The following is a 55,903-nucleotide window of genomic DNA, read 5'->3' as shown; positions in this document are numbered from 1 at the left end:
AGCAGCATCGTCGCGAACGACGGATGCGCGTTCATATACATAAAGGCCGGATACACCGTCACCAGCATCAGCACGGCGGCCGTCGCCATGATACGGATGCGTCCGAGACTGTCGGACAGATGCCCCGCGAACGGCGTCAGCACCGTGAGCACCACGCCGGTGGCGAGCGTCGCCGCGAAGCCGGTCGAAGCGGGCAGGTGCAATTGCTTGATCGCGTAGGTCGGCATGTACAGGATCATGTAATTGGCCGCCGTCGAAATGATCAGCGAGCCGACCGCCAGCAGCATGCGGACCTTCTGCGTACCGAACAGGTCGCGCAGGGGCGTGCGGGCTTTGGGCTCGGCATGGAACTCGGCGCCTTCATCCACGTAACGGCGGATATAGAAACCCACCGGACCGATCGCGAGGCCAAACAGAAACGGCACGCGCCATCCCCATGATTCGAGTTGCGCGCTCGTGAGCTGGCTCGTCAGCAGCGCGCCGAAACCGGAGGCGAGCAGCGTCGCGAGCCCCTGGCTCGCGAACTGCCAGCTACCCATGAAGCCGCGGCGCTCGGGCGCATGTTCGACCAGAAACGCGGTGGACGCACCGAACTCCCCGCCCGCCGAAAAACCTTGCACGAGCCGCGAGAGCATGATGCCCGCCGGTGCCCACAGGCCGATCGCCGCATACGGCGGCATCACGGCGATCGTCAGGGTGCCGATCATCATCAGCGCGATCGACAGCAGCAGCGACGCCTTGCGTCCGGCGCGATCCGCGAGCGAACCCAGCACGAGTCCGCCGAGCGGCCGGATCAGATACGAGATGCCGAAGGTGCCGAGCGTGAGCATCAGCGAGATCGCTTCGGTGCGCGCCGGAAAGAACAGCTTCGCGATGGTCACCGCGAAGAAACCGTAGACGACGAGGTCGAACCATTCGAGCGCGTTGCCGATCGACGCCGCGAGAATGATGCGATGGACCTTCGCCGCGGACGGTCGTGCGGCGCTGGCTTGCAGAGTGGACGTGCTCATCGTGGACGTGCCTCGTGACAGATGCGGATAACGGCGTGTTGCGCCCGGTTCGTCCGGGCGTCGCTCAAATAGCGGTGTTGTTTGTCGCGCGCGGTGAGTTCTCGCCGAGATCCCAGAAGAGGCCCGCCATGATCTGCAGACCTTCGCGCACGACCGGTCCGAGCAGATGCTCGTTCGGCGCGTGCTGCGAACAGGCCGGGTAGGAGTGCGGCACCCAGATAGTCGGCAGGCCGAGCGTGTCGGCGAACACTTCGTTGGGCAGCGTGCCGCCCAGATTGGGCAGCACGGCGGTCTTCTTGCCGGTGGTCTGTTCGAGCGAAGCAATCGCCCACGTGACCCACGGATCGTCCGGGTTCAGGCGCGTGGCGGGCGCGCCGCGCTCGACGTCGATCTGCACTTGCGAGAAGCCGTGCGCATCCAGATGCGTGCGCAGATGCTGTTCGAGGTTGTCCCAATCGGTGCCGACCACGAAGCGCAACTGGCAATGCGCGAACGCCGACGACGGAATCGCATTGACCGGGTTCTCCGGATTGCCGGCCTTGAACGCGAGTATTTCAAAGCTGTTCCAGCCGAACACGCGCTCGGGCGCACTCAGGCCAGGCTCGCCCCAGTTGTCGTCGACGACCGGATCGCCCGGGCCGCCGCCTACCGTGATATCGGCGAGCGCACGGCGCACCGCCTCGGGAATCGGCGGCGGGCGCAAACCGTCGACGGCGATCACGCCGCGCGCGTCGACGAGGCTCGACAACGCGTTCGCCAGCACGGTGGCCGGATTGCGCAGCAGACCGCCCCAATTGCCCGAATGATGCGCGCCGTCACGCAGATTCAACGACAGGCTGAAGTTCACCGAGCCGCGCGAGCCGAGGAACACGGTGGGACGGCGTGCGGCAAGGCGCGGGCCGTCGGAGGCGATCAGCACGTCGGCGGCCAGTTCTTCACGGTGCGCGTGGCAGATCGCGTCGAGTCCGGGCGAGCCGGTTTCCTCGCCCATTTCGATCAGCAGCTTTGCGTTGAAGCCGAGCTTGCCGTCGCGCGCGGCCAGAACGCTCGCCAGCGCAGCGAGGTTGATGCTGTGCTGGCCTTTGTTATCGGCGGTGCCGCGGCCGAACCAGCGTTCGCCTTCGATGGTCACGGCCCACGGCGTGAGCGGCGCGCGCCACTGGCTGTCGTAGCCGCGCACCACGTCGCCGTGGCCGTAGATCAGCACGGTCGGCAGAGGGTCGCCCTCGTGGCGGCTGGCGATCAGGAAGGGCCCGAAGCCATCCACCGGATTCGTGACGATGCGCGTGCTGAAACCGAGACCTGCCACTTCCGGCGTGATCTCGTCGGTCAGATACGACAGCAGCGTGGCCGCGCGATCGTCCTCCTGACTTTCGGTGCGAAAACCGACGCGCCGGTTGAGGGTCTCCAGAAAGGCGCCGGATTCGAAATGATGGGTGGCGTGATCGATGGCCTGGGTCCGGCTCATGGTGTCTCCAATGCGGGCGAATGTGGGGGCGGGCGGCGCGTGGTCGTCTGTCTGACGACGCTCGGACGCGGCCTGCAGCTTCGAACCGATTCTAGGAGGCCGTTTTTTTTGTCACAATGATCGTCTTTCGAAGCTTGCGTTGCCGAAAAGGCAAAGCTCGCGGTATTGGGTCAAGGCACTCGCAGGCATCGCGTAAGCGGCGCATACCGTTGAATGAGGCAAAGGCATGGCACTTTCGCTGCATGGCATCGCGCTGCGCTATTTCGTCGAGGTCGCGCGCACTGGCTCGCTCAGCGACGCGTCCGCGCGGCTGCACGTGGCCGTCTCGGCAATCAGCCGGCAGGTGGCGCGGCTCGAAAGTGACCTCGGTGTCGCGCTCTTCGAGCGGCGGCCGCGCGGCATGGCGCTCTCCGAAGCCGGCGAGCGCCTGCTCGCCTATGCGCAACGCAGCCTGCTCGAGGCCGAGCATGTGATGAAGGAGATCGGCGGCCTTGAGACCTTGCACGGCAGCATGATCAAGGTGTCGAGTTCCGAAGGCTTCGCCGCCGACTTCCTGCCTACCGCGATGGCGGGCTTCCGGGTTCAGTATCCGGGCATCGACTTCACGCTCTCGGTCATGTCGCCGGGCGAAGCGACCCGTCAGGTGCGCGACGGCGACGCCGATCTCGCGTTGACCTTCAGCCTCGCGCCGGAAAAGGGCGTCAAGGTCGAGCACACGGAACGCGCGCCGGTGCTGGCGCTGCTGCGCGCCGATCATCCATTGGCCGCGCGCGCGAAGGTGTCGCTTGCCGACTTGCAGCGCTACCCGCTGGTGCTGCCTGAGCCCGGCACGACGATTCGTCAGTTGATCGACATCACCTGTGCGCTCGAAGGCGTCCTGCTCGAGCCCGAGCTGACCTGCAACAACAGCGGCGCCATGTACCGCTACGCGCAGAAGTCCGGCGCGATCATGTTTACGGGCCTGCTGTCCGTGCGTGACCGTTACGCCGGCGATGGCTTCGTCGTGATGCCGCTGACGCATCCGCAGATGCGCCAGCGCAGCATCCAGGTGCAGAGCATGGCGGGGCGTGAACTGCCGCAGTCGGTGAGGGCGTTCCGGGATCATCTGATCGCGGAAATCGCGGGTTCAAAGCCCGACGATGCGGCTGCCTCGAAGGCCGCTCGAAAGCGCGGCAGGGGCACGCGCTGACGACCCCGGGACATGGAAAATCCAGACGGCATCAACGCGGCAAGACAACGTTTGCGATCACCGGCGCACCGCGAGCCAGGCAGGTGGCGGGCGGGCGATAGCGATCCAGTCACAGCCAAATGAAAGGCAAATGTCCCAGCCGGATCGCGAATCACGACCTAAACTGTGGTGGACGGGGCGGGCTGAAAGCGCTGCAATGCCTGGCTGGCAATGCTGCAGTGCACGGCAGTGGTAGGATTCAGCCCGAAAAATGGAGAGCGGCGCGCGCTCGACTCTGCGCGCCGTCCACAACGAGCGATAGGACTCAGGACATCGAATGGCGCAACAAAAAACAAACCCAAAACTTGAGCAGGCGCTGACGCGCGGGGATCTCGCAATCCGTCAGGCGAATTCGGCGCGGGCCACGGCATTGCTGCGCGCGTTGGGCAAGATGATCGTGGACGCGTCGGCGACGATCGGCGTGGAAGCCTTCACGCTGATTCCCGACGGCGACAAGATCTACGATCCAGCCGATGGGCTGTGGCCGCAGGAACTGCAGATCTCGCTCGACGGTCCCGTCGAAGAAGCCGATCCGGACGAAGTGCGTACGGTCCGCTTGATCGCTGACGATCCGGGTACGGTGTTCCGGGTCGAATGGCAGCGCGCCGACGGCAAGATCGGGCGTCAGGACGGCGGCCCATTCGCCACGGTGGCGTTTATCTCCGACGTGGATATTCCGTGGACGGATGACGAGGACTGAGCGAGCCCGGCTCGCGGCAGGCGCTGATGCTTTGCCGGTTGTAGGTATCAGCGCCTATGGTCCGTTGTTGTTGAAGGCCGGAAAACCTACTTCATCATCCTGCGGCGAAACAGAATCGCCGACACGATAAACCCGCCGACCGCATATGCCGCCAGCACGGCCACATGCCACAGCGCATGGTCGACGGGCCGGCCCAGCATGGCCGGCCGCATCAAGTCGACGGCATGGGCCAACGGCAATACCTGGGTGACGCCTCGCGCCACGGCAGGCAGTTGCGACACCGGAAAGAACACGCCGGAGAGCAACAGCATCGGCGTCAAGACCAGCGTCTGATAAAACATGAAGAAGTCATACGAAGGCGCGAGCGCAGTCACGACCATGGCGATGCTCGCAAACGCGAGCCCGGTCAGTACGATGACCGGCAACGCCAGCAGCATCGACGGAAAATTCGCGTAGCCCAATGCGCCTGCCACCAGCATGATCGCCGCGCCCGAGAGCACCGACTTGCTGGCCGCCCAGATCACCTCGCCGAGCACGATGTCACCGAGCGTCAGCGGCGTATGCATGATCGCTTCCCAGGTGCGCTGCACGTGCATGCGCGAGAAGCCCGAATACATCGACTCGAAACTCGCCGACATCATCACGCTGGAGGCCACCGTGCCTGCCGCGAGAAACGCGATATACGACACGCCGTCGACATGCCCCACCATCAGTCCTAGCCCGAAACCGAGGCCGAACAGATAGATCATCGGATCGGCCAGGTTGCCGAACATCGAGGCGATCGCGAGTTTCTTCCACACCAGATAGTTGCGGCGCCACACGGCGATCCAGTTGCTGGCGTTCGCGGGAAAGGCGGCGAAGGCTTCCTGTTTCGATGGCGTATCGCCTGGTGTTTCGTAAGTGCGTGCGTCCATTGCGTGTCTCGTGCGTGTCCCTGCATGGTTTGTTTCAGGGCGTCGTTATAGTTGTGGCGCATTGCGTGCGATGCCGGTATCGACCGATGTGCTTCAATCCTGCATCTCGCGGCCCGTGAGCCGCAGGAACACATCTTCCAGATTCGCCGGTCGATGCAGATAGCGCAGATCCGCGCGTTGCTTGAGCCGCGCGTGCACCGGCTGCGCGTCGTTGACATAGCAGAACAGCGTCTCGCCGCTGATCTCGGTGCGCTCGACGAGCGGCGCCAGTTCATCGCGCAACGCCACCGGGTCGGGCCCAAAGATCTCGATCACATCGCAACCGATCTCGGAAGCGATCAACGCGCTTGGCGCGCCTTCCGCGATCTTGCGCCCTTCCTCGATCACGCACAGCCGGTGGCAGAGCCGTTCGGCTTCTTCCATGAAGTGCGTGGTCAGCAAAATGGTCTTGCCGCGCACGAGCAACGAGCGCAGCCGCTCCCAGATCAGATGCCGCGCCTGAGGATCGAGGCCGGTGGTCGGCTCGTCCATGATCAGCACATCGGGGTCGTTGACGAGTGCGCGCGCCAGCGTGAGACGCCGCTTCATGCCGCCTGACAACTCGCTCACGCGTGCGTCCGCCTTGCTCTCGAGCCGCGCGAATTCGAGCAGCGACGGCACCATCGCACGGCATTGCGCGGCGCTCAGACCGAAGTAGCGGCCGAACACCAGCAGGTTCTCGCGCACCGTGAAGTCGGGATCGAGGTTGTCGAACTGCGGCACCACGCCGACGCGCGCCCGTGCCACGCGCGCGCGGCCGGGGATCGGCTCGCCGCACAGACGGATCGTGCCCGCATCGGGCGCCGCGATGCCGAGCAGCATGCGCAACGTGGTGGTCTTGCCCGCGCCGTTCGGGCCGAGCAGGCCGAAGCATTCGCCGGCGTTGACATGAAACGACAGTCCATCGACGACCGTTTTTTCGCCGTAGCTTTTTTTAACCTGATGAAATTCGATGGCGGCTTCGGGCATGGATCGAGCGAGTCTCCGGGAAAGACGTGAATGACGCGAATGGCCGGGGGAGGCCGCCTATTCTAGGGCATCGGCGGGACGCTGCTGGTTCGCGTCCGACAGTCCGAAGCAGGTCTTTTGCACTGCGGCATCGGCGTACGGAGGACTCGCGTGCGGCCCGCGCACCTGTTTAGGGCGTCGTTAGGACGCAGTTAGCGCGCAGTTAGCGTTTTCCATCCCTTGCAACCTGAATTGCGGCGCACCATGATTAATTCAGATCGCGCGTCCCGCGCGAAGGGAGAAAAATCATGGCGAGCTACCAGAAAATCCTGTTGTGCTACGACGGCTCGCGCGAAGGCCGCAAAGCACTACGTTGCGGCGCCGACCTCGCGTTGGATCTGAAAGCGGAAACGCACTTGCTGTCGGTCGTCGACATGCGTTCAAGTATTGCGCAAAGCGCGGGCCTGCTGACCGACGTCGCCTGTGGCAGTTTCGAAAAGACCGCCCGCGACATCCTGCAGGAAGGCGTCGACTGGCTCACCGAGCGAGGTGTCACCGCACAAGGGCATTTCGCATTCGGCCATCCGATCGACGAGATCGCCAACCTCGCCAATGAATTGCATGTCGACCTGGTCGTGGTCGGCCACCGCTGCCGCACGGGTTTGTCACGATGGTGGATGGGCGCGGGCAATACGCCGCTGCTCGACCGTGTCTCGTGCAGCATTCTGGTGGCCTGTTCTTCCGCGCAGGAGCAGCAGCAAGCGGCGGCTTGAGACGTGTGTTGGTCACTGGGCGAGCGCGGTTGACTGGCCGGCTACTCCGGCCTGACTACCTGGTGCCCTCGACGTCACAACGAAGTCGTCGCACGACTCGCTGAAAAATTGGCGCGACCAAATGACCCGCGCCGAATAAAGCCGACGTGCCGCGATCACTCGTTCAGGTTGACCGCGGCCAGCTTCCACGTGAATACACCCTCGCGCTGAAAGATCGCCGAGTAACGCGCGTCGCCGGCGCCATGTTCGTATGCGACGACGAACTCGTTGAGGCCGCGATAGCCCGCCGTGGTTTGCGGCGGTTGCGGGGGCGCTGAGTTGGCGTTGCCATTGGCCGCATTGCCGTTTGCGGGCGCGGCCGGTGCCGGTGCGGTCGCCGCGGCATCGGGCGGAGTGTTCGCGGCCGGCGGTGCGGGCGGCCGCTCGCCCGGATCGCCGCGCGGCGGCATGCCGTTCAGCAAGGCCGCCACGCCGTCCGGTGTGGCATACGCATCCACGAGCGGACCGATCAACGCGACGCCGATCATCGCGCCAATGGCGGCCAATGGATTGCCGTTGCTGTGCGCGCCGAGCCGGCGTGTCAGCAGGCTGGCGACCTGCTCCTTCAGGCTCTCACGCAACGCGGGGAAGTCGACATACTGATTGACGGTTTGCGCGTCGCGCGCATCGGCCGCGCGTTTGAGATTGTTCAGCGCGATGTACGGTGACGCGTAAGCAAACCCCAGCGCGGCGATCACCACCATCACGATCAACGTGACGATCAGCGGCCGGGTGGCGCCGCCCTGGATGCCGCGCTTGCCGCCGCGTTTGGTACGTTTTGGAACTGCCATCGAGTGGGACTCTCCATCAGGTGTGATCTAACGTGGACCGCGGCCACGCGAAAACGATCCCACGCAATGCAATCTCTTGCCGTCCCGTTCAAGACCCTTCAAGACTCGAACACCGCGCCGTGCACGTTGGCTTCATCGGCGATGCAGCGGTCGATCATGCGGCACACCGCGTCCATCGTGCCGACCATGATGAGACGCGACGGTCCGTGATAAACCCGTACCGGTGCGCGACGCGCCGGTTCGGCCGTATTCAAACCCGAATTCAACGACACGCGGGCAAATGCCGGCAACGACGACGGCAGGCTCGACGCAGCGTCGGGCGAGTCGAACAGCGACGGCGTGCCGGCCGTGGCCGCCTCGATCAATGAGCAGGGCACCAGCTTGCGAAGATGGCGCAGACGACCGAACTGGCGAAAGGGCAGCAGGCGGGCAAGACGTTCCATGAGACTCTCCAGACGATGCAACGTTGATGCGGCTTTTTATTCTGTCGAACGGGCGAAAGGCTTAGAACTCGCCGGGGCGAATCAGCCCCACGGCGATACCCTCCAGCGCGAACTCCGCACTGCCGGTTTCAACGAAGATGTTTTCGTAATCGGGGTTCTCGGCGATCAGCTCGAGCCCGTTCGGCCGGCGCTTCAGGCGCTTGACCGTGACGTCGTCGCCGAGCCGGGCAATGATGATCTGGCCGTCTTTGGCTTCGCTCCTTTTTTGCACCGCAAGCAGGTCGCCGTCGAAGATGCCCGCGTCGCGCATGGACAGCCCGCGCACTTTCAGCAGGTAATCGGGTTTGCTCGAGAACAGCGCCGGGTCGCACGCGTAGTGCTGCGAGATATGTTCCTGCGCGAGGATCGGGCTGCCCGCGGCCACCCGCCCGATCAGCGGCAGCGACAGTTGCATGATGCTGGCGTGCGGCAGCGTGAACTGGTGTGGCGAGTCTTCCGGGCCGGCCAGCAGGCGAATGCCGCGCGATGCGCCGGCCGCGAGTTCGATCACACCCTTGCGAGCGAGCGCGCGCAGATGTTCTTCTGCCGAGTTGGCCGAGCTGAAACCCAGTTCGGCGGCGATCTCCGCGCGGGTGGGCGGAAAGCCGGTGCGTTCGATAGCCCTGCGGATCAAATCGAAAACCTGCTGCTGTCGTGCGGTGAGTTTGGTCATGGCGCCACTGTATGTATGAACAGGTGACTGTATTTTTATACAGTATTCTGCGCAATTCAAGCTTTACTTTAAGTTCGGGGCGAAGGGTGGCGTTCCAGCGTCGTCGAGCGACGCTCTAACACCCCTTTTCATGCCGCAACGCCTTATCCAGCTGTCATTACCACTTTTGCGTATTAAAGAATGAGGAAACATTATTTTTAATGATGAAAGCCCTTCGATAGACTGGCCTCCAGTTGGCGCTCATGTGCACGTGACCGCGACGCGAAAAGACACCACACGCTGTTTCAGCGGACACAACGCGGAGAAAGTTGACATGAATCACCAAGGTACGGGGCTGGCAGGCAGTACAAAAAAACTGATCGCGGCGCTTGCACTGGGCGCGGCGGGGGCGCTCGGCGTGATGGCGCAGGCGCACGCCGCCGACACGACGCTGCTGAACGTGTCCTACGACCCGACGCGTGAGCTGTATCAGGACGTCAACCAGGCGTTCGGCAAGGAATGGAAGGCGAAGACGGGCGAGACGATCACCTTCAAGCAGTCGCACGGCGGCTCCGGCGCCCAGGCGCGCTCGGTGCTCGACGGTCTGCAGGCCGACGTCGTGACGCTCGCGCTGGCCTACGACATCGACGCACTGGCCGGTAAGGGTTTGCTGGACAAGGGCTGGCAGAAGCGTTTGCCGGATAACGCGTCGCCGTACACGTCGACGATCGTGTTTCTGGTGCGCAAGGGCAACCCGAAGCACATCAAGGATTGGGACGATCTGACCAGGCCGGGCGTGTCGATCGTCACGCCGAATCCGAAGACGTCGGGCGGCGCGCGCTGGAACTACCTCGCGGCCTGGGCGTACGCCGAGCATCAACCGGGCGGCAATGATCAGAAGGCCAAGGAATTTGTCGGCAAGCTGTACAAGAACGCGGGTGTGCTGGATTCGGGCGCGCGCGGCGCGACCACCAGCTTCGTGCAACGCGGTATCGGCGACGTGCTGATCGCATGGGAAAACGAAGCGTTCCTGTCGCTAAAGGAGTTCGGTCCGGATAAGTTCGAGATCGTGGTGCCGTCGGTCAGCATTCTGGCGGAGCCGCCGGTCGCCGTGGTGGACAAGGTGGTCGACAAGCACGGCACGCGCAAGGTCGCCGAAGCGTATCTGAACTTCCTGTATAGCGAGCAAGGCCAGGAGATCGCGGCAAGAAACTTCTACCGTCCGCGTTCGAACAAGGTGCCGGCCGAACTGACCGCCAAGTTTCCGAAGCTGAAGCTGTACACGATCGACGATTCGTTCGGTGGCTGGGCCAACGCGCAGAAGACGCACTTTGCCGACGGCGGTGTGTTCGATTCGATCTATCAGCCGCAGTAACGATCAAGCCTCTGCCTTCACCGGCGTTGGCAAGAAAACGACGCGGCAACGCGTCACTCCCGAGCGCGCCCCATGGGGCGCGCTTTTGGCCGCCAGGGCCCGGCGGCCGGCAACACGAGCATCAACCTGAACGAGTAACGAGCATGACGACGTTGACCTTCCGAAAACCGAGCGCGTTGCCCGGTTTTGGCCTGACACTCGGCATCACGGTGGCTTATCTGAGCCTCGTGGTGCTGATTCCGCTTGCGGCGACCTTTCTCAAGACCGCGACGCTCGACTGGAGCCAGTTCGTGCGCGCGGTGAGTTCGCCGCGCGTGCTCGCGTCGTATCGGCTCACATTCTTTTCCGCGCTCGGCGGCGCGCTGATCAATGCGGTGTTCGGCTTTCTGGTCGCGTGGGTGCTGGTACGCTACACGTTTCCGTTCAAGCGCATCGTCGATGCCGTGGTCGATCTGCCGTTCGCGTTGCCTACCTCGGTCGCCGGTATTTCGCTCGCGGCTGTGTACGCAGGCAATGGTTGGATCGGGCAGTTTCTTGAACCACTCGGGCTGAAGATCGCGTTCACGCCCGCGGGCGTGCTGGTCGCGCTGACGTTCATCGGCTTGCCGTTCGTCGTGCGCACGGTGCAGCCGGTTCTCGAAGAGTTCGAACGTGAGCAGGAAGAGGCGGCGGCGTGCCTCGGCGCATCGCGCTGGCTGACGTTCCGCCGGGTGGTGTTGCCGGCCGTGTTCCAGGCGTTGTTGACAGGCTTCGCGCTGGCGTTCGCGCGCGCGCTCGGCGAGTACGGTTCGGTGATTTTCATCGCCGGCAATGTGCCGATGAAGTCGGAGATCACGTCGCTGCTCATCATCACCAAGCTCGAGCAATACGACTATGCGGGCGCGACTGCCATCGCGGTCGTCATGCTGGTCGTGTCGTTCCTGATGCTGTTGTTGATCAATACCTTGCAGTGGTATTTGCAGCGCCGCACAGGCCGTGGCGGTGCGGGCCCGGCGCCTGCCGCTGCGAGTGTCGCGGCGATCGGTGTCGGCGGAGGTGCGCAATGAGCCGCGATTCCGTGAAGAATACAGGTACAGCAGCTGTGGCCGTGGCGCCGCGCGCGCCGCTGAATGTTGCACGCCGGCCCGATCCGGTCACCGAGCCGCCCGTCGTGCGCTGGATTCTGACTGGCATCGCGCTGCTGTTTCTCGCGCTGTTTCTCGTCGTGCCGCTCGTCGCCGTGTTCTATCAGGCGTTGAGCAAGGGGCTCGGTTTCTATCTGGAATCGCTCGCCGATCCGGACGCGCTGTCGGCGATCAAGCTCACCGTGATCACCGCCGCGATCGCCGTGCCGCTGAACCTCGTGTTCGGTCTCGTGGCTTCGTGGTGTATCGCCAAGTTCGAGTTCCGCGGCAAGGCGCTGCTGACCACGCTGATCGATCTGCCGTTCTCGGTGTCGCCGGTGATCTCGGGCTTGATCTACGTGCTGATGTTCGGCGCGCAGGGCTGGTTCGGCCCGTGGCTGCAGGACCACAACATCCAGATCATTTTCGCGGTGCCCGGCATCGTGATGGCGACGATCTTCGTCACGTTCCCGTTCGTCGCGCGTGAACTGATTCCGCTGATGCAGGCACAAGGCAACGACGAAGAAGAAGCCGCGCATGTGCTCGGCGCGTCGGGCTGGCAGATCTTCCGCCGTGTCACGCTGCCCAACGTCAAATGGGGCCTGCTGTACGGCGTGATTCTGTGTAACGCGCGGGCGATGGGCGAGTTCGGCGCGGTGTCCGTGGTGTCGGGCCATATTCGCGGCCAGACCGACACGATGCCGCTGCACGTCGAAATTCTCTACAACGAATACAACTTCTCGGCGGCATTCGCCGTGGCGTCGGTGCTGGCTCTGCTCGCGCTCGTGACGCTCGGCCTGAAGCTGCTCGCCGAGCGCCATATGTCGGCGGAACTGTCGGCCGCGCGCGATGTGCCCGCGTACGCCGGTCCCGTCACGCCGCCGGGCAATGCAACACCCGCAAAACCCGCAACACGCGCAACACACACAACGCAAGCAACGCATGCATCGCAGCAACACACGCTCAAGCAAGGAGAGCTGTAATGGGTATCACCGTTCGTAACCTGCAGAAGCGCTTCGGCGATTTCGTCGCGCTCGATAACGTGTCGCTCGACTTTCCGCCGGGTGAACTGGTTGCGCTGCTCGGGCCGTCGGGTTGTGGCAAGACGACCTTGCTGCGCGTGATCGCGGGACTCGAATACGCCGACGGCGGCCAGGTCGTGCTGCAAGGCCAGGACGTGGCGACGGTCGGCGCACGCGAGCGGGAAGTGGGCTTCGTATTCCAGCATTACGCGCTGTTCCGCCATATGACGGTGTTCGAGAATGTGGCGTTCGGCTTGCGCGTGAAGCCGCGCAAGGAGCGTCCCTCGGAAGCGGTGATCCGCGAGAAGGTGCATGAGTTGCTCAAGCTCGTGCAACTCGACTGGCTCGCGCAACGCTATCCGTCGGAATTGTCGGGCGGCCAGCGGCAACGTATCGCGCTCGCGCGCGCGTTGGCCGTCGAGCCGAAAGTGCTGCTGCTCGACGAACCGTTCGGCGCGCTGGATGCAAAGGTGCGCAAGGAACTGCGTAGCTGGCTGCGGCGCCTGCATGACGATCTGCATATCTCGACGATCTTCGTCACGCACGATCAGGAAGAAGCGCTCGAAGTGGCCGACCGTATCGTCGTGCTCAATCGCGGGCACGTGGAGCAGGTGGGTAGTCCGCAGGACGTGTACGACCATCCGCAAACCTCGTTCGTCTACGAGTTTCTCGGCGCGGCCAACCGTCTGCATGGCAACGTCGATGCGAGTGGTTTCGTGGTCGACGGCGCGGCGCTGCCGGTCACGATCAAGGCCGATTTCAGCGGCCCGGCGTTCGCTTATGTGCGTCCGCACGATCTGCAACTGTATCCGCAGGCGTCCGGCCATCGCGAAGGCATCGTCGTCGACGTGCGGCGCGTGGTGACGCTGGGCGGTTCGGTGCGAGTCGAACTCGCGGGCCGCGAGGGCAACCTGCTCGAAGCCGAACTCGATCGCGAAGCGTGGCGCGATCTGCAGCTCTCGATCGGCGACGGCGTGACGGCGGTACCGCGTGCATTGCGCGTTTTTCCGGCGCAGTGAGCGCAGTCAGGCGCGCAGCAACAGCAACACGACTCGGCGTTTCAATCGAACTCAAATAACTTAACTCTGGCAGAACCGGAGACATCAAGATGAATTTTCAGCAATTGCGTTTTGTGCGCGAAGCCGTGCGTCAGAACATGAATCTGACCGAGGTGGCGAACGTGCTGTACACGTCGCAGTCGGGCGTCTCGAAACAGATCAAGGATCTGGAAGACGAACTCGGCGTCGACATTTTCATTCGACGCGGCAAGCGTCTCACAGGCCTCACCGAGCCGGGCAAGGCGGTGCATCAACTGATCGAGCGGATGCTGCTCGACGCCGAGAATCTGCGCCGCGTCGCGCGCCAGTACGCTGACCAGGATAGCGGTCACCTCGTCGTGGCCACCACCCACACGCAGGCGCGCTACGCGTTGCCTAAGGTGATCCGTCAATTCACCGAGGTGTTCCCGAAAGTACATCTGGCGCTGCGTCAGGGCAGTCCGCAACAGATCGCGCAGATGATCATCAATGGCGAAGCGGATATCGGCATCTCGACCGAAGCGCTCGACCGTTTCCCGGATATCGTCACGTTCCCGTGCTATTCGTGGCATCACGTCGTGGTCGTGCCGAAGGGTCATCCGCTGGTGGGCCGGCCGAATCTGACGCTCGACGAGATCGCCGAATTCCCGATCGTCACTTACGACCAGGACTTCACGGGCCGCTCGCATATCGACCAGGCATTCGCAAAAGCGGGCGCGTTGCCCGACGTCGTGCTGACCGCGATCGACGCCGACGTGATCAAGACCTACGTCGAACTCGGCATGGGCATCGGCGTGGTCGCGGCGATGGCCTACGATCCGAAGCGCGACACGGAACTGGTCGCGCTCGACACGCAGCATCTGTTCGAGGCGAGCACGACGCGGGTCGGTTTGCGCAAGGGCGCGTTCCTGCGCGCGTACGCGTATCGGTTGATCGAGATGTTCGCGCCGCAATTGAACGAAGCGGATATCGCCGCGCAGTTGCGCGAAGCGGTTTGACGGATGCGCCGGATCGCCGCGATCCGGCGCAACGCGTGAACGGCGCCGCGTGAATTCATCGCGGCGTCGGCCAGTGCGAACTTCATGCGGGCTGCGGCTGGCCTGGATGCAAACGCTACGCGAACTCGTGGCGCACGGAGCGCCGGCCTCATCCCGCTCCGAAATGAACGGACATCCGTTTTTTCACGCATGGCGGCGCGCGGCGCATCGCTTACAATCGCCGCCATGAATACTTCGACTTCTTCTTCCGCTATACCTTCAGACGAAGGCGCCACGCCGCCGCTGCCGCGCATCGTCGTCCTGGCGACCGGCGGCACGATCGCCGGCGCGGCCGCGAGCGCTACCAACACATCCGGTTATCAGGCCGGTGTGATCGGGGTCGAGCAACTGCTGGCCGTGGTGCCGGCCTTGTCCACGGTGGCGCGAATCGAGCGCGAGCAGATTGCGAGCGTCGACAGCAAGGACATGGCAATGCCGCTGTGGACCACGCTCGCGCAACACATCAACACGTTGCTTGCCACGGACGACGTCGACGGTGTGGTGGTCACGCATGGCACCGACACGCTCGAAGAAACCGCTTACCTGCTGCATCTCACTGTCAAGTCAGACAAGCCGGTCGTGTTGACCGCGGCCATGCGCCCGGCCTCGGCGCTGTCCGCCGATGGTCCGCTGAATCTGCTGAACGCCGTGACGGTCGCGGCACAGGCAGCCTCGCGCGGGCAGGGCGTGCTGGTGGCCTTCAACAACAAGATTCATAGCGCGCGCGACGTGGTCAAGACGAGCACTTACGCAGTGGATGCTTTTCATTCGCCCGAAATCGGCGCGCTCGGCTGGGTGCAGGACGGCCGCGTCGAATTCCAGCGCAGCGTGGTGCGTCCGCATACGCTCGCGACCGAATTCGTGATCGGTGCGAAGTGGCCGCATGTGGAGATCGTGGTGAGTTACGCGGGCGTGTCGCGCATTGCCGTGGATGCGTTGGTTGCCGCCGGAGTGCGCGGAATCGTCGTGGCGGGCACGGGCAACGGCTCGATTCACGCTTCGGTGCAGCAGGCGCTGGCCGATGCCGCTTCGCAAGGCGTCGCGGTGGTGCGTGCGTCGCGCGTCGGGTCGGGGCATGTGATGCGCAACGGCGCGGCCGCCGACGACGCGCTCGGTTTCGTCAGCGCAGGTTCGCTGAATCCGTACAAGGCGCGCGTGTTGCTGATGCTGGCATTGGCCGCGGGCGCTACCGGGCCGGTGGCGTTGCAGAAGTTATTCGATACGTACTGATCGATTCAGCGCGGACAGGCCGGCTTCAAAGTCAGAACCGTGTCCCGCACATGAAGCTTGAATGACAACGCGGCGCTCCGGTCGATGACCTGGGCGCCGCGTTGTCGTTTCAGCTTGAGGCTTATCGCTAGCACCGCAACGAGGCGGCGTCGGCAAGCAGTCAGTTCGACAGATCCGGCGGCAACTTGCCGCCGTTAGCTGCCAGTGCCACCATCACCTGTTTGTGCAGCCAGATGTTCATGCTTGCCGAATCATTCGTGTCGCCGGTGTACTTCAGTTCCTTGGCGAGTTCCTTGCGATGATCGAGGCTGCTGTCGACGCCGAGCGCTTTCAGCGTGTCGACGATCGACGTACGCCAGTTCAACGTTTGACCGCTCTCACTCACGAACTGGTCCATGACGACAGCGACGTCGACGTCGGCCAGCGGCGCGGGCGCCGGGGTAGCCGCCGGTGCAGCAGCTTGCGCTGCGGCCGGATCCGGTGTCGGCTCAACAGCGGGCGCGGGCTGGTCCGGTTTCGCTTTGCCAAAGAGCTTATGTACGATGTCACCAAAGATGCTCATTCTGAATCCTTTGCAGATAGGTTACTGGCGCAAGCACATTCCGCTCACGGGTTGAACACTGGCTGGGAATCGGGCGGATGAAGCAGAGGACATGCGTTGCCATGATCGGCAAGCCGCACGTGATCGCTGACACACCCGCAACCAGACTCAACGAGTGTAGGAGAAAAGCGCGGACCGATGTGTCAAAAAAGGTCGTGCAAAGGGGACGGAGTTGCAAGCAAATGCAAGCGGACTTGCGAGCACACGTGCGAGGAGACCTGCAAAGGGAGGTGCCGGCAGGCGGCGTCATGACGCACCCGCTGCGAGAGTTTGGCCGAAAAAGCATAAGCATCGTTAAACATGAAATCCGACAGCCGGACACCCGACGACGACGTCTGACCGACCAAGGCTTCCCCGGCGCCGCCGGGTGCCGCTGCGGACCCCACTTGCCGCTCTCAGCCCAGAGCGGCACGATTTGCCCGTTCCGCCGTGCGTGCCGCACGACGAACCGGGCGCCCCACCTGCGACTGCCATGACGTTGATCATGCAACGATCACGGCAGTCCGTATTGCTTCCTTATGCGGCCTTGGCTTCGCTGCCCGGCGCTTGCGCGACTTCGTAATTCGCCATGATTTCGAGCGCGCGCACCATCGCCGAGTGATCCCATGCCTTGCCGCCATTCGCTGCGCATACGCTGAACAGTTGCTGCGCGCTCGCCGTATGCGGCAGGGCGATACCCAGCTTGCGTGCGCCGTCGAGTGCGAGGTTCAGATCCTTCTGGTGCAGTTCGATGCGGAAGCCCGGATCGAACTTGCGCTTGGTCATGCGCTCGCCGTGCACTTCAAGAATCCGCGACGAAGCGAAGCCGCCCATCAGCGCCTTGCGCACACGTTCCGGATCGGCGCCCGAGCGCGACGCGAACAGCAGCGCTTCGGCCACGGCTTCGATGTTCAGCGCGACGATGATCTGGTTCGCGACCTTGCAGGTCTGACCCGCGCCGTTGTCGCCGATCAGCGAGATGTTCTTGCCCATCAGTTCGAACAGCGGCTTGGCCGTGGCGAACGCTTTTTCCGGGCCGCCCACCATGATCGTCAGCGACGCTTCACGCGCGCCGACTTCGCCGCCGGAGACCGGCGCATCCAGGTAGTCGACGCCCAGCGCGTTGATCTTCTTCGCGAACGCTTGCGTGTCGAGCGGCGAGATCGAGCTCATGTCGATCACGAGCTTGCCTTGCGAGAGGCCGGCGGCGACGCCGTCGTCGGCGAACAGCACGTTGGCGACGTCAGGCGTGTCCGGCACCATGATGATGACGATGTCGGCGGCCTGCGCGACAGCGGTCGAATTCGCGACGACGCTCGTCGTCTTGCTCAGATCTTCCGGCACCGGGTACGCGCCATTCACGAACAGCGAGTGACCGCCCTTGATGAGGTTGCGCGCCATGTGCGCGCCCATGATGCCGAGGCCGATGAAACCGATCTTTGCCATGTGTCTAAATCTCCAGTGTTGTTGGGTGTCCCGCAAGAGGACGTCCTTCGGGGCGAGAAGCGCCTGATCCCACCGATCAATGAAGCGATGCGGCGCTCAGGCGGCGGCGTGCGCCGCGCCGCGGGTTTGCCCGGCCACGCTCTGCACCCAGCCGAGGCCGGCGGTGGTCGTCGTGCGCGGTTTGTATTCGCAGCCGACGTAGCCGTCGTAGCCGAGCGAGTCGAGCAGTTCGAACAGGAACGGGTAGTTGATTTCGCCCGTGCCCGGTTCGTTGCGACCCGGGTTGTCGGCGAGCTGGATGTGCGCGATCTGCGGCAGGTTCTTCTTGATGGTCGCCGCGAGTTCGCCTTCCATCCGTTGCATGTGATAGATGTCGTATTGCAGGAACAGATTGTCCGAACCGACTGCGCGAATTACGTCGAGGCCTTCGCCCGAACGGTTCAGTGCGAAGCCCGGAATATCGTAGGAGTTGCACGGCTCGACCAGCAGCTTGATGCCGGCCTTCTTCAATTCGCCCGCGGCGAAGCGCAGGTTGTCGACGATGGTCGAGCGCGCCTTGTCCGCATCGACGCCGGCCGTCGGAATACCGACGAGGCAGTTCAATTGCGGCACCTTCAGTGCTGTCGCGTATTCGATCGCGCGGCCGACGCCTTCCTGGAATTCGCTTACGCGATCCGGCAGGCACGCGATACCGCGTTCGCCCGCTTCCCAGTTGCCCGCGGGCAGGTTATGCAGCACCAGCTTCAAGCGGTTCTGCTGCAGACGTTCGCTCAACTCAGCGATCTGAAACGGATACGGAAACAGGAATTCGACGGCGTGAAAGCCCGCGTCCGCCGCAGCCGCAAAGCGGTCGAGGAACGGGACTTCGTTGAACAGCATGGTGAGATTCGCTGCAAATTTCGGCATGGTGCGTCTGTCTCTCTGGTCGGTCAGTGGAATGGCTTCGTGAGGCGGTTCGGTGTTGCTGAACCGCGCTCACGTGATGCTTACTTGTTCAACGCGTCCAGCAACTCAGTCTCAGTCGAGCATGCTGATCGCGGTCGGTGCGTCTTCGCGCTTCGCGGCCAGTTCTTCGAACTCGTTGATCGCGTCGATTTCGGTGCCCATCGAAATGTTGGTCACACGTTCGAGGATCACTTCGACGATCACCGGCACGTTGAACTCGGAGAGCATCGATTGCGCCTTCAGCAGCGCGGGCTTCAGTTCTTCCGGCTTGAACACGCGGATCGCCTTGCAACCCAGACCTTCCGCGACGGCAACGTGATCCACGCCGTAGCCGTTCATCTCCGGCGCATTGATGTTCTCGAAGCCGAGCTGCACGCAGAAGTCCATATCGAATGCGCGCTGTGCCTGGCGGATCAGGCCGAGGTACGAGTTGTTCACCACCACATGCACGTATGGCAGCTTGAATTGCGCGCCCACTGCCAGCTCTTCGATCATGAACTGGAAGTCGTAGTCGCCTGAGAGCGCCACGATCGGACGTTGCGGGTCAGCGGCACGCACGCCGAGCGCTGCCGGAATCGTCCAGCCGAGCGGGCCGGCCTGGCCGCAGTTGATCCAGTTGCGCGCCTTGTAGACGTGCAGGAATTGCGCGCCGGCAATCTGCGAGAGACCGATCGTGCTCACGTAGCACGTGTCGCGGCCGAACACCTGGTTCATTTCTTCGTAGACGCGTTGCGGCTTCATCGGCACGTTGTCGAAGTGCGTCTTGCGGAGCATCGTCTTCTTGCGTTGCTGGCAATCGGCGACCCATGCGCTGCGGTCCTTCAGCTTGCCCGCGGCCTTCCATTCCTGCGCCACTTCGACGAACAGTTCGAGCGCGGCCTTCGCGTCCGACACGATGCCGAGATCCGGGCCGAACACGCGGCCGATCTGCGTCGGTTCGATGTCGACGTGCACGAACTTGCGGCCCTTCGTGTACACCTCGACGCTGCCCGTGTGACGGTTCGCCCAGCGGTTGCCGATGCCGAGCACGAAGTCGGAGGCGAGCATCGTCGCGTTGCCGTAGCGGTGCGAGGTTTGCAGGCCGACCATGCCGGCCATCAACGGATGGTCGTCGGGAATCGCGCCCCACGACATCAGCGTCGGGATCACCGGCACGCCGATGGTTTCAGCGAACGTGACGAGCAGGTCTTCCGCGGCTGCGTTCAGCACGCCGCCACCCGAGACGATCAGCGGCTTGTCCGAGTCGTTCAGCAACGTGAGGGCGGCTTCGATCTGTTTGCGCGATGCTTTCGGCTTGTAGACCGGCAGCGGTTCGTACGTGTCGATGTCGAATTCGATTTCGGCGAGCTGCACGTCGATCGGCAGGTCGACCAGCACCGGACCCGGACGGCCCGAGCGCATCAGGTGGAAAGCCTGCTGGAACACGCGCGGGACCAACGCCGGTTCACGCACGGTGACGGCCCACTTGGTGACAGGCTTGGCGATCGATTCGATATCGACGGCCTGGAAGTCTTCCTTGTACAGACGCGCGCGCGGCGCCTGGCCCGTGATGGCGAGAATAGGAATGGAGTCGGCCTGAGCCGAGTACAAACCGGTGATCATGTCGGTGCCGGCGGGGCCCGACGTGCCGATACACACGCCGATGTTGCCCGGTTGAGCGCGCGTATAGCCTTCGGCCATATGCGACGCGCCCTCGACGTGGCGGGCCAGCACGTGGCTGATGTTGCCTGCCTTGCGCATGGCCGAGTAGAACGGGTTGATCGCTGCGCCCGGAACGCCGAATGCGGTGTCGATACCTTCTTTTTCGAGCACCAGCACGGCTGCGTCGACGGCTCTCATCTTGGCCATGAATGTCTCCTGAATGTCTGGGAATGGGCTAACTAAACGTGTTGAGTGCACTTTAGGCCTGACGTAAAGGTTTGATAAGATCAGTCCGGGTCGCTTATTTCGAAACAAAAAGTATGGAATGGCCCGTGGGCTGGCATCGGGACTAGCAGGTGGGAGATAAAAATGGACCGCTTCAAACAGATCGAAACGTTCGTGCGCGTCGCGGACGCAGGCAGCCTCGCGGCGGCCGCGCTGGAGGAGGGCGTGTCGCCGGTGATTCTCGGCCGCCGCATCGACGCGCTGGAAAAGCGCCTCGGTGTCAAACTGATGTACCGCTCGACGCGCCGGCTGGTGGTCAGCGAAGACGGCGCCGCGTTCCTGGAGCGCTGCCGCGGTCTGCTCACCGAATGGGATCAGGCGGAAAACGAGTTAAGCGCCGGGCGGCGCGCGGTGAACGGGCATCTGATCGTGTCGGCGCCGGCCGCGTTCGGGCGCAAGCACGTCGCGCCGCTCGCCCCGGCGTTTCTCGCCGATAAGCCGGAATTGCAGGTGTCGTTCAATCTGACCGACCGGGTAGTGGATCTGGTGCGCGAGGGTTACGACCTGTCGATCCGCATCGGCGGCGCGGTCGATCCGAACTTCGTGGCGGTCAAGCTGGCGTCGAACCGGCGCGTGGTGTGCGGCACGCCGGCGTATTTCCGCCAATACGGCAGGCCAAAAACACTCGAAGACCTGCCGCAGCACAACTGTCTCGCGTTCAATCTGCAAGGCGGACAGAACCGCGGCTGGTACTTCCGCCGCAACGGCAAGCTGGCGACGGTGCGCGTGGGCGGCACGCTCGACTGCAACGACGGCGAACTGCTGCACCGGTGGGTGTCGGAAGGGCTTGGACTCGGCTGGCGCTCCACGTGGGAAATCCAGCAGCAACTGGCGCGCGGCGAACTGGAAACCGTGCTCGACGAGTTCGCGCTACCCGATTACGACATTCTCGCCGTCTACCCGCAGCAACGGTATGTGCCGGCCAAGGTGCGGTACTTCATCGATTATCTGAAAGAGGTGTACGCCAGCGAGGATTACTGGAACCGCCCGGCTTACTGAGGGGCAGGCGGCGGGTCGGCCGGATTTTTTGGCGGATTTCGCGTGGCGGCGGGAATAAACTTCGCGGATAGCCGGTTATGCGCTGTAGAGAGTGTCACGACGAGCTCCATCGCATAGCCCGCAATGCCCTGGAGGGCCGAAGTGGTCCAGACCGATTCAGAACCTGTCCGCGCGCACGGCGAGTCCGAAGCAGCGAGGAGCCGGCGCTTTCAGCAGATGGCGCTGCCGCACCTCGATGCCGCGTACAACCTTGCGCGCTGGTTGTGCGGTAACGCCAGCGATGCCGACGATGTCGTGCAGGAAGCCTTCATGCGCGCGTTTCGCTTCTTCGACACCTTTCGCGGCGATTCGGCGCGGCCGTGGCTGCTGGCGATCGTGCGCCGTACCTGGTACACGGAATGGCGGCGGCGTGCGTCGTCGCACGAAACGGTCGAATTCGACGACACCATGGACGACGCCACCTTCGACGGCTGGAGCGTGGGTGGCGCCGACCCGCAAGCACTCCTGATCCGCGACGAGGATACGAAACTCGTCCACGAGGCGCTCGCGCAGTTGCCGGTCGAGTACCGGGAAGTGCTGATGCTGAGGGAGCTGGAGGAGATGGGGTATCGGGAGATCGCGGCGGTGGCGGACGTGCCGATCGGCACGGTGATGTCCCGGCTCGCGCGGGGGCGCCGCAAGCTGGCCGCGTTGCTCATGGAGAAACAGGGGGGCGGAACAGCGCCGCACAGGTCGTCGACGTGCGCGGCGTCCGGCCCAGGTAAATCGGCCACGGCGAGCGTGACACCCTTGCGGGCGTCCGCCAACGGCCGGCCACTCAACACGCCAGGCGGCAGCGCCGCCGGCAACGCTCAGGAGACGCCAGATGGACTGTAACGAAGCGCGGCCGCTCCTCGACGCGAACGCCGATCAGGAATTACCCGCGCCGGATGCCCGGCGCGTCCAGCAGCACATCGAGAGCTGCGCCGCCTGCCGGCGCGAAAGCGAAAACCTGCGGGCTTTGAGCGGCGCGCTGCGCGCGGCGCCTTACCATCGCGCGCCGCAGTCGCTGCGCGAGCGGATCGTCGCCGGATTGCCGCCGATTGAGGAACCAGTTGCCACGGCCGAGGCGCCGGTTGCCAACGTCAAGACGCCGCCGCGCGAGCGCGCGCGGCGGGGCTGGCTCGATCGATTGCTGGATGGCTGGCGCGCGCCGCAAGACGGGTTCGGCTGGCCGACGGGCGCGGGCGGCTCGGTTGGCTCAGGCGGCGTGTTCGCGCGCGGCTGGCTGACGGCGCTGGTCGTCGCGTTGTGCGCGGTCGCGGCGGGCGTGGCGTTGAACCTGCACCGGCCGGCGGACTTTGGGCCGTTCGCCGACGAACTGGTGGAAAGCCATGTCCGCGCGCAGGTGTCGGGGCGCGACATCGACGTGATTTCGACGGACCGGCATACGGTCAAGCCGTGGTTCAATGGCCGGCTCGACTATTCGCCACCGGTCGAGGATCTGGCTGCGAGCGGTTTCGCGCTGGAAGGCGGGCGTCTGGACTATCTCGCGCATCAGCGGGTGGCCGTGCTGGTGTACCGCTACCAGAAGCACGTGATCGACGTGTACGTGTTTCCGCAGGCCGCCTCAGGCGGTACAGGCCGAAACACGGACGGCACGGTGCCCGCGACGCTCGGCCGCGAAGGCTACTCGATCGCGCACTGGAACGCGGAAGGCATGACCTGGTGGGCGATTTCGGACGCGGCGCCCGACGCGCTGAAGGGGCTCGAAGTGGCGCTGAAGGCGCGCCTGCAAAGCGGTAGCGAGCGCACGGAAGCAGGCTCGTAGTCTGCAAACGGCGGCCTGGCGGCCTTGGCGGGCCACCAGGCCGCCGGGCGGCGAGGGTCTCTTGCTTAACGCGCAAAGGCTGACCGTCCGTTTCAGGCTTCCCGGAGCGAGATGCCGCATCCGGCTTCGCGGCTCCACCGCCTAAACCCTTGAAAACACACCCGATTCGCGCCCCGCAATAACAGCATATCTTGCAACCCGGCCCTAATCGAGTTACACTCTTTGGCTTCTCACTTGCCACACCGGTTCCGACGCCCGGGTGGCTTTAATCCACAAGGAGTGTGTATGCGTCATTATGAAATCGTCTTTATCGTGCATCCCGATCAGAGCGAGCAAGTGCCCGCCATGATCGAACGTTACAAGAGCACGATCACGTCGCACGGTGGCCAGATCCACCGTATCGAGGACTGGGGCCGTCGCCAACTGGCCTACATGATCGAGAAACTCGCGAAGGCTCACTACGTCTGCATGAACATCGAATGCGACCAAACCACGCTCGACGAGCTGGAACACGCATTCAAGTTCAACGACGCCGTTCTGCGTCACCTGATCGTCAAGATGAAGAAGGCCGAAACCGGCCCGTCGCCGATGATGAAGGAAGTGCAGCGCGAAGAAGCCAAGAAGTCGGCTGCTACGCAACCGTCCGAAGCGCAGGCTTAAGACACACTATTTAAGCTACCAGATTCAGCGTCGTTCTCGCCAAAGGCTACATGAACCGGCTGCAACTCACGGCCAGCGTCGTCGAACGCGAACCGGTGCGGTACACCCCCGCCGGCGTTCCGATTGCAGGCTGCACGTTGCACCACCGCACGGAAGTCGTCGAAGCCGGCATTGCCCGGCAAGTCGAGCTGACCATGCAGGCAGTAGCCGCAGGCGAGGCGAGCGGTAAGCTGGAAAGCTGTCAGATGGGCGTGGAAACGCTCTTCACAGGCTTTCTGGCGAAAAAGCACCGCAACGCAAGAACTCTGGTATTTCACATCACAGCATTGCAGGACATTGGAAAGGACTGAACATGCCCCGCCCGACTGGTAAGAAATTCGACAAGCGTCGTCAGCAACAAAATCCGCTCTTCAAGCGCAAGAAGTTCTGCCGTTTCACGGCCGCTAACGTCGATCACATCGACTACAAGGACCTCGAAACGCTGAAGGACTTCATCGGCGAAAACGGCAAGATCACGCCGGCGCGTCTCACGGGTACGAAGTCGCACTATCAACGCCAGCTGGACACGGCAATCAAGCGCGCACGTTTCCTCGCGCTGGTGCCGTACACCGACCAGCACAAGGCCTAACCCGACGACGCGATAAGGAGTATCCGAATGCAAATTATTCTTCTGGAAAAAGTCGTCAATCTGGGCAACCTGGGCGATATCGTGAAGGTCAAGGACGGTTACGCACGTAACTTCCTGATCCCGAACAAGCAAGCTCGCCGTGCAACGAAGGAAGCCCTGGCTGAATTCGAAGTGCGCCGCGCAGAACTCGAAAAAGTTGCCGGTGAAAAGCTGGCTGCTGCTCAAGCCCAAGGCGAAAAGCTGGGTGGCTCGACGGTTCAGATCAACCAGAAGGCTGGCGTCGACGGCCGTCTGTTCGGTTCGGTGACGAACGCGGACATCGCTGAAGCCCTGGTCAAGCAAGGCTTCGCAGTGGAAAAGGCGCAAGTGCGTCTGCCGGAAGGCCCGCTGAAGATGGTTGGCGAGCACGCAGTTCAAATCTCGCTGCACACCGACGTTCTGGTCGATGTGACGGTGGCTGTGATCGGCGAACACGTCTAAGCCGACCGCGTCTAAGCCGACCGCGTCTAAGCCGACCGCGTCTAAGCATCACATAGCATCAGCCAGGAGGTTGCTGGCAAAAGGCAGGGGCCGGGTAACCGGCCCCTGTTTTTTTTGGTGCCCGTTTTTTTGTTTTTCCCGCTCGCCGCAGCCGCCCGCGCGCCCCCGATTTGCCCGATAATCCCTCTCCATGAACGCACCGTCCAAAGATCCCCAACTCGAGTCGCTGAAAGTCCCGCCGCATTCGATCGAGGCCGAGCAATCGGTGCTGGGCGGCCTGCTGCTCGACAATGCCGCGTGGGACCGCATCGCCGACTTCCTGTCGCAGAGCGATTTTTACCGCTACGACCACCGCATCATCTTCGAGCACATCGGCAAGCTGATCGCGGCCACGCGTCCGGCCGACGTGATTACCGTGTACGAGGCGCTCGGCACCTCGGGCAAGGCGGAAGAGGTCGGCGGTCTGGCCTATCTGAACGCGCTGGCGCAGAACACGCCGAGCGCGGCCAACATCCGCCGCTACGCGGAAATCGTGCGCGATCGCGCGGTGCTGCGCCGGCTGGTCTCGGTCGCCGATGAAATCTCCGCCGACGCCTTCAACCCGCAGGGGAAGGAAGTCCGCCAACTGCTGGACGAGGCCGAGTCGAAGGTGTTCTCGATCGCCGAGGACGGCGCGCGCGGCACGCAAGGCTTCCTCGAAATCGGGCCGCTGCTCACGCAAGTGGTCGAGCGGATCGACACGCTTTATCACACCGCCAATCCGAGCGACGTAACCGGCACGCCAACCGGCTTTGTCGATCTGGACCGAATGACTTCGGGCATGCACGGCGGCGAGCTGATCATCGTCGCGGGCCGTCCGTCGATGGGTAAAACGGCGTTCTCGATGAACATCGGCGAATATGTAGCGGTCGAGTACGGCTTGCCGGTCGCGGTGTTTTCGATGGAAATGCCGGGTTCGCAGCTCACCATGCGTATGCTCGGCTCGGTTGGGCGGCTGGATCAGCACCGTATGCGAACCGGGCGCCTGACCGATGAAGATTGGCCGAAGCTCACGCACGCTGTGCAGAAGATGAGCGAGGCGCAGATTTTCATCGACGAAACCGGCGGTCTGAACCCGATGGAATTGCGCTCGCGGGCGCGCCGATTGTCGCGCCAGTGCGGCAAGCTCGGGTTGATCATCATCGACTATTTGCAACTGATGAGCGGCTCGTCGTCAGGTGAAAACCGCGCGACCGAAATCTCGGAAATCTCGCGTTCGCTGAAGAGTCTCGCCAAGGAACTCGATGTACCGGTGATCGCCTTGTCGCAGTTGAACCGCGGCCTCGAACAGCGCCCGAACAAGCGGCCGATCATGTCGGACTTGCGCGAATCCGGCGCTATCGAGCAGGATGCCGACGTGATCCTGTTCATTTACCGCGACGAAGTGTACAACCCGGATAGTCCCGACAAAGGCACGGCCGAAATCATCATCGGTAAGCAGCGGAATGGGCCAATCGGTCCCGTTCGGCTCACGTTCCATGGTCAATTCACGAAGTTCGACAACTTTGCCGGCGCGCAGAATTTCTACAGCGATTGAGCGGAGAAGTGAAGCGATAACTGAAGCGTCGTTGTAACGGCGCTTTCAAAAGTGCGGCTTGGGTCTCGCAACGGTACAATGTGGCGGTTTTATGTCAGCCATAATGTGACCAATTTTCGGGATCCCAATGTTCGGTCGATTCATGCCCACCGAGGGCAAGTTCTTTGAAATTTTCAATGCGCACGCAACGTGCATCGTCTCGGCAAGCCGCGAACTCGAGCTGCTGATCGACAACCTGCAGGACGCCGAGACCCACAAGCAGAACGTGCAGAAAGCCGAGAAGGCCGCTGACAAGCTCACGCACGAAACCATCGACCTGCTGCACAAGACATTCATCACGCCGCTCGACCGTGACGAGATCCACAAGCTGATCACCACGATGGACGACATCCTCGACCTGATGGAGGACGTCGCCACCGCCATTTCGCTGTACGACGTGCAGGCCGTGACCTCCGAGGCGAGTCAGTTGGCGCACATCTGCACGGCAACCTCCGAGCGTGTGCAGTTCGCCGTGAGCCTGCTGTCGGACATGAAGCAGGCGAGCCAGATCCTGAAAGCCTGCGAGGACATCGACCGTCTGGAATCGGAGGCCGACCGCGTGCTGCGCTCGGCCATGTCGAAACTGTTCCGCGAAGAGGACAACGTCAAGACCCTGATCAAGCTGAAGGCGATCTACGAATTGCTCGAAACGATCACGGACAAGTGTGAGGATGTAGCGAACATCATCGAAGGCATCGTGCTGGAAAACGCATAATGCAATCGATACAACTTGCAATCTGGGTCGTCGCCGGCCTGGTCGCCGTCGCGCTGATCTTCGACTTCATGAACGGCTTCCACGACGCGGCAAATTCGATCGCCACGGTCGTCTCGACCGGCGTGCTGAAGCCGCAGCAGGCGGTGGCCTTCGCGGCGGCCTTCAACGTCATCGCGTATTTCGTGTTCCACCTGAAAGTGGCCGCGACCGTCGGCAAGGGCACGATCGACCCGAACATCGTCGACCATTACGTGATTTTCGGCGCGCTGGTCGGCGCGATCGGCTGGAACATCATCACCTGGCACTACGGTATTCCGTCGAGTTCCTCGCATGCGCTGATCGGCGGCCTGGTGGGCGCGGCGCTTGCCAAATCAGGCTGGGGCTCGCTGAATTTCGACGGCCTGATGAAAACGGTCGCCTTCATCTTCATTTCGCCGCTGCTCGGCTTCGTGCTCGGTTCGTTCTTCATGCTGGCGGTGTCGTGGATCTACTTCCGTACGCCGCCGAGCAAGGTCGACCGGCGTTTCCGGCGCCTGCAGCTGGTGTCGGCGGGCTTGTACAGTCTCGGCCACGGCGGCAACGATGCGCAGAAAACCATCGGCATTATCTGGATGCTGCTGATCGCGACCGGTTATGCGTCGTCGTTCGCGGATGCGCCGCCGCTGTGGGTGATCGGCGGCTGCTATCTTTCGATGGGCGTGGGCACGCTGTTTGGCGGCTGGCGCATTGTCCGCACGATGGGCCAGAAGATCACCAAGCTCAAGCCGGTCGGCGGCTTTTGCGCGGAGTCGGGCGGCGCGATCACGCTGTTCACTGCCTCGTGGCTCGGCATTCCGGTGTCCACCACGCATACGATTACCGGCGCGATCGTCGGTGTCGGCGCGACGCAGAAGCTGAGCGCGGTGCGCTGGGGCGTGGCCGGTAATATCGTGTGGGCGTGGATTCTGACGATCCCGGCTTCCGCCATGCTCTCGGGTGCGGCCTGGTGGCTCGGCCACCGCTTTCTGTAAGCGCGCGGCGGCGCTGGCTGCCGCGCAATCCATCTGTCCGGGTTCCAAGCGCGCCGTCTAGATCAGCGGCGCGCTGGCTCCATCCATCGGGACGATTGCGCCCGTCACATAGCTCGCGCGGCGGCTCGCCAGAAACAGCGCGACGTCGGCGATTTCCTCCGGTTTGGCATAGCGTCCGAGCGGCACTTTGGCCTGACCGCGCGCGAGCGCTTCCGCGCTCTCGATGCCTTGCTGCGTCGCTTCGAGCTTGACCGCTTCCTCGATACGCTCGGTCAGCGTCGCGCCGGGATTGATCGCGTTGATGCGGATGCCGTAACGCGCGTAATAGTGAGCGAGGCCGACGGTGGCGAGCATCAGCGCCGCGTTCGCGGCGCCGCCGGCAATATGGATATCGCTCGCGATCTTGCCGCCCATGCCGATGATGTTGACGATCGTGCCGGGCTCGCCGCCGTTACCGGCCTTGGCGCGCTCGGCCATGCGGCGCAGTACTTCCTGCTGGGGATAGATGTACGGGAAGTATTTCGCTTCCATGGTGGCGCGGAACGCGTCGGCATCGAGCGTTTCCGGGTCGTAACGGCGCGCGGCGCCGGCGCTGTTGATCAGTATGTCGATCGGGCCGACCGCGGTGCTGACTTCCTCGACGATATCGGCGGCACTGTGCGGTTCATGCAGATCGGCGCGGGTCCGGTGCACGTGCAGGCCTTCCTGCTTCAACTGCTCGTAAGCGCGCGCGAGGTTGGCGGGATCGCGCGAGACGATCGCGACTTTCGCACCTTCGAGCGCAAACGCGCGGGCGCAGGCGAACCCAATTCCCTTGCTGCCGCCCGTGATCAACACCACCTTGTCTTTAAGCCCGAGATCCATCGTCATCACCCGCTGTCGGAAGAATATCGACGACGATAGCAGATCGGCGGGGGCGGTGTGACGTGCGGTTGGTGGTGAGGCGGAGGATGGCGAGCGGCTGGGCGTTGCTGGTCGCTATGTGCGCCGATGGCCGCTTGTGCCGCGAAGTATCGACGCCAGGCGGCGTGATTCAGGCTTGCGCCCGCGTGCCGAGTGCGAGTTGTGTTGCGCAGGGCGGTGGTCCGCTGCGCGACGGTGAGCGACAGGGCGTTGCTGTCAGGTCCGCGTACGCTTGCGGCCGGCCTACGTCGCGAAGTATCGACGCAGAGGCGGCTTGATCCGCGCTTGTTCACGGCTGAGCCCGCGTCGTGCGTCAGAAGTTGCCGTTGGCGAAGCGGGCGATCGGGTCGTCGTTGGTCTGCGTGGGGGCAGGCATGCCGCGCGAGCCCGTCGAAGCTCGCATGATCTGCACGCTGCCATTTTCATCGGCTTGCTGCGCCTGCCGAGCCTGGCGTGCAGCAACGGACGCGGGCGGCGGCGGCTCGAACGCGTCGGCGGCGGCATCGATTGGATCGGGTGCGTGGGCGGCCGCGGTTTGCGGTGCGGTGCGTGAAGCCGTCGGCTGTTGTTGAGCGGGTGCGCCGGCGTCATACGCGTTGGCTCGAGCCGCCTGAACCGGCGTCGGCGATACGGCGCCTGCGGCACGCGCCTGCATCTGCGCTGCGCTCATGCCCGGCGGTGGTGGTTCGAATGGATCGGCTTGGGACGTGGCAGTGGTGGTTGTCGGTTGCGCCTCGGTGGTCAAGGACGCGCGCGGCGTCGCCGCGACGCGGGCTGCCTGATTCGACGGCGATTGGGCTTGCAGCGCGCTCGTGGCATAAACCGGTGGCTGTGTGGTTATCGCCGCCGTCGCCGCCGTACCTGCCAACGCTGACGTGCCCGTTGTACCCGCCGCACCCGCATAAGCCGGGGTCGTCTGCGCCACCGGCGCGACGCGCTCAGGCTGCGGCGCCGCGGCCTGATAGCTCGGCGTATCGAACGGCGCCGGTGTCGCGGCCGGACCAGCCACGCGGCGAATCCCGTCGAAACGCCTGGCCCAATAAGGATTGGTCAAATAGTCGAGCCGCACCGTCCCACCGGTCGACGGCGCGTTGACGAAGCGCAGCTTGCCCACATAAATCCCGACGTGCGAATGCGCGCGCCCCGTCGTGTTGAAGAAAATCAGATCGCCCGGCGCGATCTCGTCCGGTTCGATCGACTCGCCGCGCCCGCTCATGTCCGCCGTCGTGCGCGGCAGATTCACGGACGCCGCGCGCGAGACGACATAACGAACCAATCCGCTGCAATCGAAGCCACTATCTGGAGTATTGCCGCCCCAACGGTATGGAATGCCGACCAGACTCATCGCCTGAATCGAGATTTCCTCACGGCCGATGCTGTGGTCGACGAAATTCGGAAAGCCGGGCGGCGGAGCGTGATAAGCGCCGTTCGCCACCACGACCGAGCTGCCCGAGCGCGACGACGTCTTCTGCGGCGCGCCGGCGCAGGCGGCAAGCAGCAGAACGGTTAGCAGCGAAAAAGCGAGTCGGCGCATGAAGACGAGTAGAGCGGTAAAAGCCCGTTTAACGGCGAACGATGTCGGGATGGTAGCCCTTGGAACCTCGCTCCGGCAAGAATTCTTGACAAATTACTTGAAGTTCGTGCGCTAAGTGTTGCCCGGCGGGAACGTGCATTCAAGAAAAAAGCCGCGCCCGGAGTATTCCGGGCGCGGCTTCTGGTTAAAGCTAAGTAACTGAAACTTAGAGAATTTCCGATGCGTAGTCAGCAAGACGCGAACGCTCGCCGCGCGCCAGTGTCACATGCCCGCTGTGCGCCCAACCCTTGAAGCGATCGACCACATACGTCAAACCCGAACTGCCTTCCGTCAGATAAGGCGTATCGATCTGCGCGATGTTGCCCAGACAGATGATCTTCGTGCCCGGACCCGCCCGCGTGACCAGCGTCTTCATCTGCTTCGGCGTAAGGTTTTGCGCCTCGTCGATGATCAGATACTTATCCACGAACGTGCGGCCACGCATGAAGTTCATGCTCTTGACCTTCAGGCGCGAACGGATCAACTCCTGAGTCGCGGCGCGGCCCCATTCGCCGGCTGCGTCGTCGGTCTTTTGCAGGACTTCGAGGTTGTCGTCGAATGCACCCATCCACGGCTGCATTTTTTCCTCTTCCGTACCCGGCAGGAAACCGATGTCTTCGCCGACCGGCACCGTCGCGCGCGTCACGATGATCTCGTTATAGCGCTTGTCGTCCAGCACCTGTGCGAGACCGGCGGCGAGCGCGACCAGCGTCTTGCCGGTGCCGGCCTGACCCAGCAGCGTGACGAAGTCGATCTCCGGATTCATCAACAGGTTCAGCGCGAAGTTCTGCTCGCGGTTGCGCGCCGTGATGCCCCACACGTTGTTCTTGTGGTGGCCGTAGTCGCGCAAGGTTTGCAGCAGCGCCGTCTTGCCGTTCAGCTCGCGCACCAGCGCGTGAAACGCCGGCTCGCCGTTCTGCGGCTCGAGATAGACGAACTCGTTGACCAGCATCGAGGCGCACAGCGGACCCGTCACACGGTAGTACGTCGTACCGGTCTTGGTGTCCTGCCAGCTCTCCATGCCCTTCGCGTGCTTGGTCCAGAAATCCTGCGGCAGCGCGCGGATGCCGGAATACAGCAGATCGCTGTCTTCGAGCACCTGGTCATTGAAGTAGTCTTCAGCGGGCAGGCCGAGCGCATGCGCCTTGATGCGCATGTTGATGTCTTTCGACACCAGCACGACCTGGCGATCCATCCGGTCGCGCTGCAACGCGCGCACCACGCCGAGGATCTGGTTGTCGGCCTTGCCTTCCGGCAGACCTTCCACCGGCTCGATGGCGGTGAGCTTGGTCTGGAAGTACAGACGCCCGGAAGCCTCGCGGCTGCCCAGACGCGCGAGCGAAATGCCGTCGGACATGTTGCCGGCGTTCGCCACCAGCGCGTCCAACGTGCGGCTCACCTGGCGGGCGTTGCGCGCGACTTCCGACATGCCCTTCTTGTGGTTGTCGAGTTCTTCCAACGTCATCATCGGCAGATAGACGTCGTGTTCCTCGAAACGGAACAGGCAGCTCGGGTCGTGCATCAGCACGTTCGTGTCGAGCACGAAGAGTTTCTGGACTTCGACCGGCTGGGTGCCGGTGCCGCGTTTCTTGCTGGTGCCGCGCGCGCTCGGCGCGACGGTTGCGGGTGTGCTGGCTTCGGCCTGCTTCGCGCTCGGCGTGCGGGCGACGACCGGTTGCACAGCCGGCTCGGCAGGCTCGGCTTGCGGACGCGTGGCGGGAACCGGTTGCAACAGTGCGGCGGTCTGTTTCGATTTGCGGCTACGTGCCGGCGCGGCTTGTCCTGCGGATGCGGACGCAGCAGGAGCCGCCGACGATGCCGGCACCGGCCGCAAGGTGGTCGCGGCATTGGCGGCGTGCGCCATCGGCGTGGCGACGTTCGCGCGGCCGTAGTCGGCCGACTCTGCGGATTCCCCAACCACCGCCTGTTTTTTCGCGGCGGAGCGCGCCGGGCTGGCGGCTTTGGCCTTGTATTCGTCAGGCGGCAGGAGATTGCCGAGCTTGCTGGGGGGGGTAGGCAAAGGCATGGTTTCCCTCGAATTAATCGGGTCACATATCGTGCGCCGCCTGTCGCATTCTGCCGGTGCCAGTGAGTACGCACGCAGATTGCGCCCGGAGGCGCGCATTCGGTCTAGAGATGCCGGTTCGCCTGGTCTTCGATCGGCTCCTTAACGGAAGCGCGCGGCCGAGTGAACGAACGGCTGCGCGCAATTAAAAAAGCCGCCGCCCCGGCGTACGGGGCAAGCGGCTCGCCTACAGTGCTCGCGTTGCACCTCGCGACTCCGACGGAACCCAGGAAACGGGAAGCGGCCGTCAAGTCTGGCGCAGCGGCATAAATTTGGGGTGTACAGGCACTCATTGCAACCCAATATAACGCGCCTCAAAGCGCTTGTACAGCCTCCAGAATATCGTCGACGTGGCCGGGCACTTTCACGCCGCGCCACTCCTGGCGCAGCACGCCTTCGCCGTCGATGAGGAACGTGGAGCGTTCAATCCCCCGTACTTCTTTGCCATACATTTTCTTCATTTTGATGACGTTGAAGAGCGCGCACAGCGTTTCTTCAGGATCCGAGATCAGCGGGAAGGGCAATTCGAGCTTTGCCTTGAAGTTGTCATGCGAGCGAAGGCTGTCGCGCGACACGCCGAGGATTTCCGCGCCGGCCTTCTTGAACTTCGGATACAGATCGCGGAACTGCAGACCTTCGGTCGTGCAGCCTGGCGTGTTGTCCTTCGGATAAAAATACAGCACCACCTTCTTGCCCCGCAGCTTGGACAGCGTGATCTCGCCACCGGTAGCGGGGGCGGTAAAATCGGGGATGGGTTGGTCGACTGCGATGGGCACGAGGTTCTCCGGTTGTAATGGCCTGCGCCGGCTGATTGCGGCGGCGTCGGCCTGGCATCGAGACTTGGGGGAGGGTGACCGGCGCGCGGCACGCTCTCGCGCGGCGGTCGGGTCGTCAGGGCCGGTTGCGGGTTGACCAATCAGGGCTGGACAATCAGCTCGCCGGAACGCCCTGGAATTTCGCCCCACGTAACAGGGTACGATGGCAGCGTGCTGCGGTCTAGCGTGGCGTAATAATCACCCATCGTCGCGAAGGTGTGGCCTTGCGCGCGCCAGCCTTCCAGAAGCTGTTCGAAGATCGGCGCGAGCTTTTGCCCTTCGAGTTCCGCATGCAGCGTGTACACCTGGTCGTGTGGATTGTTTTCCGTGTGCTTCAACATCCATGCGGCGACGTTGTGAGGTTCGACACCGTCCACGCCGAGCACTTCGTCGAGCGTCGGCAGCGTGGTGGGCATCTGCACATGCGTGAGCGTGCGGCCGCCGACCACCGGCAGATACGGCGAGTGGCCGCGTCCGTCGGACGCGTAGTGCATGCCCCAGGCGTCGATCTGTTCGAACGCATGGCCGTTCATCTGCCAGCCGGCTGCGCCGTGCGTGACCGGCGGCGCGCCGAACACCTCGACGAAACGGTCATGGCTCTGCTGCATCTGCGCCGTGGTCCATACGCGATCTTTCGAGCGCACGTTGTCCTGCCAATACACGTGGTCCCACGTATGAATGCCGCATTCGAAGCCGGCTTCGTGGATCGCGCGCATCTCCGCGGAGGCCTTGGCGCCGATGTCCGGACCGGGCAGCAGCACGCCGTACATCAGCTGCTTGACGCCGTAGTGTTCGACCACCGAGGTACGCGACACCTTCTTCAGAAAGCCCGGGCGCAACACGCGGCGCATTGCCCAACCGGTGTGATCGGGACCGAGGCTGAAGAGGAAAGTGGCGCGCGCCTTGAAGCGGTCGAAGATACGGGCGAGGTTCGGCACGCCTTCGCGGGTGCCGCGCAGCGTGTCGACGTCGATCTTCAGGACGATACGAGCCAAGGATCAGCCCTTATTGCTGTTCGACGAGCGCGCGCGCTTCGCCGACGTGGCCGCGATACGCTTCGAAAATCTTGCGCAGCGCTTCGTCGAAAGTCGACTTCGGCGCCCAGCCGAGTTCCTGCATCGTGTTGTCGATCTTCGGCACGCGGTTCTGCACGTCCTGATAGCCCGCGCCGTAGTACGCGCCCGACGAGGTCTCGATCAGTTGCACCTGCTTGGCCGTTTCCGCGTATTCCGGGAATTCGGCGGCGAGCGCCAGCATCTTGTGCGCGAGTTCGCGCACCGAGAAATTGTTGGTCGGGTTGCCGATGTTGTAGATCTTGCCCGTGGCGATGCCGTCCTTGTTCTCGATGATCTTCATCAGCGCGCCGATGCCGTCGTCGATATCCGTGAACGCGCGCTTCTGCGCGCCGCCATCGACGAGGCTGATGTTCTCGCCGCGCACGATATGGCCGAGGAACTGCGTGACCACGCGCGAGCTGCCTTCCTTCGGCGTGTAGATCGAGTCGAGGCCCGGGCCGATCCAGTTGAACGGACGGAACAGCGTGAAGTTCAGGCCTTCCATGCCGTAACCCCAGATCACGCGGTCCATCAACTGCTTGGAGCATGCGTAGATCCAGCGCGGCTTGTTGATCGGGCCGTACGACAGTTGCGACTCTTCCGGATCGAACTGCTCGTCCGTGCACATGCCGTAGACCTCGGACGTGGACGGAAACACGAGGTGCTTGCCGTACTTGACGGCCGAACGCACGATCGGCAGGTTCGCCTCGAAATCCAGTTCGAACACGCGTAGCGGCTGCTTGACGTACGTGGCGGGCGTGGCGATCGCGACCAGCGGCAGGATCACATCGCACTTCTTGACGTGATATTCGACCCACTCCTTGTTGATCGTGATGTCGCCTTCGAAGAAGTGCATCCGTTCATGATTGATGAGGTCGCCCAGACGTTCGGTCTGCATGTCCATGCCGAAAACTTCCCAATCGGTCGTTTCGAGAATGCGCTTGGACAGGTGATGGCCGATGAAGCCGTTCACACCCAGAATCAGGACTTTTTTCATTGATGACGGGGAGTTTGGATGAGCTGGGCAAATTCGGCCGGAGTGACGACAGTCTCGCTGCCGTCGTGCTGGTGCCGCAATTCGTGGATGGCGATCGCGCGACCGTCGCCGCATATCGCGAAAACGGCATTATCGCTTACGTGCAGGCCCGGGGGCAAATCCGAGCGAAGCGCGCCGGGCGTGGCCAGGCGCGCGCGCGTCACGACGAAACGCTGCTCGCCGATATCCGTGAAAGCGCCCGGATAGGGCGGCGCGACCGCGCGGATCAGGTTGTAGACCTGCTGCGCCGATTGCGTCCAGTCGATGCGGCCGTCTTCCGGCTTGCGTCCACCGTAATAGCTGCCGTGCGCGAGATCGTTCGGCAGATGCGGCGCCTCGCCCGCCAGCAACGACGGCAGCACGCGCCACAGCGTTTGCTCGGCGGCCACCGTGACCTTGTCGAACACTTGCGCGGCGGTGTCGTCGGGCAGGATCGGCACCGGCGTTTGCGCGAGGATCGCGCCCGCGTCCGGCTTGGCGGCCATTTCATGCAGCGTCGCGCCGGTTTCCGTTTCGCCGTGAATCACCGCCCAATTGGTCGGTACGCGGCCGCGGTATTTCGGCAGCAGCGAGCCGTGCATGTTGTAAGCGCCTCGTGCGGCGAGCGCCAGCACGTCGACCGGCAACATGTGGCGGTAGTAGAACGAGAAGATGAAATCCGGGCGCGCGGCGCTCACCGCGGCGCGCAACTCGGGGCTCTTCGGATCGTTCGGCGTGACGACCGGAATGCCGTGCTCCGCCGCGACCGAGGCGACGCTGCCGAACCAGATGTTTTCGGTCGGGCTGTCTTCGTGCGTGACGACGAGCGCCACGTCCACGCCGCGCGCTAGCAGCACCTGCAGGCAGCGCACGCCGACGTTGTGATACGCGAATACGACAGCGCGTGGCTTCATGGATTCGGGCCCTGATCGAGTAGCGGCGCGGCCTGCACGGCCTGCACGACGGTCTGGCGCGGCGCTTCGGTCACGGTCGTGCCGTCGCGCTGTTCGAGAATGGTCTGCACGAGGTAGCGCGGACGCGCACGCACCTGCTGATAGATCCGGCCGATATATTCGCCGAGCAGGCCGAGCGCGAAGATGATCACGCCGAGCAGGAAGAAGGTGATGGCGAACAGCGTGAACACACCTTGGACTTCCGCGCCGATGATGAAGCGCCGAATCAGCAGCAGCACGAACAGCGCCGCGGAGCCGAGCGACAGGATCACGCCGATGAACGACAGCCATTGCAGCGGCACGACCGAAAAACCGGTGACGAGGTCGAAGTTCAGGCGGATCAGCGAATACAGCGAGTACTTCGATTCGCCGGCAAAACGCTCTTCGTGCGCGACCTCGATTTCCACCGGATTCTGCGCGAAGGTGTAGGCGAGCGCCGGAATGAACGTGTTGATTTCGCCGCAGCGATTGATCGTGTCGATGATGTGCCGGCTGTACGCACGCAGCATGCAGCCCTGGTCGGTCATCTTGATGCGGGTGATGCGCTCGCGCAGCCGGTTCATCGCGCGCGAAGCCTTGCGGCGCCACAGGCTGTCCTGGCGTTGCAGGCGAATCGTGCCGACGTAGTCGTAGCCTTCGCGCATCTTGTTGACCAGCTTGCCGATTTCTTCCGGCGGATTCTGCAGGTCGGCGTCGAGCGTGATGACGATCTCGCCGCGCGATTGCTCGAAGCCCGCCAGAATCGCCATGTGCTGGCCGTAGTTGCCGTTCAGCAGAATCACGCGCGTCGTGTCGGGACGCGCGCGGAACTGTTCGGCGAGCAGGGCGGCGGATTTGTCGCGGCTGCCGTCGTTGATGAAGATCACTTCATAACCGGTGCCGAGCGCGTCGAGCGCCGGATACAGGCGCGCGAACAGCGCAGCCAGACCGGCTTCCTCGTTGTACACCGGGATGATGACCGACACTTCCGGTGCGGCAGCGCGATGTTCCGAATAAATCATTTCCGCTTATTTTCCGTATTGTTCGCAAATTTCATTGACCGCGCGGCACACGCGCTCCACGTCGCCTTCGTTCATCAACGTGAAGAGCGGCAGCGTGACGTTGGTCGCGCCGAAGCGTTCCGCATGCGGGAACATGCCTTCCTTGAAGCCGCGCGCACGGTACAGCGAGAACAGGTGGATCGCCGGGTAGTGCACGCCCGACCCGATGCCGCGCTCCTTCAACTGACCCATGAAGCCGGCGCGGTCGATCGACAGTTTCTCGAGCGGCAGCGTGATCTGGAACATGTGCCAGTTGCTGTTTTCAAGGTCAGCAAATGGCAGGCCGACTCCCAGTTTCAGCGCCGCGCCACCTTCCAGGCCCGCGAAATACGCGCGCACGAGTTTTCTGCGCTGCGCGAGGAAGCGCTCCAGATGCGGCAACTGGCCGAGGCCGACGCGCGCGGCGACGTCCGTCAGGTTGTACTTGCCACCGAGCACGTCGCAGTCCATGCCGTCGAAGCCGGTGCGCGTGATGCCTTGCAGGCGGTATTTTTGCGCGAGGATCGCTTCTTCCTCGTTGTTCAGCACCAGCGCGCCGCCTTCGATCGAAGTCAGGTTCTTGTTCGCGTGGAAGCTGAACGAGACCATGTCGCCCAGCTTGCCGATGCGCTCGCCCTTCCAGGTCGAGCCGAACGCCTGCGCGGCGTCTTCGATCACGCGTAGCTTGTGGGCGCGGGCGATCTCGTACAGACGATCCATATTGACCGGCAGGCCCGACAGATACACCGGAATCAGCGCCTTGGTGCGCGGCGTGATGGCTTTTTCGAGCAGGTCGAGATCGATATTGCGGGTCGCCGGGTCGATGTCGGCGAACACCGGCGTCGCGCCGACTTCATAGATCACGTTGCTGGTCGAGACCCATGACGCCGGCGTCGTGATGACTTCGTCGCCTTCGCCCACGCCGGCGATGCGTAGGCCGATCTCCAGCGTCGCCGTGCCCGAATTGAACGTGCGCACCGGACGGCCGCCGCAGAACTCGGAGAGCGCCGCTTCGAATTTCTGGTTCTGCGGGCCGGTGGTGATCCAGCCGGAGCGCAGCACGTCGGCGACGCCCTGAATCGTTTCCTCATCGATCTCGGGTTTGACAAAGGGCAAAAACGGGATTGTTGACTGGCTCATGAATGCTTCGCTCGATTGAAAGGGCGCAACCCGAAGGGCGCGAAGTAGACCACACACTAGGCGCAAATGGTACGCAAACCCAAGGCCGCAGCTAAAAGGGGCGCAACCGCACAGCATACCGTGGTCAACCTTACGTTTTCCTTAGCCGGCCGGCCTGCCTGCTTACGGTATCTTTTGCCGTCTGCATCTTCCCTAGCCGGCTCTGGCGATAAACAGTAAATTGTGTCCGGCTCACCGCTGCCAGTTGGGGCGCCTAACTGCGCGCCAATACCACCACCCCGATCAGAATGATGCCGATGCCGACCAGCTTCTGCATCGACAGCACTTCGCCGAACAGGTACCACGCCGCGAACGCATTGACGACGTAGCCGAGCGACAGCATCGGATAGGCGATCGACACGTCCACCCGCGACAGCCCGACGATCCACACCGCCACGCTGATCACATAACAGGCCAGCCCACCGATGATCGGCGGCTGGGTTGCGAGGCGAAAGGCGATCGGCAGGATATTCGCACGGGTGAATTCGAAGTGTCCAACGGCATTCGTACCGGCTTTGAGCAGCAACTGCGCACCGGCGTTCAACGTGACGCCTGCAAGAATGCAAAAGAGGGAAATCGGGTTCATCGAACGGTTAGATCCTGATATGGGGTCATTGTTGTGCTTTTTCTACTGACGCCGCTGCTGACGCCGGTGCCCGTGTGTCGGCTGCCGGCGTGCCGGGCGCGCTCAGCGGCTTTTCCACCACCACGCGGCGCGAGTCGCGGGCAATCACCTGCATTTGCAGGCCTTCCTTGAGGAGCTGGTCGTAGGTGTCCGGCGGGATCAGCGCGAGCGCGTAGCGGTCGGCCTTCCAGCGCTCGATCCACGCATCGACGGAGGGAATCCATTTCTGCGGCTCGACGGACACGCCGAACGCCAGTTCGTCGGGATGCTCGACCATGATCATGGCGTGGTCGACATAGAACGGCATTGTGTGGTCGAGTACGCCCACCGAGTAGAACGGCGTATCCGCCGGCAACTTCGCGATCTCCGCCTTGATGGCCGGTGCGAGCGGCGCGCCGGAACTCAGGCGGCCGAACACGTCGTGACCCGTGCCGGCGATGGTGCCGAGCAGCAGCCACGCCGCGCCGAAGGTGGCGACGGCGCCGAGGCTGCCGGCCCGGCTGCGGCGATTCAGCCACAGCGCGGCCAGCGTCAGCACGAAGGCGACGGCAAGCGCCGCGAGCACCCACGTGCGGTACTCGGCGTACAGTTCGGCCGGATTGCGGGCGCTGCCGAAGCGCGCCATGAACAACGCGGCAAACGCGGCCACGACGAGAAAGAGCGCATAACCGGCGAGATGGCGGCGCAACTGGTCGCGCGTGACGAGTGGCAGGTACATGCCGATCAGCAGCGCAATCGGCGGCGCGATGGGCAGCGTGTAGGACAGCAGCTTCGAATGCGACGCGCTGAAGAACAGGAAGATGAAGACGATCCACGTCAGCAGCAGCGTGACCGGTGCGAAGCCGTTCGGCTGGCGCGGCAGGCGCCACGCGTGGCGCACGCTTTGCACCGTCACCGAGAGCCACGGCAGGAAGCCCACGATCATCACCGGCACGAAGTAGTAGAACGCCCCCGGACGGTTCTGCTCAGGCGTCAGATAGCGCTTGAACTGCTGCACGATGAAGAAGAAGTTCAGGAATTCCGGGTTGCGCTGCTGCACCAGCACGAACCACGGCGTGACGATCGCGAAGAACACGATCAGGCCGCCGATCAGATGCAGACGCTTCCACACGGCCCAGTCGCGCGCGATCAGCGTGTACAGCACGAGCACCGCGCCCGGCAGAATCACGCCGACGAGTCCCTTGGACAGCACGGCCAGCGCCATCGAGCCCCAGCACACCCACATCCAGCCGCGCACGCAGCCGGTCGTCAGGTTGGGGCGCTGCGCGAGCAGCAGCGCGCACAGCGTCAGCTCCATCCAGAACGACAGGCCCATGTCGAGCGTGTTGAAGTGGCCCATCAGGTTCCAGTACGGCGACGTGGCCAGCACGATCGCCGCGAACACGCCGGTCGCCGCGTTGAACACGCGCGCGCCGGTGAAGCCAATCAGCAGGACGCCGGCGAAGCCCGTCAACGCCGTATAGAGCCGCGCCTGCCATTCGCCGATGCCGAACCACGCGAACGTGAGCGCGTTCGCCCAGGTTTGCAGCGGCGGTTTCTCGAAATACTTGTAGCCGTTGTAACGCGGCGTGATCCAGTCGCCGGTGACGAACATCTCGCGCGCCATTTCGGCGTAGCGGCCTTCGTCGCTCGGCAGCAGGTGGCGCCAGCCGAGCGGCACGAACCAGATCACGGCAAGGGCCAGCACCAGCAGGAGAATCGTGGTGCGGTTGAGCGGTAGCCTGGACGGCGTATCGTTCATGGATTTCAACCTTTGTGGCGACGCCGCGCGGGCGGCGAAGCGGTGTTGTTCGGAAATGGCGACCGGTCAGGCGGGCGGCCGCCCGCGAGGCGGCCGGCGCCTGGCGGGACGGCCATCCTCGGGGCGCGCGTGCATGAGACTGTCCGCGCGGCGTTCTGGTTGCGTTGCGACGCGCCGCTAGCCTCGCCGGCGGCGGTTGCTTCACCTTCCTTCGACAGGTCGCTACGGGCGCGCGGTCATGCTCAGACTGGCGGTCCGGCAATCAATGGCGCGCAGTGTACGTTATCGGCCGTGACGCGGCCAGGGTGCGCGGTTCAACCCGGTGGCGCGAACGCCCCGGATACGGTGCACGGCAGCCCGCGCGCGCATTGCAACCGACGCGCTCCAGGCCGGCATCGCGCCGCGGCTCTAGGCTTCGATCAGCAGCGCGGCCGCGACCTTGCGGCCCTCCGCCATCAGAATGTTGTAAGTGCGGCAAGCTGCCTTGAAGTCCATCGTTTCGACGCCGATGCGCTTCGCGGTGAGCGCGGCGGTCAGGCGCGGATGCGGAAAGCGCAGCCGCTCGCCGCTGCCGAACACGACCACTTCGGGCGCGGAGTCGACCAGCATGGCGAAGTGCTCGGCGCTCAACTGCTCGAAAGAGGAGACGGGCCAAGGGATGACCGGCGCGTCCGGCAGCACGAGAAGGCTGCCCGAATGGCGCACCAGATTGATTTCGACATAGTCGGCGCCGTAGCCGGTGACGGTGTTGAGGGCGCCGCTCGAATCCTGATGTAATTTCAAATTGGTTTTCCGAAGTCGTCGTGAGACATCATGCGTGTTGGCCGCCCGTCCGGGTTGAGCCGCGGCAGGCGATTCGACGCGAGTGGGACACGCGCATGGGGCACAAGCGAGGCAGAAGCGGCCGAAAAGGCTTGCCGTTGCGGTTGGTGCATTGCGGAAGTCGGCCAAAATCCGCTAAATTATAACTTTTTAGCCGCCTTGCGGCGCCCCTCGCTCATGTGCCGCCACAAGCCGCGCTGAGTCCACGGGTGCGGCCCACCGGCTACCCGCCTTGGTTTTGCCCGCTTTCGGCTGCTTTTCGTCTGCTTTTGTCTGTGTGTTCCTTCTCGCTGCCGTACCGGTGCAATCCGCCGCTGGCGCGTCTGATGAACCCATCGAGTACACGAGAAAAGGCTCGCGAAGCGGCTGCGCAGTGGCCGCAAGCATCGGCCCTGTGATTGGATCCGATCCGCGTCCGCCGGACCGTCGTTTGCTGTCGCCGGTGCGTGCCGCGCCCGAATTCCCCGTATCGGCGAACTTGCCCGGCCCGTTTTATTGCGTTTTGATATGAGCCGCGCCTGTTCGCCCAAGCCATCAACCAGGATGAAGTGCCCGCCGTGAAACCGATTCTCAAATCCAACAAGTTGTTGAATGTCTGCTACGACATTCGCGGGCCCGTCCTCGAACATGCGAAGCGGCTCGAAGAAGAGGGCCATCGCATCATCAAGCTGAACATCGGCAATCTCGCGCCGTTCGGCTTCGACGCGCCGGACGAAATCATTCAGGACATGATCCTGAACCTGCCGGGCTCGTCGGGTTACTCCGATTCCAAAGGTGTGTTCGCCGCGCGCAAGGCGATCATGCATTACACGCAGCAAAAGGGCGTGCACGGCGTCGAGCTGGACGACATCTACATCGGCAACGGCGCGTCCGAGCTGATCGTGATGGCGCTGCAGGGCCTTTTGAACGATGGCGACGAAGTGCTGCTGCCCGCGCCGGATTACCCGCTGTGGACCGCCGGCGTGAGCCTGTCGGGCGGCACGCCGGTGCACTATATCTGCGACGAATCGAATAGCTGGATGCCCGACCTCGACGACATTCGCGCGAAAATCACGCCGAACACGCGCGCGCTGGTGGTCATCAATCCGAACAACCCGACCGGCGCGCTGTATTCCGACGAACTGCTGCTCGGCCTGATCGAGATCGCCCGCCAGCACGGCCTCGTGATCTTCGCCGACGAGGTCTACGACAAGATCGTCTACGACGGCAAGAAGCATACGTCGATGGCGGCGCTCTCCGAAGACGTGCTCACGGTCACCTTCAACAGCCTGTCGAAGAGCTACCGTTCGTGCGGTTATCGCGCCGGCTGGATGTTCATCTCCGGCCTGACCGCCGGCGAGAACCGCCGTCACGCCAAAGACTACTTCGAAGGGCTCGGCATTCTGGCGTCCATGCGCCTGTGCCCGAACGTGCCTGGCCAGTACGCGATCCAGACCGCGCTCGGCGGCTATCAGAGCATCAACGACCTGATCGTGCCGACCGGGCGCCTGTACAAACAGCGCGAACTCGCGTATGACATGTTGACGGCCATCCCGGGCGTGAGTTGCGTGAAGCCCGAAGCGGCGCTGTACATGTTTCCGCGTCTGGACCCGAAGATCTATCCTATCCAGGACGACCAGCAGTTCATCCTCGACCTTCTGCTGGAAGAGCGCGTGCTGCTCGTGCAGGGCACCGGCTTCAACTGGCCGACGCCGGATCACTTCCGCGTCGTGTTCCTGCCGAACGTGGACGATCTCGCGGATTCGATCAACCGCATCGCGCGCTTCCTCGACGGTTACCGCAAGCGTCACACAGCCTAGCGCACAATAGAGCGTACGACGCGGCTCCCACCGCGTCGCGCCGTCCGCCGGGCGCCACCCGTTTCCCTTTTAATCATCTACTCGAAAACACACGCTGCATGGAACCGATCAAAGTTGGACTGCTGGGCTTCGGCACGGTAGGCAGCGGCACCTTCACGGTACTGCGCCGCAATCAGGAAGAAATCAAACGCCGCGCGGGCCGCGGCATCGAGATTGCGCGCATAGCCGTGCGCAATCCCGCCAAGGCGACAGCGGCGCTCGGCAGTGAAGCCGGCACGGTGGCGCTGACCGATGACTTCAACGCGGTGGTCGACGACCCGTCGATCGATATCGTGGCCGAAATGATCGGCGGCACGGGCGTGGCGCGTGACCTCGTTCTGCGCGCGATCAAGAACCGCAAGCACGTGGTCACGGCCAACAAGGCGCTGCTCGCGGTGCACGGCACGGAGATTTTCGAAGCGGCGCGCGCCAACGGCGTAATGGTGGCGTTCGAGGCGGCGGTGGCGGGCGGCATTCCGATCATCAAGGCACTGCGCGAGGGTCTGACGGCCAATCGCATCCAGTACATTGCGGGCATCATCAACGGCACGACGAACTACATTCTCTCGGAGATGCGCGACCGTGGGCTCGACTTCGCAACCGCGCTGAAGGCCGCGCAGGAACTGGGTTACGCCGAAGCCGACCCGACCTTCGACATCGAAGGCGTGGACGCCGCGCACAAGGCGACCATCATGAGCGCGATCGCGTTCGGCGTGCCGGTGCAGTTCGACAAGGCTTACGTCGAAGGCATCAGCAAGCTCGCGGCGATCGACATCAAATACGCCGAGGAACTCGGCTACCGTATCAAGCTGCTCGGCATCGCGCGCCGCACGGACAAGGGCATCGAGTTGCGCGTGCATCCCACGCTGATTCCGGAAAAGCGCCTGCTGGCGAATGTGGAAGGCGCGATGAACGCGGTCGTGGTGCACGGCGACGCGGTCGGCACAACCTTGTACTACGGCAAGGGCGCGGGCGCTGAGCCCACCGCTTCCGCGGTGGTGGCCGATCTGGTCGACGTGACGCGCCTGCATACGGCCGACCCGGAGCATCGCGTGCCGCATCTGGCGTTCCAGCCGGACAGCCTGTCGAGCACTCCGATCCTGCCGATCGACGAAATCACGAGCGGCTACTACCTGCGTCTGCGGGTGGCGGACGTGACCGGCGTGCTGGCCGACATCACGCGCATTCTGGCCGACACCGGCATTTCGATCGACGCACTGTTGCAGAAGGAATCGGAACAGGTCGATGCGAACGGCAAGGGCGAAACCGACATCATCCTGATTACGCACGAAACGGTTGAAAAGAACGTCAACGCCGCGATCAGGACGATCGAAGCGTTGAAGACCGTTGTCTCGCAAGTCACGAAGCTGCGCATGGAAGCGCTGAACTAGGCCGAACTATGAACTACCTCTCCACGCGCGGCGCCGGTGCCGGCGAGCGCCATACCTTTTCCGACATCCTGCTGGGCGGTCTTGCCAAAGACGGCGGCCTCTACCTGCCCGCCGACTATCCGCGCGTCACGGCTGACGAACTGACGCGCTGGCGCACGCTGGCGTACGCGGATCTCGCCTTCGAGATCCTGTCCAAATTCAGCGACGACATTCCCGCCGAAGACCTGCGCGCGCTCACGCGCAAGACCTACACCGCGGCGACGTACTGCAACGTGCGCGACGACGAAAGCGCCGCGCAGATCACGCCGCTGAAGACGCTGGGCGTCGAGAACGGTGCGCCGCTGTCGCTGCTGGAACTGTCGAACGGTCCGACGCTCGCGTTCAAGGACATGGCGATGCAGTTGATCGGCAACCTGTTCGAATACGCGCTCGCCAAAAACGGCGAAACGCTCAACATTCTCGGCGCGACCTCGGGCGACACCGGCAGCGCCGCGGAATACGCGATGCGCGGCAAGAAGGGCATCAGCGTGTTCATGCTGTCGCCGCACAAGAAGATGAGCGCGTTCCAGACCGCGCAGATGTACAGCCTGCAGGACCCGAACATCTTCAACATCGCCGTGGAAGGCGTGTTCGACGACGCGCAGGACATCGTCAAAGCCGTCTCGAACGATCACGCGTTCAAGGCGAAGTACAAGATCGGCACGGTCAACTCGATCAACTGGGCGCGCGTCGTGGCGCAGGTCGTGTACTACTTCAAGGGCTACTTCGCGGCCACGAAGTCGAACAACGAGCGTGTGTCGTTCACGGTGCCGTCGGGCAATTTCGGCAACGTGTGCGCGGGTCACATCGCGCGCATGATGGGCTTGCCGATCGAGAAGCTGGTCGTGGCGACGAACGAAAACGACGTGCTCGACGAGTTCTTCCGCACCGGTATTTACCGCGTGCGCAAGGCGGCCGAGACGTATCACACCAGCAGCCCGAGCATGGATATTTCGAAGGCGTCGAACTTCGAGCGTTTCGTGTTCGATCTGCTCGGCCGCGATCCGGCGCGTGTGCTGCAACTGTTCCGTGACGTCGAAGAGAAGGGCGGCTTCGATCTCGCGGCGAGCGGCGATTTTGCGCGCGTGAAGGAGTTTGGTTTCGTGTCGGGCAGCAGCAGCCATGACAGCCGCGTGGACACGATCCGCGACGTGTTCGAGCGTTACGACACGATGATCGACACGCACACGGCCGACGGCCTGAAGGTGGCGCGCGAACATCTGCAGCCGGGTATTCCGATGATCGTGCTGGAGACGGCGCAACCGATCAAGTTCGGCGAGACGATCCGCGAAGCGCTGTTGCGCGAACCGGAGCGGCCGGCGGCGTTCTCGGGCCTTGAGTCGCTGCCGCAGCGTTTCGAAGTGCTGCCGGCGGACGCGCAGCGCGTGAAGGACTTCATCGTGGCGAACGCGGGCGCTTGAGTCGCCGTCGCCGTGTAGCGTGAGCGCGTGGTTCAGGGCTCACGCAGTCTGTCCGACACGCTCCAAGTGCTTCATACGCTTCACGCAAAACGACGCTTGCCGCAAAACCTCGCGGCAAGCGCTCAAACTCCAAAAAATCCCCTCATAACGCCGGGCCGCCCAGGCTGTCCGCTTCGACCGCTACAATATTCTTTTAACCTGCGGCTTCGAGACCAGAGATGTCCACACCCACGCCCCGTGCGCCGATGCTCGCCACCGCCGAAGCCTTGGCGACTCTCCTCAGCGCAGCGAGCCCGATTGCCGGCACGGAGTCGATCCCCACGCTGGAAGCGCTGAACCGCGTGCTCGCAGCCGACGTCACGTCGCCGCTCGACGTCCCGCCGATGAACACCAGTGCAATGGACGGCTACGCGATCCGCACGACGGATCTGACAGCGCAGGGCAACAGCCGCTTGCCGGTCTCGCAGCGTATTCCCGCCGGTCACGCGCCGGAGCCCCTGAAGCCTGGCACGGCGGCGCGTATCTTCACCGGTGCAACCGTGCCGCCCGGCGCCGACGCGATCGTGATGCAGGAGCAAGCCGAAGCCGCCGGCGCGGAAGTCACGATCCTGCACAGTCCGCAACCGGGCGAATGGATCACGTCGCAGGGCGCGGATATCCGCAGCGGGTCGGTCATTCTTCCGGCGGGCACGCGGCTCACGCCGCAGGCGCTGGGACTCGCCGCCTCGGTCGGTTGCGCCGAACTGGTGGTGCGGCGGCGCGTCAAGGTCGCCGTTTTCTTCACGGGCGACGAACTGACCATGCCCGGCGAGCCGCTGAAACCGGGCGCGATCTACAACTCGAACCGTTTCACACTGCGCGGCCTGCTGGAGAAGCTCGGCTGCGAAGTCACCGACTACGGCATCGTCGCGGACCAGCTCGACGCGACCCGCGCGACGCTGCGCGAAGCGGCCGAGGCGCACGACCTCATCCTGACTTGCGGTGGCGTGTCGGTCGGCGAGGAAGATCACGTGAAGCCGGCCGTGGAAGCGGAGGGGCGGCTCGCGATGTGGCAGATCGCGATGAAGCCGGGTAAGCCGCTCGCGTTCGGCGCGGTGCGCCGTGTGGCGCAGCGCGGTGAGACCGCGACGGGGGCCGCATCCGCTTCGGCCTCGGCTGAAACGTTTTTTATCGGCCTGCCGGGCAATCCGGTGTCCAGCTTTGCCACCTTCCTGCTGTTCGTGCGTCCGTTCATCCTGAGTCTGGCCGGTGTGCGGACCGTCGCGCCGCGCGTGCTGTCGCTGCGGGCGGATTTCACGCAGAGCAAGGCCGATCGCCGTAACGAATTCCTGCGCGCGCGCATCAACCCGGCCGGTGGCCTCGATCTGTTCCCGAATCAGAGTTCGGCCGTGCTGACGTCGACGGTCTGGGGCGACGGCCTGATCGACAATCCGCCGAATCACGCGATCAGCGCCGGCGAGACCGTGCGCTTCATTCCTTTTTCCGAATTGCTGAACTGAGGCCGGCAACCACCGGCGGCATCCCGATGAAGATTCAACTCCGATATTTTGCGAGCGTGCGTGAAGCGCTCGACCTGGCCGACGAAACCGTCGATCTGCCCGACGGCATCGCGACCGTCGGCGACGTGCGCGCGTGGCTGCGCGTGCGCGGCGGCATCTGGGCCGACACGCTGGCTGAGGGCCGCGCGCTGCGCATGGCCTGCAACCACGTGATGACCGGCGCCGGCACCCGCGTCACCGAAGGCTGCGAAGTCGCGTTCTTTCCGCCCGTCACCGGCGGCTGAGCCGCAACGCCACCACGCCGCTTAACCGCATAGGAGCCCTAGATGCCCGTTCGCGTCCAGACGGAAGACTTCGACCTCACCACCGAGGTCGCCGCATTGCGCGCGCGCAATCCGAAGATCGGCGCCGTGGCGTGCTTCGTCGGCACCGTGCGCGATCTGAACGACGGCAGCACGGTCGAGACGATGGAGCTCGAACACTATCCCGGCATGACGGAGAAGTCGCTGGAGGCGATCATCGTGAGCGCGCAGGCGCGCTGGCCGGGTATCGAGGTGTTGATCGTGCATCGGGTCGGCAAGCTCTATCCGCTCGACCAGATCGTGCTGGTGGCGACCACGGCCATGCATCGCGGCGAAGCCTTCGCATCATGCGAATTCGTGATGGATTATCTGAAGACCCAGGCGCCGTTCTGGAAGAAAGAGAAGACCGACGCCGGTGAGCACTGGGTCGATGCCCGTGTGACCGATGACGCGGCCCTCGCCCGTTGGGGCATTGAATCGGGCAATCGGACGGGGGAGTAGGCGCGGCGGGTTCCGGTTTGCAGGATTCTGCGGGCCAGGTAAGCATCTTGACGCCACTCACGCCGTTCTGAAGCGCTCCCCAAACCTGTAGCCGCTCGGGTGGTGCTTTCCGGCCCACCGTGTGGGATAAAACAGCCCTGAAGCCTGAACACGGCTCATTCGTCCCGCGCCCGACCAATGATCCGCGCCGGAAACGGCTCGCCGGGCGGACGCGCCGCGTGAGTGGCATCCTCACCGTCGCGCGGGCGCCGTTTCGGCGCAACGCGGTCCAGCAGCGCCTGCTGCTCCTCCGGAATCTTGTAGTCCCAGCCGAAACGGCTCAACTGCAGACTCTGCGCGATCCGCAGCGCCGGTTCCATGAAGCGTACCGCCGCGGCAGGCTGATAACGCGATTCGACCGTATCCAGAAACAGATACAGCCAGCGGCTGAAGTGCAGCGGCTCGATTCCCTCGAGCGGCTGATGCGCCTGCTGCACGTTGCCGCGATATTGCTTCGCGCCCAGCACGAGGCTGCCCCAGAACGTGCACATCTTGGGCAGGTGATCGTCCCACCGGCCCGCCAGCGTCGCATCGAACACAGGGCCGAGCAGCGTATCGGCACGCACGCGGTCGTAAAAGCCATAGACGAGATCGCGGATATTCGCCTCGGTGGGTTCGGCGGCGCGCTCGACCACCGGCGCGGCAGGGAAGGACGGGTTCATGCGAATTCCAAAAAAATGCGGCTGTACATCGTGCATCGCCACATGGCACTACGGAGCGTCAGGAATGGCCTCAAATTGAGGCCGAACGAAAGGAAGTAGGATGCGAACACCCCGCTTTTCGTAAGAATGCCCCAGGCAGGAAACGTTACCATTACTGCCGAATCACCCACTCCGCCTGTCTGCGCAGAACCGGAAAATATGCGTAGCGCCTGCATCTTAGGGCGAAGCGACGGCCCACGGCAACCCTTGCATCGACGCGGTTATCTCCCGGATCGCGGCTTGCGCTCATTGCGATACCTGCACTCATGAGACTGACCGACTATACGGATTACTCACTACGCGTCCTGCTTTACCTCGCCGTTCGTGGCGAAGGATTGTCGACGATCCAGGACATTTCGGACGCTTACGGCATTTCCAAGAACCACTTGATGAAAGTCGTGCAGCAACTCGGCGAACTCGGCTGGGTCGAGACCGTGCGCGGCCGCAACGGCGGCCTGCGTCTCGCCGAACAGACGAATGCGCTGACGGTCGGCGAAATCGTGCGCGCGACAGAAAGCGACTTTGCGCTGGTCGGTTGCTTTCCGGACCAGCATGGCGAGCGCCGCGGTTGCGTGATTACAGCGCAATGCCGTCTGCGCGGCGCGCTCGAGGCGGCCCGCAGTGCCTTCCTCGCCGAACTCGACCGCCATACCATTGGCGAGGTGGCGCAGCCGCACGGCCCGCTGGCCGCACTGCTCGGGTTGAGCAGCGTGATTCCGATCACGCCGCTCGCGCCGGCCGGCGGCGACGCCGCGTCGCTGGCCTGAATGCGCCAGGCATTTCTCTCGCGTCAAATGTCAAATAGTTGTCGCTTGAGGCAAAAAAGCGCTTGAAACCTGGATAAAACGCCTCATTTTGGTGGTAATCGAAATTGGAGGTCGCTTGATGAGAATCGACAAACTCACCACTAAATTCCAGGAAGCACTGGCGGATGCCCAGAGTCTGGCCGTCGGCCATGACAATCAATACATCGAACCGGTTCACGTCCTGTCGGCGCTCGTCGCCCAACACGACGGCTCGGCGCGCTCACTGCTCTCGCGTGCCGGCGTGCACGTGCAGGCGCTGCAAACCGCGCTCGGCGACGCCATGACGCGTCTGCCGCAAGTGCAGGGCACGGACGGCAACGTGCAGATCGGCCGCGAGTTGACCGGTCTGCTGAACCAGGCCGACAAGGAAGCACAAAAGCTCAACGACACGTTTATCGCGAGCGAGATGTTCCTGCTCGCGGTCGCGGACGACAAAGGCGAAGCCGGCCGTCTCGCGCGTCAGCACGGCTTGTCGCGCAAGTCGCTGGAAAGCGCGATCGTCGCGGTGCGCGGCGGCTCGCAAGTGCATAGCCAGGACGCCGAAAGCCAGCGTGAAGCGCTGAAGAAGTACACCGTGGATCTGACCGAACGCGCGCGGGCCGGCAAGCTCGATCCGGTGATCGGCCGCGACGACGAAATCCGTCGTTCGATCCAGATCCTGCAACGCCGCACCAAGAACAATCCAGTGCTGATCGGCGAACCCGGCGTGGGTAAGACCGCGATCGTCGAAGGTCTGGCACAGCGTATCGTCAACGGCGAAGTGCCGGAAACGCTCAAGGGCAAGCGCGTGCTGTCGCTCGATATGGCGGCCTTGCTGGCCGGCGCCAAGTATCGCGGCGAGTTCGAAGAGCGTCTGAAGGCCGTGCTGAGCGACATCGCGAAAGACGAAGGGCAGACCATCGTATTCATCGACGAAATTCACACCATGGTCGGTGCGGGCAAGGCCGAAGGCGCGATGGACGCGGGCAACATGCTGAAGCCGGCGCTCTCGCGTGGTGAACTGCATTGCGTCGGCGCGACCACGCTCGACGAGTATCGCAAGTACATTGAAAAGGATGCCGCGCTCGAGCGCCGCTTCCAGAAGGTGCTGGTCGACGAACCGACCGTGGAAGCAACCATCGCGATCCTGCGTGGTCTGCAGGAAAAGTACGAACTGCATCACGGCGTGGATATCACCGACCCGGCGATCGTGGCGGCGGCGGAATTGTCGCATCGCTACATCACGGATCGCTTCCTGCCGGACAAGGCCATTGACCTGATCGACGAAGCCGCTTCGAAGATCAAGATGGAAATCGACTCGAAGCCGGAAGAGATGGACCGGCTCGACCGTCGTTTGATTCAGTTGAAGATCGAACGCGAAGCCGTCAAGAAGGAAAAAGACGAAGCGTCGCAAAAGCGTCTGCAACTGATCGAGGAAGAAATCGAGCGGCTGAATCGCGAATATTCGGACCTCGAAGAAATCTGGACCGCGGAAAAAGCCGCAGTGCAGGGCAGCGCGCAACTAAAGGAAGAGATCGAAAAAACGCGTGCGGAAATTACGCGCCTGCAGCGTGAAGGCAAGCTGGAGAAGGTCGCCGAGTTGCAGTACGGCAAGCTGCCGGGTCTCGAAGCGCAGTTGAAGGAAGTGACCAAGGCCGAGGCGAGCGAGCAGAACAACCCGACGCGTCCGCGTCTCTTGCGCACGCAGGTCGGGGCGGAGGAGATCGCTGAAGTCGTGTCGCGTTCCACCGGCATTCCGGTATCGCGCATGATGCAGGGCGAGCGCGAAAAGCTGCTGCAGATCGAAGAGAAGCTGCACGCGCGCGTAGTCGGCCAGGACGAGGCGATCAGCGCGGTGGCCGATGCGATCCGCCGCTCGCGCGCGGGTCTGTCGGATCCGAACCGGCCGTACGGTTCGTTCCTGTTCCTCGGTCCGACTGGTGTGGGCAAGACGGAGTTGTGCAAAGCCTTGGCGTCGTTCCTGTTCGATTCGGAAGATCATCTGATCCGTATCGACATGAGCGAATTCATGGAGAAGCACAGCGTCGCGCGTTTGATCGGTGCGCCGCCGGGATACGTTGGCTACGAAGAAGGCGGTTATCTGACGGAAGCCGTGCGCCGCAAGCCGTATAGCGTGATCCTGCTCGACGAAATCGAGAAGGCGCATCCGGACGTGTTCAACGTGCTGCTGCAAGTGCTCGACGACGGCCGCATGACCGATGGACAGGGCCGTACCGTGGACTTCAAGAACACGGTGATCGTGATGACGTCGAACCTCGGTTCGCAGGTGATCCAGTCGATGGTCGGCGAACCGCAGGACGCGGTGAAGGACGCGGTCTGGGAAGAAGTGAAGCTGCACTTCCGGCCCGAGTTCCTGAACCGGATCGACGACGTCGTGGTGTTCCATGCGCTCGACCGCTCGAATATCCAATCGATTGCGCGGATCCAGTTGCAACGTCTGCACGAGCGGCTTGCCAAGCTCGATATGCAACTTGTGGTGTCTGATTCGGCGCTCGAGCATGTCGGCAAGGTCGGCTACGATCCGCTGTTCGGTGCGCGGCCTTTGAAGCGTGCGATCCAGCAGGAGATCGAGAACCCGGTCGCCAAGCTGATTCTGGCTGGAAAGTTCGGTCCGAAAGACGTGATTCCGGTCGAACTGGAAGACGGCAAGCTGGTGTTCGAACGCGTCGTGCATTAAGCGGATCGCGTTCTTCTTCGAAGGAAGGCGCGGCAGCGGTCGAGCCGCTCGTGACGACGTTAAAAACGGCAACGAAGGTGACTTCGTTGCCGTTTTTTTTGCCCGCCCTGAATACGCAAGCGGGCAGGCGGCAGGCGAGGCCGCCCGCGTTGTTACGCGTTGCCCTTGCCGAACAGCGCCGACAAACCGCCGAGCGCGCCGAGCACCGTGGTGGCGTTCAGCTTGCCCTCAGCCGGAACTTCGCCTTCCGGCGTGGCGGCATTGACGACGTGCGGCAGAATCTGCGACAGCAGGCCGGTGACCTGATCCGGCTGCACGCCGGCCTTCGCCGCGAGGTTGGTCACGGTTTCCGAGCCGAGCACGCTGTGCAGCGCATCGGCCGCGATCGGCTGGTTCTCGCCGTTGCTGACCCACGAGGTCACGACGTCGCCGAGGCCTTTTTCCTTGAAGCGTTCGATCAGGCCGTTCAGGCCGCCCGGCTGGCTATTGACGAATTCGAGTGCGGCCGAAACCAGGGCTTGCTGGCCACCGCCTTCGGGGGATTTGCCAACCAGGGAACCGAGTGTGTCGAGTAGGCTCATGACGGGTCTCTCTTGAATGCCGACACGTGCTTGACGGGTCAGCGGGTGAAAACGCCGCGCGGTTGCGCGGCGCCGTGGACGGAAGGCGGGCGGCGGCGAGACGGCCCCGATGGGTTTTATCGCGTGAGGATCACGCGCATATCACCTGGGCCGTTACGCTGCCAGCGCTCAATCCTGTTTCGTACTCCGTTTCATTCTGTCCGGTCCTCGTTTCGTGCTGTCAGGCACCGCCCGAGGCCGCCGCAGCCGATGCGGCCTTGCTCTTCCTGGCTTTCTTCTTCGATGCTTTGGTGTCGGAGGCATCAGCCGGCGCCGCCGCTGCCGCGGTGGCCGGCGCGGAAGCCGCTGCCGCTTCGGATGCCGCAGCCTTGCTCTTCTTCTTCGACTTCGACGCCTTCGCGCCGGAAGCGTCAGCCGGCGCGGCTGGCGTCGTGTTCGCAGCCGTGGTTGGCGCCGCCGTAGGCGCGGTAGGCGCGGGCGTTGGCGCTGCCTTGGTGCTGGCCGTGCTGCTCGACTTCGTGGCGGGCTTGGCGCCGCTCGGCGGCGTGGACGAGCCGTTGATCGTCAGGCCGGCCGCTTCGAGATTGGTCACCGATTTGGCGCCAATGCCCTTGACGCGCGTGGCGAGATCATCGGCGTCCTTGAACGGGCCATTCTTGGTGCGTTCGTCGATAATCGCTTTCGCATGCACCGGGCCGATACCCTTGACCGATTCGAGCGCCGCCTGATCGGCGGAATTCACTTCGACGGCCGCCGCAAATCCGGCCGACAGCGACAAAGCCAAAGCAACGCAAAGCATTAAAAGCTTCTTCAGCATGGCAAGCACTCCATTGAGGGCAAAAAAGTTAGCCGCTAAGTGACGACTCATCCTGTCAGCATTCGCTGCGCTTAAGCATAGAACAAATTGCGCGCCCTTATTTGCGAACGCGGACGATTTATACCGATCGATTCATGACAAGTAAATCAGTGTGAACAAGATTTAAACCTTTTGCCTCGTTATTAGGCTGTTATGAGTTTATCGATCAAATCCCTGCGCCATAAAAAATGACAGCGCAGACAAATGACAGCAAGACGCGCTTGACTTAGAGTGCACTCGAAGTCCTAACCTGAGTTCCGTCATGTCGAATATTTCGAAAGCACTCACTATCGGGCAGGTCGCTGAAACGATCGGCGTTTCGACGCATACGCTGCGCTACTACGAAAAGGCCGGGCTGATTCGCGCCGTCGGCCGCACACCGGCGGGGCATCGGCTGTATTCGCCGGCCGATCTCGACTGGCTGCGGTTCGTGATGCGCCTGAAGGCGACCGGCATGCCGATCGCCGGCATGCAGGCGTTCGCGGCGTTGCGCGCAGAAGGGCAGCCGACGGTGGGCGCGCGCCGCAACCTACTGGTGGCGCATCGGGATGCGGTTTTGGCGCGGATCGCCGAGTTGCAGATCAACCTCGGCGCGATCGTCGACAAGATCGCGTACTACGAAGCGGCCGGGCGCGCACCCGCCGTGGAGCATTCGACACGACAGACCGACGAAACCCAAACGCATTCACATTCGGAAAGGGACTCACCATGGACCACGCAGACAACGACCGCTACACCCGAGGCTGGGACAAACTGAAGCAGATCGACGGCTCGGCCGGCGAACAGGTGATCGCCGCGCTCGCGCCGATCGCGCCGGATTTCGGC

Annotated in this window: 55 protein-coding genes (2 of these 55 cut by a window edge); 29 read left to right on the top strand and 26 right to left on the bottom strand. The window is 63.4% G+C overall.

From position 1 onward, the window contains the following. Positions 1–1,010, bottom strand: partial view of an MFS transporter gene (locus PQR32_RS10955; RefSeq protein WP_408225654.1) — the 5' portion only. It extends 274 nt beyond the left edge of the window; the window shows 1,010 of its 1,284 coding nt (coding positions 1–1,010); it begins with the start codon at positions 1,008–1,010; the stop codon falls past the left edge of the window. 64 nt (positions 1,011–1,074) lie between these two features. Next, positions 1,075–2,478, bottom strand: a complete 1,404-nt coding sequence (locus PQR32_RS10950; RefSeq protein WP_408225651.1) for a M20 family metallopeptidase — start codon at positions 2,476–2,478, stop codon at positions 1,075–1,077. A gap of 226 nt (positions 2,479–2,704) precedes the next feature. Here PQR32_RS10950 and PQR32_RS10945 point away from each other — a divergent pair, with 226 nt between their 5' ends. Together PQR32_RS10945 and PQR32_RS10940 are read left to right on the top strand one after the other, a co-directional pair. Next, the gene (locus PQR32_RS10945; RefSeq protein ID WP_408225648.1) at positions 2,705–3,667 is read left to right on the top strand and encodes a LysR family transcriptional regulator; all 963 of its coding nucleotides are present in this window, start codon (positions 2,705–2,707) and stop codon (positions 3,665–3,667) included. A gap of 316 nt (positions 3,668–3,983) precedes the next feature. Next, complete coding sequence (locus tag PQR32_RS10940; protein ID WP_106283591.1) at positions 3,984–4,406, top strand: hypothetical protein; 423 nt, start codon at positions 3,984–3,986, stop codon at positions 4,404–4,406. Between the two features lie 86 nt (positions 4,407–4,492). Here the strand turns inward: PQR32_RS10940 and PQR32_RS10935 are convergent, their stop codons facing one another. Then, positions 4,493–5,320, bottom strand: a complete 828-nt coding sequence (locus PQR32_RS10935; protein ID WP_408225645.1) for an ABC transporter permease — start codon at positions 5,318–5,320, stop codon at positions 4,493–4,495. A 93-nt stretch (positions 5,321–5,413) separates the two neighbouring features. Beyond that, the gene (gene nodI / locus PQR32_RS10930; protein WP_408225642.1) at positions 5,414–6,328 is read right to left on the bottom strand and encodes a nodulation factor ABC transporter ATP-binding protein NodI; all 915 of its coding nucleotides are present in this window, start codon (positions 6,326–6,328) and stop codon (positions 5,414–5,416) included. 287 nt (positions 6,329–6,615) lie between these two features. On the opposite strand from nodI, the gene PQR32_RS10925 reads away from it, so the two are divergent. After that, positions 6,616–7,080 carry a universal stress protein gene (locus PQR32_RS10925; protein ID WP_012432786.1) on the top strand — a complete coding sequence of 155 codons (465 nt, stop codon included), beginning with the start codon at positions 6,616–6,618 and terminating at the stop codon, positions 7,078–7,080. Positions 7,081–7,235: 155 nt separating this feature from the next. Here the strand turns inward: PQR32_RS10925 and PQR32_RS10920 are convergent, their stop codons facing one another. From PQR32_RS10920 to lexA, 3 genes are all read right to left on the bottom strand, one after another. Next, the gene (locus PQR32_RS10920) at positions 7,236–7,910 is read right to left on the bottom strand and encodes a DUF2939 domain-containing protein (protein ID WP_408225639.1); all 675 of its coding nucleotides are present in this window, start codon (positions 7,908–7,910) and stop codon (positions 7,236–7,238) included. A gap of 98 nt (positions 7,911–8,008) precedes the next feature. Beyond that, positions 8,009–8,353 (bottom strand): hypothetical protein, encoded by a 345-nt coding sequence (locus PQR32_RS10915; RefSeq protein ID WP_408225636.1) that lies wholly within the window; start codon positions 8,351–8,353, stop codon positions 8,009–8,011. Between the two features lie 61 nt (positions 8,354–8,414). After that, a complete protein-coding gene (gene lexA, locus PQR32_RS10910; protein ID WP_012432789.1) occupies positions 8,415–9,065 on the bottom strand; it encodes a transcriptional repressor LexA in 651 nt (216 codons plus the stop codon). A gap of 313 nt (positions 9,066–9,378) precedes the next feature. Between lexA and PQR32_RS10905 the strand changes: the two genes are divergently transcribed. The 6 genes from PQR32_RS10905 to PQR32_RS10880 all read left to right on the top strand — a co-directional run bounded on the left by PQR32_RS10905 (position 9,379) and on the right by PQR32_RS10880 (position 15,848). Then, the gene (locus PQR32_RS10905; protein ID WP_408225633.1) at positions 9,379–10,419 is read left to right on the top strand and encodes a sulfate ABC transporter substrate-binding protein; all 1,041 of its coding nucleotides are present in this window, start codon (positions 9,379–9,381) and stop codon (positions 10,417–10,419) included. Between the two features lie 143 nt (positions 10,420–10,562). Then, positions 10,563–11,465 carry a sulfate ABC transporter permease subunit CysT gene (cysT, locus tag PQR32_RS10900; RefSeq protein ID WP_408225630.1) on the top strand — a complete coding sequence of 301 codons (903 nt, stop codon included), beginning with the start codon at positions 10,563–10,565 and terminating at the stop codon, positions 11,463–11,465. Continuing rightward, positions 11,462–12,505 carry a sulfate ABC transporter permease subunit CysW gene (gene cysW / locus PQR32_RS10895; protein WP_408225627.1) on the top strand — a complete coding sequence of 348 codons (1,044 nt, stop codon included), beginning with the start codon at positions 11,462–11,464 and terminating at the stop codon, positions 12,503–12,505. The genes cysT and cysW overlap by 4 nt, the downstream gene beginning before the upstream one ends. Further along, positions 12,505–13,563, top strand: coding sequence for a sulfate/molybdate ABC transporter ATP-binding protein (locus tag PQR32_RS10890; protein WP_408225624.1), 1,059 nt, complete (start codon positions 12,505–12,507; stop codon positions 13,561–13,563). Before cysW ends, PQR32_RS10890 begins: the two co-directional genes overlap by 1 nt. Positions 13,564–13,652: 89 nt before the next feature. After that, a complete protein-coding gene (locus tag PQR32_RS10885) occupies positions 13,653–14,579 on the top strand; it encodes a CysB family HTH-type transcriptional regulator (RefSeq protein ID WP_007182122.1) in 927 nt (308 codons plus the stop codon). A 225-nt stretch (positions 14,580–14,804) separates the two neighbouring features. Further along, positions 14,805–15,848 carry an asparaginase gene (locus PQR32_RS10880; RefSeq protein WP_408225621.1) on the top strand — a complete coding sequence of 348 codons (1,044 nt, stop codon included), beginning with the start codon at positions 14,805–14,807 and terminating at the stop codon, positions 15,846–15,848. 160 nt (positions 15,849–16,008) lie between these two features. Here PQR32_RS10880 and PQR32_RS10875 read toward each other — a convergent pair whose 3' ends face one another. From PQR32_RS10875 to gcl, 4 genes are all read right to left on the bottom strand, one after another. Further along, the gene (locus PQR32_RS10875) at positions 16,009–16,410 is read right to left on the bottom strand and encodes a DUF3597 domain-containing protein (protein WP_408225618.1); all 402 of its coding nucleotides are present in this window, start codon (positions 16,408–16,410) and stop codon (positions 16,009–16,011) included. Positions 16,411–16,965: 555 nt separating this feature from the next. Then, positions 16,966–17,874, bottom strand: coding sequence for a 2-hydroxy-3-oxopropionate reductase (locus PQR32_RS10870; protein WP_408225615.1), 909 nt, complete (start codon positions 17,872–17,874; stop codon positions 16,966–16,968). A gap of 96 nt (positions 17,875–17,970) precedes the next feature. Further along, the gene (gene hyi / locus PQR32_RS10865; protein WP_408225612.1) at positions 17,971–18,780 is read right to left on the bottom strand and encodes a hydroxypyruvate isomerase; all 810 of its coding nucleotides are present in this window, start codon (positions 18,778–18,780) and stop codon (positions 17,971–17,973) included. A gap of 111 nt (positions 18,781–18,891) precedes the next feature. Next, positions 18,892–20,667, bottom strand: a complete 1,776-nt coding sequence (gcl, locus tag PQR32_RS10860; protein ID WP_408225609.1) for a glyoxylate carboligase — start codon at positions 20,665–20,667, stop codon at positions 18,892–18,894. Between the two features lie 162 nt (positions 20,668–20,829). On the opposite strand from gcl, the gene PQR32_RS10855 reads away from it, so the two are divergent. From PQR32_RS10855 to PQR32_RS10810, 10 genes are all read left to right on the top strand, one after another. Beyond that, the gene (locus PQR32_RS10855) at positions 20,830–21,744 is read left to right on the top strand and encodes a LysR family transcriptional regulator (protein WP_408225606.1); all 915 of its coding nucleotides are present in this window, start codon (positions 20,830–20,832) and stop codon (positions 21,742–21,744) included. A 141-nt stretch (positions 21,745–21,885) separates the two neighbouring features. After that, positions 21,886–22,620, top strand: coding sequence for an RNA polymerase sigma factor (locus PQR32_RS10850; RefSeq protein ID WP_408225696.1), 735 nt, complete (start codon positions 21,886–21,888; stop codon positions 22,618–22,620). Further along, positions 22,610–23,554 (top strand): anti-sigma factor family protein, encoded by a 945-nt coding sequence (locus PQR32_RS10845; RefSeq protein WP_408225603.1) that lies wholly within the window; start codon positions 22,610–22,612, stop codon positions 23,552–23,554. The genes PQR32_RS10850 and PQR32_RS10845 overlap by 11 nt, the downstream gene beginning before the upstream one ends. 285 nt (positions 23,555–23,839) lie before the next feature. Continuing rightward, entirely contained in the window at positions 23,840–24,214 is a 375-nt protein-coding gene (gene rpsF, locus PQR32_RS10840; protein WP_006048823.1) for a 30S ribosomal protein S6, read from the top strand. 50 nt (positions 24,215–24,264) lie between these two features. Then, entirely contained in the window at positions 24,265–24,564 is a 300-nt protein-coding gene (priB, locus tag PQR32_RS10835; protein ID WP_007182110.1) for a primosomal replication protein N, read from the top strand. A gap of 2 nt (positions 24,565–24,566) precedes the next feature. Further along, entirely contained in the window at positions 24,567–24,842 is a 276-nt protein-coding gene (gene rpsR, locus PQR32_RS10830) for a 30S ribosomal protein S18 (RefSeq protein ID WP_012432802.1), read from the top strand. Between the two features lie 27 nt (positions 24,843–24,869). Next, a complete protein-coding gene (gene rplI / locus PQR32_RS10825; protein ID WP_408225600.1) occupies positions 24,870–25,322 on the top strand; it encodes a 50S ribosomal protein L9 in 453 nt (150 codons plus the stop codon). A gap of 190 nt (positions 25,323–25,512) precedes the next feature. Then, the gene (locus tag PQR32_RS10820; RefSeq protein ID WP_074763850.1) at positions 25,513–26,898 is read left to right on the top strand and encodes a replicative DNA helicase; all 1,386 of its coding nucleotides are present in this window, start codon (positions 25,513–25,515) and stop codon (positions 26,896–26,898) included. 127 nt (positions 26,899–27,025) lie between these two features. After that, positions 27,026–27,652: a DUF47 domain-containing protein gene (locus tag PQR32_RS10815; protein ID WP_012432805.1), complete on the top strand. Its 627-nt coding sequence runs from the start codon at positions 27,026–27,028 to the stop codon at positions 27,650–27,652. Next, positions 27,652–28,662: an inorganic phosphate transporter gene (locus PQR32_RS10810; protein WP_408225597.1), complete on the top strand. Its 1,011-nt coding sequence runs from the start codon at positions 27,652–27,654 to the stop codon at positions 28,660–28,662. The genes PQR32_RS10815 and PQR32_RS10810 overlap by 1 nt, the downstream gene beginning before the upstream one ends. 57 nt (positions 28,663–28,719) lie before the next feature. Here the strand turns inward: PQR32_RS10810 and PQR32_RS10805 are convergent, their stop codons facing one another. From PQR32_RS10805 to PQR32_RS10750, 12 genes are all read right to left on the bottom strand, one after another. Continuing rightward, positions 28,720–29,526: an SDR family oxidoreductase gene (locus PQR32_RS10805; protein ID WP_408225693.1), complete on the bottom strand. Its 807-nt coding sequence runs from the start codon at positions 29,524–29,526 to the stop codon at positions 28,720–28,722. A 352-nt stretch (positions 29,527–29,878) separates the two neighbouring features. Next, positions 29,879–31,099, bottom strand: coding sequence for an NlpC/P60 family protein (locus PQR32_RS10800; protein ID WP_408225594.1), 1,221 nt, complete (start codon positions 31,097–31,099; stop codon positions 29,879–29,881). A gap of 205 nt (positions 31,100–31,304) precedes the next feature. After that, positions 31,305–33,164, bottom strand: a complete 1,860-nt coding sequence (locus PQR32_RS10795) for a PhoH family protein (RefSeq protein ID WP_408225591.1) — start codon at positions 33,162–33,164, stop codon at positions 31,305–31,307. A gap of 353 nt (positions 33,165–33,517) precedes the next feature. Continuing rightward, positions 33,518–33,979, bottom strand: a complete 462-nt coding sequence (locus PQR32_RS10790) for a peroxiredoxin (RefSeq protein WP_408175596.1) — start codon at positions 33,977–33,979, stop codon at positions 33,518–33,520. Between the two features lie 140 nt (positions 33,980–34,119). Beyond that, complete coding sequence (locus tag PQR32_RS10785) at positions 34,120–35,013, bottom strand: polysaccharide deacetylase family protein (RefSeq protein ID WP_408225588.1); 894 nt, start codon at positions 35,011–35,013, stop codon at positions 34,120–34,122. A gap of 10 nt (positions 35,014–35,023) precedes the next feature. Further along, on the bottom strand, positions 35,024–36,070 hold the full coding sequence (locus PQR32_RS10780; protein WP_408225585.1) for a bifunctional UDP-4-keto-pentose/UDP-xylose synthase: 1,047 nt from the start codon (positions 36,068–36,070) through the stop codon (positions 35,024–35,026). Further along, the gene (locus tag PQR32_RS10775; RefSeq protein WP_408225582.1) at positions 36,067–37,002 is read right to left on the bottom strand and encodes a formyltransferase; all 936 of its coding nucleotides are present in this window, start codon (positions 37,000–37,002) and stop codon (positions 36,067–36,069) included. Before PQR32_RS10775 ends, PQR32_RS10780 begins: the two co-directional genes overlap by 4 nt. Continuing rightward, positions 36,999–38,042 (bottom strand): glycosyltransferase, encoded by a 1,044-nt coding sequence (locus PQR32_RS10770; RefSeq protein ID WP_132374799.1) that lies wholly within the window; start codon positions 38,040–38,042, stop codon positions 36,999–37,001. Before PQR32_RS10770 ends, PQR32_RS10775 begins: the two co-directional genes overlap by 4 nt. A gap of 6 nt (positions 38,043–38,048) precedes the next feature. Continuing rightward, complete coding sequence (locus PQR32_RS10765) at positions 38,049–39,200, bottom strand: DegT/DnrJ/EryC1/StrS family aminotransferase (RefSeq protein ID WP_408225579.1); 1,152 nt, start codon at positions 39,198–39,200, stop codon at positions 38,049–38,051. A 253-nt stretch (positions 39,201–39,453) separates the two neighbouring features. Then, positions 39,454–39,825 (bottom strand): DMT family transporter, encoded by a 372-nt coding sequence (locus tag PQR32_RS10760; protein WP_408225576.1) that lies wholly within the window; start codon positions 39,823–39,825, stop codon positions 39,454–39,456. Between the two features lie 25 nt (positions 39,826–39,850). Then, on the bottom strand, positions 39,851–41,605 hold the full coding sequence (locus tag PQR32_RS10755; protein WP_408225573.1) for a glycosyltransferase family 39 protein: 1,755 nt from the start codon (positions 41,603–41,605) through the stop codon (positions 39,851–39,853). A gap of 408 nt (positions 41,606–42,013) precedes the next feature. Beyond that, positions 42,014–42,388: an Mth938-like domain-containing protein gene (locus PQR32_RS10750; RefSeq protein ID WP_095419547.1), complete on the bottom strand. Its 375-nt coding sequence runs from the start codon at positions 42,386–42,388 to the stop codon at positions 42,014–42,016. Between the two features lie 587 nt (positions 42,389–42,975). On the opposite strand from PQR32_RS10750, the gene PQR32_RS10745 reads away from it, so the two are divergent. From PQR32_RS10745 to PQR32_RS10720, 6 genes are all read left to right on the top strand, one after another. Next, positions 42,976–44,226 (top strand): pyridoxal phosphate-dependent aminotransferase, encoded by a 1,251-nt coding sequence (locus PQR32_RS10745; RefSeq protein WP_408206235.1) that lies wholly within the window; start codon positions 42,976–42,978, stop codon positions 44,224–44,226. 98 nt (positions 44,227–44,324) lie between these two features. Continuing rightward, on the top strand, positions 44,325–45,656 hold the full coding sequence (locus PQR32_RS10740; protein ID WP_408225568.1) for a homoserine dehydrogenase: 1,332 nt from the start codon (positions 44,325–44,327) through the stop codon (positions 45,654–45,656). An 8-nt stretch (positions 45,657–45,664) separates the two neighbouring features. Further along, complete coding sequence (gene thrC, locus PQR32_RS10735; protein ID WP_408225565.1) at positions 45,665–47,116, top strand: threonine synthase; 1,452 nt, start codon at positions 45,665–45,667, stop codon at positions 47,114–47,116. A 245-nt stretch (positions 47,117–47,361) separates the two neighbouring features. Beyond that, positions 47,362–48,615 (top strand): molybdopterin molybdotransferase MoeA, encoded by a 1,254-nt coding sequence (locus tag PQR32_RS10730; RefSeq protein WP_408225690.1) that lies wholly within the window; start codon positions 47,362–47,364, stop codon positions 48,613–48,615. A gap of 26 nt (positions 48,616–48,641) precedes the next feature. Then, positions 48,642–48,899, top strand: a complete 258-nt coding sequence (gene moaD / locus PQR32_RS10725; RefSeq protein ID WP_012432823.1) for a molybdopterin converting factor subunit 1 — start codon at positions 48,642–48,644, stop codon at positions 48,897–48,899. A 42-nt stretch (positions 48,900–48,941) separates the two neighbouring features. Beyond that, positions 48,942–49,418 carry a molybdenum cofactor biosynthesis protein MoaE gene (locus tag PQR32_RS10720; RefSeq protein ID WP_408225562.1) on the top strand — a complete coding sequence of 159 codons (477 nt, stop codon included), beginning with the start codon at positions 48,942–48,944 and terminating at the stop codon, positions 49,416–49,418. Between the two features lie 155 nt (positions 49,419–49,573). On the opposite strand, the gene PQR32_RS10715 is transcribed toward PQR32_RS10720, so the two are convergent. Further along, positions 49,574–50,119 (bottom strand): group III truncated hemoglobin, encoded by a 546-nt coding sequence (locus PQR32_RS10715; RefSeq protein WP_408225559.1) that lies wholly within the window; start codon positions 50,117–50,119, stop codon positions 49,574–49,576. 305 nt (positions 50,120–50,424) lie between these two features. Between PQR32_RS10715 and PQR32_RS10710 the strand changes: the two genes are divergently transcribed. Together PQR32_RS10710 and clpB are read left to right on the top strand one after the other, a co-directional pair. Further along, positions 50,425–50,925 (top strand): Rrf2 family transcriptional regulator, encoded by a 501-nt coding sequence (locus PQR32_RS10710; RefSeq protein WP_408225556.1) that lies wholly within the window; start codon positions 50,425–50,427, stop codon positions 50,923–50,925. A gap of 118 nt (positions 50,926–51,043) precedes the next feature. Continuing rightward, entirely contained in the window at positions 51,044–53,641 is a 2,598-nt protein-coding gene (gene clpB / locus PQR32_RS10705; protein WP_408225553.1) for an ATP-dependent chaperone ClpB, read from the top strand. Between the two features lie 152 nt (positions 53,642–53,793). On the opposite strand, the gene PQR32_RS10700 is transcribed toward clpB, so the two are convergent. Together PQR32_RS10700 and PQR32_RS10695 are read right to left on the bottom strand one after the other, a co-directional pair. Then, positions 53,794–54,222, bottom strand: a complete 429-nt coding sequence (locus tag PQR32_RS10700) for a YidB family protein (RefSeq protein ID WP_408225550.1) — start codon at positions 54,220–54,222, stop codon at positions 53,794–53,796. A gap of 220 nt (positions 54,223–54,442) precedes the next feature. Further along, positions 54,443–55,039: a ComEA family DNA-binding protein gene (locus PQR32_RS10695; RefSeq protein WP_408225547.1), complete on the bottom strand. Its 597-nt coding sequence runs from the start codon at positions 55,037–55,039 to the stop codon at positions 54,443–54,445. Between the two features lie 301 nt (positions 55,040–55,340). Here PQR32_RS10695 and PQR32_RS10690 point away from each other — a divergent pair, with 301 nt between their 5' ends. Beyond that, complete coding sequence (locus tag PQR32_RS10690) at positions 55,341–55,835, top strand: MerR family transcriptional regulator (RefSeq protein WP_408225544.1); 495 nt, start codon at positions 55,341–55,343, stop codon at positions 55,833–55,835. Further along, positions 55,787–55,903 carry the beginning of a carboxymuconolactone decarboxylase family protein gene (locus PQR32_RS10685; RefSeq protein ID WP_408225541.1) on the top strand. Its footprint extends 333 nt past the window's final position, so 117 of the gene's 450 nt are visible here — the first part of the coding sequence; the start codon lies at positions 55,787–55,789; its stop codon lies off the right edge, out of view. Before PQR32_RS10690 ends, PQR32_RS10685 begins: the two co-directional genes overlap by 49 nt.

Source organism: Paraburkholderia dipogonis (assembly GCF_046027395.1).
GTDB classification, from domain to species: Bacteria; Pseudomonadota; Gammaproteobacteria; order Burkholderiales; family Burkholderiaceae; genus Paraburkholderia; species Paraburkholderia dipogonis_A.
This window is presented reverse-complemented; position numbering and strand designations above follow the sequence as displayed.

Excerpts from the sequence above, each read along its gene's own strand:
- PQR32_RS10950 (WP_408225651.1), bottom strand. The coding sequence starts at position 2,478 with ATGAGCCGGACCCAGGCCATCGATCACGCCACCCATCATTTCGAATCC.
- PQR32_RS10945 (WP_408225648.1), top strand. The coding sequence starts at position 2,705 with ATGGCACTTTCGCTGCATGGCATCGCGCTGCGCTATTTCGTCGAGGTC.
- PQR32_RS10940 (WP_106283591.1), top strand. The coding sequence starts at position 3,984 with ATGGCGCAACAAAAAACAAACCCAAAACTTGAGCAGGCGCTGACGCGC.
- PQR32_RS10935 (WP_408225645.1), bottom strand. The coding sequence starts at position 5,320 with ATGGACGCACGCACTTACGAAACACCAGGCGATACGCCATCGAAACAG.
- nodI (WP_408225642.1), bottom strand. The coding sequence starts at position 6,328 with ATGCCCGAAGCCGCCATCGAATTTCATCAGGTTAAAAAAAGCTACGGC.
- PQR32_RS10925 (WP_012432786.1), top strand. The coding sequence starts at position 6,616 with ATGGCGAGCTACCAGAAAATCCTGTTGTGCTACGACGGCTCGCGCGAA.
- PQR32_RS10920 (WP_408225639.1), bottom strand. The coding sequence starts at position 7,910 with ATGGCAGTTCCAAAACGTACCAAACGCGGCGGCAAGCGCGGCATCCAG.
- PQR32_RS10915 (WP_408225636.1), bottom strand. The coding sequence starts at position 8,353 with ATGGAACGTCTTGCCCGCCTGCTGCCCTTTCGCCAGTTCGGTCGTCTG.
- lexA (WP_012432789.1), bottom strand. The coding sequence starts at position 9,065 with ATGACCAAACTCACCGCACGACAGCAGCAGGTTTTCGATTTGATCCGC.
- PQR32_RS10905 (WP_408225633.1), top strand. The coding sequence starts at position 9,379 with ATGAATCACCAAGGTACGGGGCTGGCAGGCAGTACAAAAAAACTGATC.
- cysT (WP_408225630.1), top strand. The coding sequence starts at position 10,563 with ATGACGACGTTGACCTTCCGAAAACCGAGCGCGTTGCCCGGTTTTGGC.
- cysW (WP_408225627.1), top strand. The coding sequence starts at position 11,462 with ATGAGCCGCGATTCCGTGAAGAATACAGGTACAGCAGCTGTGGCCGTG.
- PQR32_RS10890 (WP_408225624.1), top strand. The coding sequence starts at position 12,505 with ATGGGTATCACCGTTCGTAACCTGCAGAAGCGCTTCGGCGATTTCGTC.
- PQR32_RS10885 (WP_007182122.1), top strand. The coding sequence starts at position 13,653 with ATGAATTTTCAGCAATTGCGTTTTGTGCGCGAAGCCGTGCGTCAGAAC.
- PQR32_RS10880 (WP_408225621.1), top strand. The coding sequence starts at position 14,805 with ATGAATACTTCGACTTCTTCTTCCGCTATACCTTCAGACGAAGGCGCC.
- PQR32_RS10875 (WP_408225618.1), bottom strand. The coding sequence starts at position 16,410 with ATGAGCATCTTTGGTGACATCGTACATAAGCTCTTTGGCAAAGCGAAA.
- PQR32_RS10870 (WP_408225615.1), bottom strand. The coding sequence starts at position 17,874 with ATGGCAAAGATCGGTTTCATCGGCCTCGGCATCATGGGCGCGCACATG.
- hyi (WP_408225612.1), bottom strand. The coding sequence starts at position 18,780 with ATGCCGAAATTTGCAGCGAATCTCACCATGCTGTTCAACGAAGTCCCG.
- gcl (WP_408225609.1), bottom strand. The coding sequence starts at position 20,667 with ATGGCCAAGATGAGAGCCGTCGACGCAGCCGTGCTGGTGCTCGAAAAA.
- PQR32_RS10855 (WP_408225606.1), top strand. The coding sequence starts at position 20,830 with ATGGACCGCTTCAAACAGATCGAAACGTTCGTGCGCGTCGCGGACGCA.
- PQR32_RS10845 (WP_408225603.1), top strand. The coding sequence starts at position 22,610 with ATGGACTGTAACGAAGCGCGGCCGCTCCTCGACGCGAACGCCGATCAG.
- rpsF (WP_006048823.1), top strand. The coding sequence starts at position 23,840 with ATGCGTCATTATGAAATCGTCTTTATCGTGCATCCCGATCAGAGCGAG.
- priB (WP_007182110.1), top strand. The coding sequence starts at position 24,265 with ATGAACCGGCTGCAACTCACGGCCAGCGTCGTCGAACGCGAACCGGTG.
- rpsR (WP_012432802.1), top strand. The coding sequence starts at position 24,567 with ATGCCCCGCCCGACTGGTAAGAAATTCGACAAGCGTCGTCAGCAACAA.
- rplI (WP_408225600.1), top strand. The coding sequence starts at position 24,870 with ATGCAAATTATTCTTCTGGAAAAAGTCGTCAATCTGGGCAACCTGGGC.
- PQR32_RS10820 (WP_074763850.1), top strand. The coding sequence starts at position 25,513 with ATGAACGCACCGTCCAAAGATCCCCAACTCGAGTCGCTGAAAGTCCCG.
- PQR32_RS10815 (WP_012432805.1), top strand. The coding sequence starts at position 27,026 with ATGTTCGGTCGATTCATGCCCACCGAGGGCAAGTTCTTTGAAATTTTC.
- PQR32_RS10810 (WP_408225597.1), top strand. The coding sequence starts at position 27,652 with ATGCAATCGATACAACTTGCAATCTGGGTCGTCGCCGGCCTGGTCGCC.
- PQR32_RS10805 (WP_408225693.1), bottom strand. The coding sequence starts at position 29,526 with ATGGATCTCGGGCTTAAAGACAAGGTGGTGTTGATCACGGGCGGCAGC.
- PQR32_RS10800 (WP_408225594.1), bottom strand. The coding sequence starts at position 31,099 with ATGCGCCGACTCGCTTTTTCGCTGCTAACCGTTCTGCTGCTTGCCGCC.
- PQR32_RS10795 (WP_408225591.1), bottom strand. The coding sequence starts at position 33,164 with ATGCCTTTGCCTACCCCCCCCAGCAAGCTCGGCAATCTCCTGCCGCCT.
- PQR32_RS10780 (WP_408225585.1), bottom strand. The coding sequence starts at position 36,070 with ATGAAAAAAGTCCTGATTCTGGGTGTGAACGGCTTCATCGGCCATCAC.
- PQR32_RS10775 (WP_408225582.1), bottom strand. The coding sequence starts at position 37,002 with ATGAAGCCACGCGCTGTCGTATTCGCGTATCACAACGTCGGCGTGCGC.
- PQR32_RS10770 (WP_132374799.1), bottom strand. The coding sequence starts at position 38,042 with ATGATTTATTCGGAACATCGCGCTGCCGCACCGGAAGTGTCGGTCATC.
- PQR32_RS10765 (WP_408225579.1), bottom strand. The coding sequence starts at position 39,200 with ATGAGCCAGTCAACAATCCCGTTTTTGCCCTTTGTCAAACCCGAGATC.
- PQR32_RS10760 (WP_408225576.1), bottom strand. The coding sequence starts at position 39,825 with ATGAACCCGATTTCCCTCTTTTGCATTCTTGCAGGCGTCACGTTGAAC.
- PQR32_RS10755 (WP_408225573.1), bottom strand. The coding sequence starts at position 41,605 with ATGAACGATACGCCGTCCAGGCTACCGCTCAACCGCACCACGATTCTC.
- PQR32_RS10740 (WP_408225568.1), top strand. The coding sequence starts at position 44,325 with ATGGAACCGATCAAAGTTGGACTGCTGGGCTTCGGCACGGTAGGCAGC.
- thrC (WP_408225565.1), top strand. The coding sequence starts at position 45,665 with ATGAACTACCTCTCCACGCGCGGCGCCGGTGCCGGCGAGCGCCATACC.
- PQR32_RS10730 (WP_408225690.1), top strand. The coding sequence starts at position 47,362 with ATGCTCGCCACCGCCGAAGCCTTGGCGACTCTCCTCAGCGCAGCGAGC.
- moaD (WP_012432823.1), top strand. The coding sequence starts at position 48,642 with ATGAAGATTCAACTCCGATATTTTGCGAGCGTGCGTGAAGCGCTCGAC.
- PQR32_RS10720 (WP_408225562.1), top strand. The coding sequence starts at position 48,942 with ATGCCCGTTCGCGTCCAGACGGAAGACTTCGACCTCACCACCGAGGTC.
- PQR32_RS10715 (WP_408225559.1), bottom strand. The coding sequence starts at position 50,119 with ATGAACCCGTCCTTCCCTGCCGCGCCGGTGGTCGAGCGCGCCGCCGAA.
- PQR32_RS10710 (WP_408225556.1), top strand. The coding sequence starts at position 50,425 with ATGAGACTGACCGACTATACGGATTACTCACTACGCGTCCTGCTTTAC.
- clpB (WP_408225553.1), top strand. The coding sequence starts at position 51,044 with ATGAGAATCGACAAACTCACCACTAAATTCCAGGAAGCACTGGCGGAT.
- PQR32_RS10700 (WP_408225550.1), bottom strand. The coding sequence starts at position 54,222 with ATGAGCCTACTCGACACACTCGGTTCCCTGGTTGGCAAATCCCCCGAA.
- PQR32_RS10695 (WP_408225547.1), bottom strand. The coding sequence starts at position 55,039 with ATGCTGAAGAAGCTTTTAATGCTTTGCGTTGCTTTGGCTTTGTCGCTG.
- PQR32_RS10690 (WP_408225544.1), top strand. The coding sequence starts at position 55,341 with ATGTCGAATATTTCGAAAGCACTCACTATCGGGCAGGTCGCTGAAACG.